This window comes from Corynebacterium sp. HMSC05D03 (assembly GCF_001807205.1).
Classification (GTDB): domain Bacteria; phylum Actinomycetota; class Actinomycetes; order Mycobacteriales; family Mycobacteriaceae; genus Corynebacterium; species Corynebacterium aurimucosum.
Genome location: NZ_KV788165.1, coordinates 35212 through 91913, shown reverse-complemented (window position 1 = coordinate 91913; position 56702 = coordinate 35212). Strand labels below are relative to the sequence as shown.

At 60.8% G+C, this 56702-nt stretch carries 50 protein-coding genes, 1 tRNA gene and 1 pseudogene (1 of these 52 running past the window's edge); 29 read left to right on the top strand and 23 right to left on the bottom strand.

Annotated elements, in window-relative coordinates; all coding sequences use genetic code 11:
* From HMPREF3147_RS02220 to HMPREF3147_RS02210, 3 genes are all read right to left on the bottom strand, one after another.
* Window positions 1-1546 carry the 5' portion of a peptide ABC transporter substrate-binding protein gene (locus HMPREF3147_RS02220; protein ID WP_070444138.1) on the bottom strand. Its footprint begins 50 nt before the window's first position, so only the first 1546 of its 1596 coding nucleotides appear in the window; the start codon lies at window positions 1544-1546; its stop codon lies beyond the left edge, outside the window.
* Between the two features lie 222 nt (window positions 1547-1768).
* On the bottom strand, window positions 1769-2671 hold the full coding sequence (locus HMPREF3147_RS02215) for an alpha/beta fold hydrolase (RefSeq protein WP_070444135.1): 903 nt from the start codon (window positions 2669-2671) through the stop codon (window positions 1769-1771).
* A gap of 89 nt (window positions 2672-2760) precedes the next feature.
* Complete coding sequence (locus HMPREF3147_RS02210) at window positions 2761-3255, bottom strand: phage holin family protein (protein WP_070444132.1); 495 nt, start codon at window positions 3253-3255, stop codon at window positions 2761-2763.
* A gap of 104 nt (window positions 3256-3359) precedes the next feature.
* On the opposite strand from HMPREF3147_RS02210, the gene HMPREF3147_RS02205 reads away from it, so the two are divergent.
* A complete protein-coding gene (locus tag HMPREF3147_RS02205; protein WP_070444129.1) occupies window positions 3360-4049 on the top strand; it encodes an oxidoreductase in 690 nt (229 codons plus the stop codon).
* Here the strand turns inward: HMPREF3147_RS02205 and HMPREF3147_RS02200 are convergent.
* Together HMPREF3147_RS02200 and HMPREF3147_RS02195 are read right to left on the bottom strand one after the other, a co-directional pair.
* Window positions 4046-4861 carry an HAD family hydrolase gene (locus tag HMPREF3147_RS02200; protein ID WP_070444127.1) on the bottom strand — a complete coding sequence of 272 codons (816 nt, stop codon included), beginning with the start codon at window positions 4859-4861 and terminating at the stop codon, window positions 4046-4048. The two genes, HMPREF3147_RS02205 and HMPREF3147_RS02200, sit on opposite strands and share 4 nt — an antisense overlap.
* A gap of 310 nt (window positions 4862-5171) precedes the next feature.
* The gene (locus HMPREF3147_RS02195) at window positions 5172-5807 is read right to left on the bottom strand and encodes an Abi family protein (protein ID WP_070444124.1); all 636 of its coding nucleotides are present in this window, start codon (window positions 5805-5807) and stop codon (window positions 5172-5174) included.
* A gap of 300 nt (window positions 5808-6107) precedes the next feature.
* Here HMPREF3147_RS02195 and ssd point away from each other — a divergent pair, with 300 nt between their 5' ends.
* The 7 genes from ssd (at window position 6108) to HMPREF3147_RS02160 (ending at window position 10503) form a co-directional block, all read left to right on the top strand.
* Entirely contained in the window at window positions 6108-7124 is a 1017-nt protein-coding gene (gene ssd, locus HMPREF3147_RS02190; RefSeq protein ID WP_070444159.1) for a septum site-determining protein Ssd, read from the top strand.
* On the top strand, window positions 7121-8257 hold the full coding sequence (locus tag HMPREF3147_RS02185; RefSeq protein WP_070444121.1) for a TadA family conjugal transfer-associated ATPase: 1137 nt from the start codon (window positions 7121-7123) through the stop codon (window positions 8255-8257). Before ssd ends, HMPREF3147_RS02185 begins: the two co-directional genes overlap by 4 nt.
* Window positions 8254-9003 (top strand): type II secretion system F family protein, encoded by a 750-nt coding sequence (locus HMPREF3147_RS02180; protein WP_070444118.1) that lies wholly within the window; start codon window positions 8254-8256, stop codon window positions 9001-9003. Before HMPREF3147_RS02185 ends, HMPREF3147_RS02180 begins: the two co-directional genes overlap by 4 nt.
* Window positions 9003-9560: a type II secretion system F family protein gene (locus HMPREF3147_RS02175; RefSeq protein ID WP_070444115.1), complete on the top strand. Its 558-nt coding sequence runs from the start codon at window positions 9003-9005 to the stop codon at window positions 9558-9560. The genes HMPREF3147_RS02180 and HMPREF3147_RS02175 overlap by 1 nt, the downstream gene beginning before the upstream one ends.
* A 90-nt stretch (window positions 9561-9650) precedes the next feature.
* On the top strand, window positions 9651-9839 hold the full coding sequence (locus HMPREF3147_RS02170; RefSeq protein WP_070444112.1) for a DUF4244 domain-containing protein: 189 nt from the start codon (window positions 9651-9653) through the stop codon (window positions 9837-9839).
* Window positions 9839-10162 (top strand): hypothetical protein, encoded by a 324-nt coding sequence (locus HMPREF3147_RS02165; protein ID WP_070444109.1) that lies wholly within the window; start codon window positions 9839-9841, stop codon window positions 10160-10162. Before HMPREF3147_RS02170 ends, HMPREF3147_RS02165 begins: the two co-directional genes overlap by 1 nt.
* On the top strand, window positions 10159-10503 hold the full coding sequence (locus HMPREF3147_RS02160; protein ID WP_070444106.1) for an Rv3654c family TadE-like protein: 345 nt from the start codon (window positions 10159-10161) through the stop codon (window positions 10501-10503). The genes HMPREF3147_RS02165 and HMPREF3147_RS02160 overlap by 4 nt, the downstream gene beginning before the upstream one ends.
* Here HMPREF3147_RS02160 and HMPREF3147_RS02155 read toward each other — a convergent pair.
* A complete protein-coding gene (locus HMPREF3147_RS02155; RefSeq protein WP_070444103.1) occupies window positions 10500-12872 on the bottom strand; it encodes a DEAD/DEAH box helicase in 2373 nt (790 codons plus the stop codon). The genes HMPREF3147_RS02160 and HMPREF3147_RS02155 overlap by 4 nt on opposite strands.
* Window positions 12873-12963: 91 nt before the next feature.
* Here HMPREF3147_RS02155 and HMPREF3147_RS02150 point away from each other — a divergent pair, with 91 nt between their 5' ends.
* Window positions 12964-13167, top strand: coding sequence for a cold-shock protein (locus HMPREF3147_RS02150; RefSeq protein WP_010189920.1), 204 nt, complete (start codon window positions 12964-12966; stop codon window positions 13165-13167).
* Here HMPREF3147_RS02150 and HMPREF3147_RS02145 read toward each other — a convergent pair.
* Window positions 13164-13757, bottom strand: coding sequence for a DedA family protein (locus HMPREF3147_RS02145; protein WP_371325730.1), 594 nt, complete (start codon window positions 13755-13757; stop codon window positions 13164-13166). The two genes, HMPREF3147_RS02150 and HMPREF3147_RS02145, sit on opposite strands and share 4 nt — an antisense overlap.
* Window positions 13758-13958: 201 nt before the next feature.
* Between HMPREF3147_RS02145 and topA the strand changes: the two genes are divergently transcribed.
* On the top strand, window positions 13959-16889 hold the full coding sequence (gene topA / locus HMPREF3147_RS02140; RefSeq protein ID WP_070444097.1) for a type I DNA topoisomerase: 2931 nt from the start codon (window positions 13959-13961) through the stop codon (window positions 16887-16889).
* A gap of 544 nt (window positions 16890-17433) precedes the next feature.
* Here the strand turns inward: topA and HMPREF3147_RS02135 are convergent.
* Both HMPREF3147_RS02135 and HMPREF3147_RS02130 read right to left on the bottom strand, forming a co-directional pair.
* Entirely contained in the window at window positions 17434-18807 is a 1374-nt protein-coding gene (locus HMPREF3147_RS02135) for a DUF418 domain-containing protein (RefSeq protein WP_083276412.1), read from the bottom strand.
* 33 nt (window positions 18808-18840) lie between these two features.
* The gene (locus HMPREF3147_RS02130; RefSeq protein WP_070444091.1) at window positions 18841-20373 is read right to left on the bottom strand and encodes an adenylate/guanylate cyclase domain-containing protein; all 1533 of its coding nucleotides are present in this window, start codon (window positions 20371-20373) and stop codon (window positions 18841-18843) included.
* Between HMPREF3147_RS02130 and HMPREF3147_RS02125 the strand changes: the two genes are divergently transcribed.
* Together HMPREF3147_RS02125 and HMPREF3147_RS02120 are read left to right on the top strand one after the other, a co-directional pair.
* Window positions 20372-21619 (top strand): DNA polymerase III subunit delta', encoded by a 1248-nt coding sequence (locus HMPREF3147_RS02125; RefSeq protein WP_083276410.1) that lies wholly within the window; start codon window positions 20372-20374, stop codon window positions 21617-21619. The two genes, HMPREF3147_RS02130 and HMPREF3147_RS02125, sit on opposite strands and share 2 nt — an antisense overlap.
* A 103-nt stretch (window positions 21620-21722) precedes the next feature.
* A tRNA-Thr gene (locus HMPREF3147_RS02120) sits at window positions 21723-21798 on the top strand.
* Between the two features lie 147 nt (window positions 21799-21945).
* On the opposite strand, the gene HMPREF3147_RS02115 is transcribed toward HMPREF3147_RS02120, so the two are convergent.
* Window positions 21946-22401 carry a DUF4442 domain-containing protein gene (locus HMPREF3147_RS02115; RefSeq protein ID WP_070444085.1) on the bottom strand — a complete coding sequence of 152 codons (456 nt, stop codon included), beginning with the start codon at window positions 22399-22401 and terminating at the stop codon, window positions 21946-21948.
* Between the two features lie 194 nt (window positions 22402-22595).
* Here HMPREF3147_RS02115 and HMPREF3147_RS02110 point away from each other — a divergent pair, with 194 nt between their 5' ends.
* The 4 genes from HMPREF3147_RS02110 (at window position 22596) to nagE (ending at window position 27794) form a co-directional block, all read left to right on the top strand.
* On the top strand, window positions 22596-23474 hold the full coding sequence (locus HMPREF3147_RS02110; protein WP_070444082.1) for a poly(ethylene terephthalate) hydrolase family protein: 879 nt from the start codon (window positions 22596-22598) through the stop codon (window positions 23472-23474).
* A 177-nt stretch (window positions 23475-23651) separates the two neighbouring features.
* Window positions 23652-24809, top strand: a complete 1158-nt coding sequence (locus HMPREF3147_RS02105) for an N-acetylglucosamine-6-phosphate deacetylase (protein WP_070444079.1) — start codon at window positions 23652-23654, stop codon at window positions 24807-24809.
* A 33-nt stretch (window positions 24810-24842) separates the two neighbouring features.
* Window positions 24843-25607: a glucosamine-6-phosphate deaminase gene (gene nagB, locus HMPREF3147_RS02100; RefSeq protein WP_070444076.1), complete on the top strand. Its 765-nt coding sequence runs from the start codon at window positions 24843-24845 to the stop codon at window positions 25605-25607.
* A gap of 51 nt (window positions 25608-25658) precedes the next feature.
* Window positions 25659-27794 (top strand): N-acetylglucosamine-specific PTS transporter subunit IIBC, encoded by a 2136-nt coding sequence (nagE, locus tag HMPREF3147_RS02095; RefSeq protein WP_070444073.1) that lies wholly within the window; start codon window positions 25659-25661, stop codon window positions 27792-27794.
* 126 nt (window positions 27795-27920) lie between these two features.
* Here the strand turns inward: nagE and HMPREF3147_RS02090 are convergent, their stop codons facing one another.
* On the bottom strand, window positions 27921-29606 hold the full coding sequence (locus tag HMPREF3147_RS02090; protein ID WP_070444070.1) for an AMP-binding protein: 1686 nt from the start codon (window positions 29604-29606) through the stop codon (window positions 27921-27923).
* Window positions 29607-29774: 168 nt separating this feature from the next.
* Between HMPREF3147_RS02090 and HMPREF3147_RS02085 the strand changes: the two genes are divergently transcribed.
* The 3 genes from HMPREF3147_RS02085 (at window position 29775) to HMPREF3147_RS02075 (ending at window position 32445) form a co-directional block, all read left to right on the top strand.
* Entirely contained in the window at window positions 29775-30590 is an 816-nt protein-coding gene (locus HMPREF3147_RS02085) for a GDSL-type esterase/lipase family protein (RefSeq protein ID WP_070444067.1), read from the top strand.
* 67 nt (window positions 30591-30657) lie between these two features.
* Complete coding sequence (locus tag HMPREF3147_RS02080; RefSeq protein WP_070444064.1) at window positions 30658-31809, top strand: S-(hydroxymethyl)mycothiol dehydrogenase; 1152 nt, start codon at window positions 30658-30660, stop codon at window positions 31807-31809.
* A complete protein-coding gene (locus HMPREF3147_RS02075; protein WP_070444061.1) occupies window positions 31810-32445 on the top strand; it encodes an MBL fold metallo-hydrolase in 636 nt (211 codons plus the stop codon).
* A gap of 14 nt (window positions 32446-32459) precedes the next feature.
* On the opposite strand, the gene HMPREF3147_RS02070 is transcribed toward HMPREF3147_RS02075, so the two are convergent.
* From HMPREF3147_RS02070 to HMPREF3147_RS02035, 8 genes are all read right to left on the bottom strand, one after another.
* Window positions 32460-33254: a cytochrome c biogenesis CcdA family protein gene (locus HMPREF3147_RS02070; RefSeq protein WP_070444058.1), complete on the bottom strand. Its 795-nt coding sequence runs from the start codon at window positions 33252-33254 to the stop codon at window positions 32460-32462.
* An 81-nt stretch (window positions 33255-33335) separates the two neighbouring features.
* Window positions 33336-34205 (bottom strand): thioredoxin domain-containing protein, encoded by an 870-nt coding sequence (locus tag HMPREF3147_RS02065; RefSeq protein WP_246815690.1) that lies wholly within the window; start codon window positions 34203-34205, stop codon window positions 33336-33338.
* 147 nt (window positions 34206-34352) lie between these two features.
* The gene (gene rfbA, locus HMPREF3147_RS02060; protein WP_070444055.1) at window positions 34353-35219 is read right to left on the bottom strand and encodes a glucose-1-phosphate thymidylyltransferase RfbA; all 867 of its coding nucleotides are present in this window, start codon (window positions 35217-35219) and stop codon (window positions 34353-34355) included.
* 117 nt (window positions 35220-35336) lie between these two features.
* A complete protein-coding gene (locus tag HMPREF3147_RS02055) occupies window positions 35337-36701 on the bottom strand; it encodes a sugar nucleotide-binding protein (protein ID WP_070444052.1) in 1365 nt (454 codons plus the stop codon).
* 7 nt (window positions 36702-36708) lie between these two features.
* The gene (gene rfbB, locus HMPREF3147_RS02050) at window positions 36709-37713 is read right to left on the bottom strand and encodes a dTDP-glucose 4,6-dehydratase (RefSeq protein WP_070444049.1); all 1005 of its coding nucleotides are present in this window, start codon (window positions 37711-37713) and stop codon (window positions 36709-36711) included.
* 59 nt (window positions 37714-37772) lie between these two features.
* On the bottom strand, window positions 37773-39131 hold the full coding sequence (locus HMPREF3147_RS02045) for a M1 family metallopeptidase (protein ID WP_070444046.1): 1359 nt from the start codon (window positions 39129-39131) through the stop codon (window positions 37773-37775).
* 84 nt (window positions 39132-39215) lie between these two features.
* Complete coding sequence (locus tag HMPREF3147_RS02040) at window positions 39216-40295, bottom strand: alpha/beta hydrolase (protein WP_070444044.1); 1080 nt, start codon at window positions 40293-40295, stop codon at window positions 39216-39218.
* 38 nt (window positions 40296-40333) lie between these two features.
* Window positions 40334-41767, bottom strand: coding sequence for an alpha/beta hydrolase (locus HMPREF3147_RS02035; RefSeq protein ID WP_070444041.1), 1434 nt, complete (start codon window positions 41765-41767; stop codon window positions 40334-40336).
* 657 nt (window positions 41768-42424) lie between these two features.
* Between HMPREF3147_RS02035 and lpdA the strand changes: the two genes are divergently transcribed.
* A complete protein-coding gene (gene lpdA / locus HMPREF3147_RS02030) occupies window positions 42425-43837 on the top strand; it encodes a dihydrolipoyl dehydrogenase (RefSeq protein WP_070444038.1) in 1413 nt (470 codons plus the stop codon).
* 497 nt (window positions 43838-44334) lie between these two features.
* Here the strand turns inward: lpdA and ramB are convergent, their stop codons facing one another.
* A complete protein-coding gene (gene ramB, locus HMPREF3147_RS02025; RefSeq protein WP_070444035.1) occupies window positions 44335-45741 on the bottom strand; it encodes an acetate metabolism transcriptional regulator RamB in 1407 nt (468 codons plus the stop codon).
* A 402-nt stretch (window positions 45742-46143) separates the two neighbouring features.
* On the opposite strand from ramB, the gene HMPREF3147_RS02020 reads away from it, so the two are divergent.
* The 8 genes from HMPREF3147_RS02020 to pdxA all read left to right on the top strand — a co-directional run bounded on the left by HMPREF3147_RS02020 (window position 46144) and on the right by pdxA (window position 54980).
* Complete coding sequence (locus tag HMPREF3147_RS02020; RefSeq protein ID WP_070444033.1) at window positions 46144-46899, top strand: succinate dehydrogenase cytochrome b subunit; 756 nt, start codon at window positions 46144-46146, stop codon at window positions 46897-46899.
* Window positions 46900-46914: 15 nt separating this feature from the next.
* Window positions 46915-48954: a fumarate reductase/succinate dehydrogenase flavoprotein subunit gene (locus HMPREF3147_RS02015; RefSeq protein ID WP_070444030.1), complete on the top strand. Its 2040-nt coding sequence runs from the start codon at window positions 46915-46917 to the stop codon at window positions 48952-48954.
* Window positions 48954-49703, top strand: coding sequence for a succinate dehydrogenase/fumarate reductase iron-sulfur subunit (locus HMPREF3147_RS02010; RefSeq protein WP_070444027.1), 750 nt, complete (start codon window positions 48954-48956; stop codon window positions 49701-49703). Before HMPREF3147_RS02015 ends, HMPREF3147_RS02010 begins: the two co-directional genes overlap by 1 nt.
* A 47-nt stretch (window positions 49704-49750) precedes the next feature.
* Window positions 49751-50122, top strand: coding sequence for a hypothetical protein (locus HMPREF3147_RS02005; protein WP_070444024.1), 372 nt, complete (start codon window positions 49751-49753; stop codon window positions 50120-50122).
* Between the two features lie 282 nt (window positions 50123-50404).
* Window positions 50405-51574 carry a UTRA domain-containing protein gene (locus HMPREF3147_RS12455; RefSeq protein WP_083276409.1) on the top strand — a complete coding sequence of 390 codons (1170 nt, stop codon included), beginning with the start codon at window positions 50405-50407 and terminating at the stop codon, window positions 51572-51574.
* A gap of 120 nt (window positions 51575-51694) precedes the next feature.
* A complete protein-coding gene (locus HMPREF3147_RS02000; protein WP_201828758.1) occupies window positions 51695-52711 on the top strand; it encodes a 2-keto-3-deoxygluconate permease in 1017 nt (338 codons plus the stop codon).
* A complete protein-coding gene (locus HMPREF3147_RS12450; RefSeq protein ID WP_083276408.1) occupies window positions 52712-53965 on the top strand; it encodes a four-carbon acid sugar kinase family protein in 1254 nt (417 codons plus the stop codon). It begins immediately after the preceding gene.
* Window positions 53958-54980, top strand: a complete 1023-nt coding sequence (pdxA, locus tag HMPREF3147_RS12445) for a 4-hydroxythreonine-4-phosphate dehydrogenase PdxA (protein ID WP_083276407.1) — start codon at window positions 53958-53960, stop codon at window positions 54978-54980. The genes HMPREF3147_RS12450 and pdxA overlap by 8 nt, the downstream gene beginning before the upstream one ends.
* A 59-nt stretch (window positions 54981-55039) precedes the next feature.
* Here the strand turns inward: pdxA and HMPREF3147_RS01990 are convergent, their stop codons facing one another.
* The 3 genes from HMPREF3147_RS01990 to HMPREF3147_RS01980 all read right to left on the bottom strand — a co-directional run bounded on the left by HMPREF3147_RS01990 (window position 55040) and on the right by HMPREF3147_RS01980 (window position 56336).
* A complete protein-coding gene (locus HMPREF3147_RS01990; protein WP_070444018.1) occupies window positions 55040-55357 on the bottom strand; it encodes a hypothetical protein in 318 nt (105 codons plus the stop codon).
* Between the two features lie 220 nt (window positions 55358-55577).
* Window positions 55578-55976, bottom strand: coding sequence for an IS3 family transposase (locus HMPREF3147_RS01985; protein WP_083276406.1), 399 nt, complete (start codon window positions 55974-55976; stop codon window positions 55578-55580).
* A 75-nt stretch (window positions 55977-56051) separates the two neighbouring features.
* Window positions 56052-56336 carry an IS3 family transposase gene (locus HMPREF3147_RS01980; RefSeq protein WP_070444015.1) on the bottom strand — a complete coding sequence of 95 codons (285 nt, stop codon included), beginning with the start codon at window positions 56334-56336 and terminating at the stop codon, window positions 56052-56054.
* 69 nt (window positions 56337-56405) lie between these two features.
* Here HMPREF3147_RS01980 and HMPREF3147_RS01975 point away from each other — a divergent pair.
* Window positions 56406-56693: pseudogene (locus HMPREF3147_RS01975) on the top strand (integrase core domain-containing protein); the annotation flags it as partial.
* Window positions 56694-56702 lie beyond the last annotated feature (9 nt).

Below are 56702 nucleotides of genomic sequence, written 5' to 3'. Positions count from 1 at the left end.
CGACGTTGTCGACGTTCTCGGAGTAGCCACCGGTGGCGTTGGAGTACCACAGCGGGATAGCCGGCAGGTCCTTGAACAGGACTTCCTGGGCCTCGGTGTACTTCTTGATGGCGTCTTCCTCAGAGGTGGAGGTCAGGGCTTCGTCGAGAAGCTTGTCAAACTCCGGGTTGGTGTAGTCACCGTCGTTGGAGGAACCGTTCGTCTTGTACAGCGGGGCCAGGAAGTTGGCCTGGCTCGGGTAGTCCGCCTGCCAGCCGGTGCGGAAGGCGGTCTTGATGGTGCGGTTGGTCACCTCATCGCGCAGGGACTTGAAGTCCGGGTACGGTGCGCCAACAGCCTCGATGCCGAGGGTGTTCTTGATGGAGTTGGTGGTGGCATCCACCCAGCTCTTGTGGCCACCGTCGGAGTTGTAGGCAATCTCCAGGCTCGGGTTATCCCACTTGTTGAGCTTGTCGGCCTCAGCCCACAGTTCCTTGGCCTTCTCCGGATCGTACTCAAGGACTTCGTTGCCCTTGATGTCCTCGGAGTAGCCCGGCATAACCGGGGAGGTGAAGTCCTTGGCCGGGGTGCGGGTGCCCTTGAAGATGGTCTCGGTGATCTCCTCGCGGTTGATGGCGTGGGAGATGGCCTGGCGGCGCAGGACGCCTTCTTCGCCGGAGTAGTGCTCGAGGTTCTCACCCAGGGTGAAGGACTGGAAGATAGCAGTCGGCTGGTTCACTGCACGGTCGCCGAGGTCGGCCTCGTAGACGTCGAAAGCGGAGTCCGGAACGGCGTCGAGGACGTCGAGGTTGCCGGAGAGCAGGTCGGCGTAAGCAGCGTCCTGAGAGGCGTAGAAGACGAACTTGATGCCGTCGTTCTGCGGGGTCTGGCCACCCTTGTACTCCTCATTCGGGACGACGGTGGCGTCCTGGTTGTGGTTCCACTCGGACAGCTTGTACGGACCGTTACCAATCGGGTTCTGGCCGAAGGCGTCCATATCCTCCAGGGCAGACTCGTGCAGCGGGTAGAACGCGGAGTAGCCCAACTGTGCCGGGAAGTCCTGCTCCGGGCTGTTCAGGGCGATGGTGAAGGTGAGGTCATCGACGACCTTGAGGCCCTCCATCTCCTCGACGCCTTCCTCGAAGCCCTTGATGTTGGCAAAGAAGGAAGCATTGAGCTGATCGTTAGCCACAGCGTAGTTCCACGCATCCACGAAGTTCTTCGCGGTCACCGGGGAGCCGTCGGAGAACTTCGACTCCTTGAGCTTGACGGTGAACTCGGTGTTGTCGTCGTTCGGCTCGATGGATTCAGCCAGCTCGTTCTGGGCTTCGCCATCGCCGTCGTAGTAGACCAAGCCGGCGTAGATGGAATCGACGATGCGTCCGCCGCCGGTTTCGTTGGTGTTGGCCGGGATGAGCGGGTTCTGCGGCTCGGAGCCGTTGACAGTGATGATGCCATCACCGGAGCCGGAAGCAGAATCCGAACCGGAGTTGTCGCCACCACAGGCCGCGAGGGTGAGCGGCAGGGTAGCGACAGAGAGAGCAGCGAGTGTCTTCTTGAGCGTCATGTGGGGCTTAGACCTCCGTAGTGCGAAAGATGAAGAAAACCTGTGATGTTGGTTTTATATGAAGCTACCGCGTGGCTCGTCTCATATACAAGGAATTGAAAAATATGTCCGGTGATAAAAGCTATCGAACGGTAGGTATTTGTCTTTAACCTGCGCTTTTGTCAAAGAATTAAAAAAGTCCCATCCCCCTGAGAGGGGTGGGACACGGAGAGGTGCTGAATGTTACCTATCTCGCAGCCATTGGATGATGGTTTGGGCGAAGCCATGCGGGTTCTCAAGATAGGGCAGGTTCTTTGCATTGGGGATAGTGGTGGCGGTGAAGTCCCCACGGCAGCGCCGCGCCGCCCGCCGCGCCACCGGCCGCCACAGCATCTGATCGGCGTGGATGAACAGCGTCGGGCACTGCACGGTGAGCTCAAGCCAACTCAGCGGAACCACGGCGGTACGAAGTCGGTGGTTCCAGGTGATTCCCCGGCGGACGTTGCCAATGCGGGAAGAAGTCACGCGCAGGCGCAGGGCTTCCTCGCGCTCGGCGCCGCTGAAGGATCCGAGGGCGTCGAGATCCATCTCCCGGAGGTAAGTGGACTCTCTCAGCAGGAGGCTCGGAGCGCCAATTTTTCCCAGGCGGCACAACACTGCGCGCAGGAGAACCCACCCAAAATCCCAGGGGCGCGCGGCGATAGCGCGGCGTAAATCAGCCGGGTGTGCTGCCGAAACAGAAACCAGCCCGCGTACCCGCTCGGGCCGCTCGGTAGCCAGCGCCCAGGCCACCGCACCGCCGGTATCCGCGCCAACCAGGTAGGCGTCATCGTGGCCTAATGCGCGGATGGCACCGCTGACATCGCCAACCGCCACGCGGATATCCTGGCCGGGTTCGAGCGGTGGTTTGTCGGACATGCCAAAGCCGCGCATGTCTAGGGCGGCGACGTGGAAGCCTGCGGCGGCAAGCGGGGCAATGACATTCCGGAAGTCGAACCACCCACCAAAGGAACTATGGAGCAGCAGCACCAGCGGGTTATCCGGGTCGCCAGCGGTAGCGGCGTGCAGGCGGATGCCGCGCGTGTGCAGGAACTCGTGCTCAAAGGGGCCGTCAAGCTCCACTACGGAGGGCGGTAGGGGATTCATGGGCGGGCCTTTCGTGGGAAGGGTGCACAGAAGAAATCCGCCCCGAACGCATGTGCTCGGGGCGGGAGATTGAAAAGGACCTTAAAGGTTTAGGTGTAGAGGCCACGCTCGATGGACTTCTCAGCCTTACCCGGTACCAGCTTCTTGAGTTCCTTCGTGGACTCGATGGTCTTCTCCGGGGCCTTGACCTGCTTGACCTGCTTGAAGCCGATGAAGGCCACGACGGCGGCTAGGACGACCATGATGAGGAAGACGATTAGGAAGGCAGCCCAGCGGTCGAGCCACACGGCGAGCAGCTCCGCCAGGAAGAAGAAAAAGAAGAAGGAGCTGTACAGCGCCACGGTGCCGGCCACGCCGAACATGCCCGCGCCGATGCCGCCCTTCTTGGCAGAAGCAGCGAGCTCGGTCTTGGCCAGCTCGACCTCGGAGCGAACCAGCTGGGACATCTGCTCGGTGGCGTTGGATACGAGCTGGCCGATGGATGCTTCGCCACGGCGGGAGGTATCCGCATCGCTCAAGGGAATGCTGTCTACCTTCGGGGCGAACTTGTTGGACCCGTCAGTGAATAGTCCGTCGTTGCTCACGGTTAAATACTCCTACTGTTTTGTCGCAATCTATATCGGCCATAGTAATGAACTTTCCAGCGTTCATGTGGTGCGGCCCGCAAAGTGGGTACGGCGTTATTGTAATGGGTATGCCGCATTCTGACCCGCTGACCCCGCTGATGGCCCTTTCTGGGGTGAAGGATAAAGCTGCTTCTGCCGCCTCAGCGTTAGCGCGCGTGCACCGCCGGCCCGCGGGCTTGCGCAAGTTCGACGTCATTTCTTCAGAGTCGCTCTTGCGCGGTGCGCGGGCGGCCGCGGCGATCGACGGGGCACCGCTTGAGGCTGACGGTATCCCGCCCGCGGTCAGCGCTTATTCCCTTCTCGCCCCCGAAAAACAGGCGGCTACGGTGCGCACCTTCGCGCGGGCTCCGCTGCAGATCCTGGCCAGCATTGATGTTGCGGCGGGTGGCGCGGGCCACCCTGATCAGAATCCGGCGGTGGCGCAGGCGCTAGCACAGCTCATCACGCGCGGGGCCGGTGTGGATTTTGACCGCTTGTTACCGGTGGTGCTGCACGCGGAGATTGCCGCGCGCTCGTTGTTCGGTGCGCGCAGCACAGTCGTGGCGCTCGTTGCCGCGCGCACCGCAGCCATCCATACCGGTTTCGATCCGCGGGGCTTTGCCGTGCCTGAGACCTACCTCAACCGGCATCGTGCGGACTACCGCGCGGCGTTGGGCACCTATGACAAAGATCCGGCGGCGCTTATCACGCTGCTTCTCGACGCCTGGGAAGCCGGCGCCCGCGAAGCCGACGGCATCGCGCAAGCGGCCTAATCACGCAGCTGCTGCCGCGCAAAGAAAACACCGCCGACCACGAGGGCCGCTATGCCGGCCACGACCGCTGAGCCGATACCGAACTCGCGGGCACTGGGCGCGGTGAAGAGCGGAACGGGGTGCTTAAACGTGCGGATTTCCCAGTCGTGGGCGATGGCGTGCTTCTTCAACAAGCGGTCCGGGTTCACGGCAACGGGGTGGCGAACCTGCTCTAACATCGGGATATCCGTGGCGGAATCGGAGTAAGCAAACGATACATCGGGGTCGACGTTGAGCTCCTGAGCAATGCGTGCCAATGCCTCGGCTTTTGCGGCGCCTTTGCAATAAAACAGAATCTCTCCGGTGAATCGGCCATCTTCTTCGGCGAGCTCGGTGGCCACGACGTGCTCGATGCCTAGTTCCTGCGCGATGGGCTCGACCAGCACGCTTGCCGACGCCGAGATGATCACCACTTCGTGGCCGGCGGCGCTGTGGGCGTCGATAAGCGCGCGTGCCTCCGCATAAATGGCGGGGGTGACTACTGAATGCATGGTCTCCACCGCGATGTCGTGGACTTCCTGAACGGACCAGCCGGCGGCCATCGCGGCGAGCTGATCGCGGGTGGTGTCCATGTGCTCACTGCTGTGGCCGGCGAGCATATAGCTGGCTTTAGCTAAGGACAGTTGGAGCGCCTCGGCATGGGTAATGAGCCCGTTGTGCATGAACTCGCGGCCGAAGGCATAGGCCGAGGACGTGGCAATGATCGTTTTGTCCAAGTCGAAGAACGCGGCCGCGCGGGTGGCGCCGTCAGTGGGGGAGGGGGTACCGGTCATCGAGAAGGCCTGCCGTTGGTGTGCGAGTTACCCTGCTCATCGTAGCCTCTTAGCAGGCAGAATCGGGAGTGCGCAAACATATTGCCAGAAAACTCAAGGAATGTTGGATTTCGCTGTTGTCATCTCTTGGTTCGCGTGCCATAATGTCATGTGCAAGGCCCCGATATACAGTGCGGCCTGCCCCGGCGCACCCCCCGATGCCGGGTTACCGATGGCCCGCGCACACCCCCCCGAGGCGCGGGCCATCACCTTTCTCTTTTAAGCCAACATGCCCCCAGTCCCAGTGTTGCCGTGGCATTCAGATATGTGACTAAGGTCGTTGCACTCGTAGAGCTGGCACTCTGGAATTATCCTTGATCCACGTCGCGGCTTCGGGATCAATGAATTTCGCTACCATGTGGATAGCGTTATCAACAGAGTCAAGATGTGCGATTTCACCAGGGATATTGTGTTGTTGGACGATTGATTCGTGGTGAGAGCACCTGTTTCTCATTTTGTAAATAATGACTACAAGTTCTTCGAATTGCTGTCTGTCGTCGGGTTTTACCTTCAATGCCTTTTCTATCTGCGGCCAGATGCTCGCCTGATAGTGGCTACTTAAGAGGAAGCGCCAGAAATCAAAACTGAGTTCAGCGATGATTTTTCCTGGTGGTGCTTTCCTCCCTCCGGCTCTCTTCATTGCTTTGTGGATGCTCTTGGCTGCTTCACTGCTGAAATTTATTCGATGGTTGTCAAACCACCGTTCGTCGTATCTGCGCGTTAGGGCGGTGTGGATGCAATTGCGGAGGAGCACTTCGAGATGCTCAATGTCGGCGAGATAGGTCTTTGTAAGGTGAGTATTCCAAAGGTATAGCGCTTCTGGAGTTGGATGGGCAGCGTAACGGCTCATGCGCGCAGATGAAAACCACTGAGATAGTGGTAGTAGGGCGGATTCTGGATTATTCATTATGGATATGCTAGTTTTTCTGTTGAAAGCCTCGGAACGATCCCTGCACTACAAAAGTAGGAGTAAATCGCCGGGGTTATTGATGTTTTTGGCTTTCCCTAAGCCTAAGCCCGTTGTATGGCTTGTGAGTTTTTCTTAGGACACGACGTGGCGGGTTCCCTGTGAATTGTAGGCTTTAAACCCCGTTAAATTTGTTTAAACGTCATCAAAACCGGCGTCTATAGATGAAAACTGCGGAGTTATCCACAGGCGGCTAGGAAGCCCTAGCGCGTGGTAGGTGTGCTCGCGCATGCTTCGGGCATGAGCACGTTTCACCTAGTTATCGCAGTCGGGGATGCCGCACTGCGAGCAGAAGCAGCTTCCGCGGCTGCTGCCAGTACTGCGGAAGTGAGCACCGTCGAGGATCCGCGGGACTTTTCCCGCCACCTGCCGAAGGCGGATGCTGTCTTAGCTGATTCGCTGACGGCCCGGCTCGTGGCGGGGCATCCGCGGGTGTATTTCCTGGCGCTGGATCCGGGGCCGATCGATTATGAGGCCGCACTCTGTTGCCGTGCGACTGCCGCCTTCATCGTCCCAGCCCAATCGAAAGAACTCCTGGGCGCATTAGCCGCGGACGCTACCCCTGAGACCACCGTGTCCACTGGTTTAACCCTGGCGGTGACCGGGTCCGCTGGGGGCTTGGGTGCCTCGACCGTGGCGGTGGCGCTGGCCCGCGAGGCGGGCGCGGACCTCCTGGTTGATGCGAGCCCGTATTCCGGCGGCCTCGACTTGCTCACCGGCATTGAGAACAAGCCCGGCGCGCGGTGGCCGGATCTCGCCGCAGGGACCGGTTCGGTTGATGCAGCAGACCTTGTGCGCGCCTTGCCCACCACCCCGGATGGCATAGCGGTGCTCTCAGCTGCGAGGTCCGCCAACGCGGAGGTGGCCCAGATGACCGCGACCCGGCGCGCGGCGATTATGCAAGCAGCGTGTTTATATCCAGGGACCGTCGTGGTGGACTGCCCACCGTGGGATATCCCCGATGCGGCGGATCACGTGGTGGTGCTGACCGCCGCTGAGGTGCGGGCAGCCGCCGCCTGCGCGCAGCTGGTGGCAGAGCTTCGCGCCCGGCCGCAGGAGTGCTCCGTCGTCGTGCGCAACCGGCAGTGGGCGGGTCTGGACGCCAGCGATATTGCCACGGTGACTCATGCAGAACCCATCGCTGAGTTGCCGACGATCCGTGGTTTGACCCGCACGGTGGAAACCAGTGGGCTGCCGCGTCAGCTGCCCCGAGCCCTTGTGCGTGCCGCGCGCCAGATGTGGGAGGCCGTGGCATGAACCTGATCGATACGATGCGCACTATCGTGGCCGCCGAGCCGCAGCTGGCCCACGATGCACCGGCCTTGGCGCGGCGTATTCGCCAGGAGGCCGGAGTCATCAGCGATGTCGATGTGCTCGACCTTCTGCAGCGCTTGCGCCACGATTCCGTGGGCTTAGGATTATTGGAACCGGTCCTATCGCTGCCGGGGCTGACCGATGTTGTTGTTAATGGCCCCGATTCCTGTTTCGTCGATTGCGGGCAGGGCCTGCAGCCGCGTGATATCGGCTTTGCCGATGACGCCGAAGTACGCCAGCTTGCTACCCGGCTGGCTGCGGTGGCGGGCGTGCGGCTGGATGATGCGCAACCTTTTGCCGATGGGCGCCTGACCCGCCCCGATGGCACGAGGATCCGACTTCACGCGTTGCTTGCGCCTCCTTCAGCAAGCGGAACTTGCATCAGCCTTCGTGTGTTGCGCCAGGCGCAAACCAGCCTGGAGGAGTTAATAGCCAATGGCAGCATTGATTCCAGCTTGGAGCATGTCTTGCGGGCCGTCGTTGAGTGCCGGGCATCCTTCCTGGTCACTGGTGGGACCGGCTCCGGCAAGACGACGTTGCTCGCTGCCTTGTTGGGGTGCGTGCCCGTCACCGAGCGCTTGCTCATCATCGAGGACACCCCGGAGCTTTCCCCGAATCACCCGCACGTGGTGACCTTGGTATCGCGCCGGGCCAACGCGGAAGGGCGCGGCGAGATTTCTATGTCGCTCCTGCTCCGCCAAGCGCTGCGCATGCGCCCAGACCGCATCGTCGTCGGTGAAATCCGCGGCGCGGAGGTAGTGGAACTGCTTGCCGCGCTCAACACTGGGCACGATGGTGGGGCTGGCACCGTGCATGCCAACTCTGTTGATGAAGTACCCGCCCGCATGGAGGCCCTCGCCGCGCTGGGAGGACTCGACCGCGTGGCGCTGCACTCGCAGCTAGCGGCCGCAGTGCACGTGGTTCTTGGGATGGAGCGTACCCCGCAGGGTCGACGCCTCGCACACCTCGGCGTGCTGGAGGGAAACCCGGTCACGCCTCAGCTGGTGTGGACGGCCGAAGAGGGCCCGCTTCCCGGGTTTGCGCAGCTGTGTTCGCGGTTGGGGGTGGAACCATGATGTGGCTGTTCCTTGCAGCGGCGTGTTTGCTCTCGCAGCCTGCTTCGGTGACGCGGCTGGAATCTCCGAAGCCTCGCTCGCTGGCACCCGCGGCTGTCTTCCTCGGGGTCGGGTGCTGTGTCTTTTTCGGCAGGCCCACTGTTGTGGTGGCGGTGGGCTGCATTGTGGCCTGTGCGCTGTGGTTTGCCAATGACCTGGCAGCCGCCCGGCGCCAGCGCCGCGGTGCTGAGGCACTCGCCTCCTATTTTGGTTCTATTGCCGCTGAGCTGCGGGCGGGCTCGACAACGGCGGGCGCGCTGCGTCGGGGTGCAGATGCCCTTCCTGACTCCACTCCGGAGAGTCTCCGCGACGCGTTGAGCACAGCGGCGGGACTCGCGGCGCAAGGGGGCTCACCCGCGGTTGCTCTCAATGCACCGGAGGTTGCGCGCTATGCAGCGCTGCTCACGCTCTCGGGGCGTCATGGCGTGGCGTTGGCGAGTCTCATTGAGCAGGCCCAAAGCCAGCTGGATACTGCGCGCCGCCATGCCGGTGAGACCGCTGCCTCTTTGCAGGGGCCGCAGGCCACCGCGGTTATCCTGGCGTGCTTGCCGCTGGCGGGCATTCTCATGGGTGGGGCGATGGGTGCGGATTCTCTGGGGTTCTTGTTGGGTGGTGGCTTAGGGGGCGTGCTTCTCGACGTCGGCGTGGCACTCGTCTGCGCCGGCTTTGCCTGGTCGCGCCTCATTCTGCGGAAGGCGGCGCAGTGATGGTCTTGACCTATATCTCCACTGCATTAATGGCCGCGGCACTCGCTATCACGGCTGTTGCGCCCTCTGGGCGGATTGCCGAGTCGGGCTCGCGCACGCCGCGCCCGAAGACGCCGCGCGATGGTCCAGACACGGACTACAGTGCGCTTGATGCAGCCAGCGACCTGGAGCTCTTCGCCGCATGCCTGGAGGCCGGTCTCTCCACGCGCAGTGCCGTGCTAGCTGTCGCTGAAGCCTCGCCGCGGTGGTCGGAAGCGGCCGCTCTCATTGGGGTAGGGGTTCCCATGAACACTGCGTGGTCGGCGTTGGCCAGCCAGCCGCATTTGGAAGAACTGGTGCGGCTTACGCAGCTGTCTGGTGAATCGGGCGCTGCCATGGCAACTGGGTGCCACCGGTTGGTGGCGCAGCTGCGTGCCGAAGCCTCGGCACAAGCTACCGCGCGGGCGGAGCGCGCTGGTGTGTTCATCGCAGCACCGCTGGCAGTGTGCTTCCTTCCCGCTTTCCTGGTCCTTGGGTTGATACCTGTTCTCATCAGCTTGGGCCAGCAACTCTTCTAAGTCAGCACATACAACCAACCGTTCAACTAACCACTCACTAACTCAGCACACGCAACCTACACAAACACAGGAAAGAAAGATAGGTTAACCATGCAGAAAAAGGTAAACTACCAGTCACTATTAGCTAATGATGATGGGATGTCCACGATTGAATATGCTATGGGTTCGCTCGCGGCTGCAGCGCTTGCCGCGGTGCTCTATGCCGTGGTCAATGGCGGCGAAGTTACCAGCGCCATTACGTCCATCATCACCGACGCCCTGTCCAACTCTCCAGGCTAATGCGCGCGCTTGATGACGCCGGCTCCGTCACCATCGAGGCGGCCCTGTCACTGTCCGCGCTCGTCATCGTTGCGGCGGGAATCGTGGGTGGCATCGCCACGCTGTCGGCTCACCTCGCTGCCGTTGACGCCGCGGGTGCTGCGGCTCGCTCCGCTGCTATCGGCGTGGACTTTCAGCGCGAGGGAGTGACGGTCACCGTGAGCGAGAGCTCCGGACTCATGACCGCTGAGGCCGCCGTGCCCGCACCCCTGGGAACCATGCGCGCGCAGGCGGTGTTTCCCGCGGAGATGGCAGCCGGTGGGGCCGCAGGGGCGCAGCCATGAGTCGTCATCAGCGCAGCTGGGTGCGGATCCTGGCGGGTGAGGAGGGCTATGCCACCGTCGTCGCCGCCGGGATCATCGCCGCAGTGGCGTCTCTGTTGTTGGCGGTCGCGGCGGTTGCGTCGCTCGTTGTGGCGCGGCACGAAGCGCAGGTGGCGGCGGATCTCGCTGCGGTATCGGGGGCGTGGGAGGTGGCCAAGGGCAGGGACGCCTGCACGAAGGCTGAGGAGGTTGCCGTGCTCAATGGCGCGGAGCTCGGCTCCTGCGATATCGAGGGGCGCGACGTGGAGGTGACTGCCCGGCTGCGCGGGCGCAGCGCCATCGCCCGCGCTGGTCCGGTCTAGGAGGTCATGGTGACCAGCGCGCCGAGCAGCGCTACCGCGCCCGCCTTGTCCAGAGGGTTATTGCCGTTGCCGCACTTGGGGGATTGCACGCACGACGGACACCCGGACTCGCAGGGGCAGGAGCGCACGGCCTCAAAGGTAGCCTTGATCCACTCGGGGAAACGCCGGAAGCCTTCCTCGGCGAAGCCGGCGCCGCCGGGATGGCCGTCGTAAACGAAAACCGTGGGCAAGCCCGTATCGGCGTGTTGGGCGGTGGACACACCACCAATGTCCCAGCGGTCGCAGGTGGCAATGAGCGGCAGCAGCCCAATGGCGGCGTGTTCGGCCGCATGGAGGGTGCCTGGCGTGCGCCCGGCGGTGACTCCCATCGCTGCGAGTGCCAGCGGATCGATGGTGTAGGCCACCGCCCGGGTCACCAGGCGCTGCTCCGGCAGGTCAAGGGGGATATCCTCGCCCACGGAGCCATCGGGAAGCCGAACCTGGTAGCCGGTGACCTTGTCGGTCACCTCGACCTCCAGGCTGGCCACCCACAGGCCGGGGGTGTAGTTCACCAAGTCATCGGCCTCGCGCAGGATGCGGATATCCGTCGTGGACTTCGGCTGCGTGGTGTAGTCCGGCGTCTTCGGTACGGCGAGGGCTACGCCTGGCTCGGCGGGAGCTGAGCCATCTGCGTCGCCCAGGTGAAGCTCCTCGATCACGAAACTTTCACCGCGGTGCAGGTACACCGCGCCGGGATGTACCTGGCTGACCGCGCGGGCTGCATCGATGGTGCCGAGCAGGCGGCCGTCGGAAGAATCGACAATCATGACCTCCTCGCCCGAGCCACCGCGCAGCGAGACGGCCGTGTGCGCGGTCTCCGGGGTGAGCTCGCTGGAGCCAGCGGGCAGGGGAGCGGCAAACCAGCCCTGCGGGCGCCGGCGCAGCAAGCCCTGCTGGGCTAGGTCATGAACCACGTCTTCGGCGTGGAAGGCGGCCACGTCGGCGTCGCTCAGCGGTTTTTCCACCGCCGCGCAGTACACGTGTCCGCCCAGAATATAAGGGTTAGCGGGGTTGAACACGCTGGCCTCGACCGGCCGGCCCAACAGCGCTTCCGGGTGGTGAACCAGGTAGGTATCCATCGGTTCATCGCGGGCTACCAACACCACCAGAGAGCCCTGCCCGCGGCGGCCCGCGCGTCCGGCCTGCTGCCAGAAGCTGGCGACCGTACCCGGGAACCCAGCGGTGACCACGGCATCCAGCCCGCCGACGTCAATGCCCAGTTCCAAAGCCGAGGTAGTGGCCACACCGAGCAGTGAACCATCATCCAGTGCCTGCTCCAGCGCGCGGCGGTCTTCAGCCAAGTACCCCGCACGGTAGGCCGCAATCCGGCGCGCAAAATCCGGCCTGCCCAGCCTCCCGGAGAGCTCCTCCGCTGCCCGTAGCGCGGTGGTCTCTGCCGCGCGCCGCGAGCGCACAAAGGTCAACGTCCGCGCGCCTTGCGCCACGAGCGCGGCCATCATCCACGCTGCCTCCGTCGTAGCGGCGCGACGCACCGGGGCACCGTTCTGCCCTTCGATGCCTTCCATGAAGCCCGGCTCCCACAGCGCGACCGTCCGCGCACCCGTCGGCGCGCCATCCTCGGTCACCGCGAGCACCTCGCGCCCCGTCAGCCGCGCGGTATGCCGCGCCGGATCCCGCATGGTCGCCGACGCCGCAATAATGACTGGCCGCGAGCCATAGTGCTCGCACAGCCGCAGCAAACGCCGCACCACCAGCGCCACGTTCGCCCCGAAAACCCCGCGGTAGGCATGCGCCTCATCGATGACGATGAATTTCAAGTGCCTCAGCACCCGCGCCCACCGCTGATGCGCCCCCAGCAGAGAAGAATGAATCATGTCCGGGTTGGAAAAGATGAACCGCGCTTGATCCCGGATGCCGGCGCGCGCTTCGGTGGGGGTGTCGCCGTCGTAGGGGGCGGGGTGGACGTCGCGAAGCACGGCGATATCCTGCGTGAGCTCCAGCACCGCGCGCAGCTGGTCCGAACCCAGCGCCTTCGTCGGCGTGATGTAGAGCGCGCACGCGGTCGAATCCTGCGCCAGGCGGGACAGGATGGGCAAACGGTAGCCCAGCGACTTTCCGGAACTCGTCCCGGTGGACACCACCACGTCGCGCCCCTCCCACGCGGCCTGTGCCACGGCGACCTGGTGGGCATAGAGCTTGGCCACACCCTGCTCCTCCAACGCCGCCCGCAACTCCGGCAGGACCCACTCCGTCCACTCGGCATAGCGCGCTGGCTGGGCGGGCAGGGTGGTGGAGTGCGTTAGCTCGGACTCGGGGAAACGCTCAACAAGGTGCTCGACGAGCTCCTCACCCAGAGGGTTCTCACTCACGCTTGCCTCCACTAATCTGCTGTAGGTGTCCAAACGTGGCACACTGGTGCACTAGTTTGCACTACTTTATTTCCGCAAAGGACAACTCATCATGGCATACGGTACCGTCAAGTTCTTCAACGCCGAAAAAGGCTACGGCTTCATTGAGCAGGAGGACGGCTCCGGCGATATCTTCGTGCACTACACCGAGATCCAAGGAACCGGCTTCCGCACTCTCGAAGATAACCAGCGCGTTTCCTTTGAGATTGGGGAAGACGCTAAGGGCCAGCAGGCCACCAACGTCGAGGTGGTTTAGGGGGATTCGGCATAGCCGCGCCGGGTATCCCACCATTCCAGCAGCTTATTCTGCCCCTTTTGCAGGCCGAAGCCGATGATGACCGCGGCGATGATGGAAATGAGCATGGCTATCGCGGGCGAGCCGGAGAAGGCCACGCCGCCGAGGTAACCAATGGCTAGCGCCTGCGCTACCCACAGCAGCACCCCGAAGGTGTCGAAGAAGAAAAACAGCGGCCACGGGTAGCGCATCGAGCCGAGCAGAATCGTCATGAAGAGCCGGGCCGAGGGGATGAAACGCGCAATGATGATCGCCGCGCCGCCACTGCGGCGAATATTGCGCTTGACCCACGTCAGGGCCTCATAAGCCTTCGTGCCTTTTTGGGCTCTATTAATAAGGCCAATGAGCCGCGTTCCCAGAAAGAAGCACAAGTTATCCCCCAAAATTGCGGCAACCATAGCGACGAAAAACATGGTGGGAAGGTGGGGAAAACCTTGGGAACCAGACCAAGCGCCAACCATGTTGAGGGGAACCTCTGAAGGCAACACGGGGAAGAAGCAGTCGAGGAAAATCAGCGAACCCACCAGCGGATAAATCCACTGGGTGGCCATGATGACCTCGAACCATGCAGTAATAGACGCAATCACGCTGTCTCCCGGTTGTGTACTGTGAGGCGAATCCTCGGACGGCCAGTATAGACCCCCTGTTGTGTGGACGCGTACTGGCCTGAATAACTAGAGTGAACCTCTATCTGTGTACTCTAGGGGCAATTGCCCAGCAGAGGACTAACCATCGGAAGGGATGAAGTCGAAGTGGCAGAAGCTACCGGCCCGGGGAAGACCCTGGTCATCGTCGAGTCAGCAACCAAGGCGAAGAAGATTCAGCCTTATCTCGGCGATAAGTACATTGTTGAGGCCTCCGTCGGCCACATCCGGGACCTTCCCCGCGGCGCTGCCGACGTCCCCGCTAAGTATAAGAAGGAATCCTGGGCGCGCCTCGGTGTTAACCCGGAGGATAACTTCACCCCGCTGTACGTCATCAGCCAGGACAAGAAGAAGAAGGTCGCCGACCTTAAAGCCAAGCTGAAGGAATGCGACCAGCTGTATCTCGCAACAGACCCCGACCGCGAGGGCGAGGCCATTGCATGGCACCTGCTCGAGGTGCTCAAGCCCAAGGTGCCGGTGCGCCGCATGGTCTTCAACGAGATCACCAAGTCCGCCATCCTGGAGGCGGCGGAAAATACTCGTGAGCTCGATGAGAACCTCATCGACGCCCAGGAAACCCGCCGCATCCTCGACCGCCTCTACGGCTACGAGGTCTCCCCGGTGCTGTGGAAGAAGGTCATGCCGCGCCTGTCGGCTGGCCGCGTGCAGTCGGTGGCTACCCGCGTCATCGTCGAGCGCGAGCGCGAGCGCATGGCGTTCATCCCCGCCGAGTACTGGGATCTCACGGCAACGCTCAAGTCCACACCGGACTTTGACGCACGCTTGAGCGCCCTTGATGGCAAGCGCGTGGCCGCGGGCCGCGACTTCAACGATAAGGGTGAGCTGAAGAGCGACGAGGTGGTCGTCGTCAAGCAGGCCCAGGCGGAGCAGCTGGCCAGCGCGCTGGAAGGCTCCACCATGACGGTGGCCAGCGTTGAGCACAAGCCTTATTCGCGCAAACCTTCCGCACCGTTTATGACCTCGACGCTGCAGCAAGAGGCAGGCCGCCGCTTGCACTACACCTCGGAGCGCACGATGCGCATTGCGCAGCGTCTTTACGAGAACGGTCACATTACCTATATGCGTACCGACTCGACCTCCCTGTCCAAGCAGGGCCTAGGCGCCGCGCGTGAGGCCGCCACCTCCATCTTCGGTGCGGAGTTTGTTTCGGATGGGCCGCGCACGTATGACCGCAAGGTGAAGAACTCCCAGGAGGCCCACGAGGCCATCCGCCCCGCCGGCGAACGTTTCGCCACCCCGGGCCAGCTGGCCGGGCAGCTCGACGCCGAGGAATACAAGCTCTACGAGCTAATCTGGAAGCGCACCGTGGCCTCCCAGATGGCCGATGCCAAGGGAACCTCGATGAAGGTGACCGCGGCCGTGAGCGCTGGTGGTCACGACGCGGACTTTTCTGCGACCGGCCGCACGATTACCTTCCCGGGCTTCCTCAAGGCCTATGAGGACGTGGCGGCGAAGGGCTCGAAGGAAGAGTCGCGCCTGCCGCACCTCAACGAGGGCGACACGCTTCAGACCGCTGCGGTTACTGCCGACGGCCACTCCACCAACCCGCCGGCGCGCTATACCGAGGCCAGCTTGGTCAAGAAGATGGAAGACCTTGGCATTGGGCGCCCGTCGACGTACGCCTCCATCATCAAGACCATCCAGGACCGCGGCTACGTGCTCTCCCGCGGCAACGCGCTGGTGCCTTCGTGGGTTGCCTTCGCGGTGGTGGGCCTGCTGGAGAATAATTTCACCGAGCTGGTGGATTATGATTTCACCTCCTCCATGGAGGACGAGCTCGATGCCATTGCTGCCGGTTCGGAGAACGGTACGGACTGGCTGAATAACTTCTATTTCGGCAACACGGAGGCCGGCGAGCGGAAGGCCGCATCCATTGCCCGCCACGGCGGCCTGAAGTCCCTGGTGGACATCAACCTGGAGGCTATCGATGCCCGCCAGGTCAACTCGCTGCGTCTTTACACCGACGCCGAAGGTCGCGATGTCTTCGTGCGCGTGGGCCGTTACGGGCCGTATATTGAGCGCGCCGTGGGCACCAACGAGGACGGCACGGTGGAGTACCAGCGCGCTAACCTCTCGGAGACGGTCACCCCGGATGAGCTCAACGAGGCTTTGGCGGAAAAGCTTTTCGCCACCCCGCAGGGTGGGCGCGAGCTGGGCCAGAACCCGGAGAATGGCCGCACCATCGTGGCCAAGGAGGGCCGCTTCGGGCCGTACGTGACCGAGCAGGTGCGTGACGACGAACGCGAGAAGGCCGAGGCCGAAGCCGAAGAGATCGTCAAGGAAGAGCGCGCCGCGGAGGACGCCCAGCGCGCCGCCGAAGGCAAGCGCGCCAAGAACTGGGAGACCAAGACCGCGGCGAAGCAGAAGGAAAAGCGCATTGCTGAGTACGTCGAGGAGAAGCTCAAGCCAGGCACGGCCTCGCTTTTTGCCTCGATGGAGCCGGCCAGCGTCACCCTCGAGGAAGCACTGAAGCTGCTGAGTCTGCCGCGTGAGGTGGGCGTGGACCCCTCGGATGGCGAGGTCATCACCGCGCAGAACGGCCGCTATGGCCCGTACCTAAAGAAGGGCAAGGACTCCCGTTCCTTGGCCAAGGAGGAGCAGATCTTCTCCATCACCTTGGATGAGGCGCGCCGCATCTACGCGGAGCCGAAGCGCCGCGGCCGTGCGGCCGCGCAGCCGCCGATTAAGCAGCTGGGTGATAACGACGTGTCCGGTAAGCCGATGACGGTCAAGGACGGCCGCTTTGGCCCGTACGTCACCGACGGCACGACGAATGCCTCGCTGCGCCGTGGCGACGATCCGGAGCAGCTTACCGACGCCCGCGCCAACGAGCTCCTCTCCGAGCGCCGCGCCAAGGATGCCGCGAACGGTGGTGTGAAGAAATCGACGAAGAAGAGCACCAAGAAATCGACTAAGAAATCGACGAAGAAGGCCACGAAGAAGTCGACCAAGAAGGCCACGAAGAAGCCTTCGCCGGGCACCAAGAACGTGGTCAAGGCTGGATCGCGCAGGAAGTAGCAGGACATGAAGACCAGCTTCGCCCGCGATATGGTGGCCCGCACCCAGGAAGGCACCGAGGCTCTCCTGCGCGCGGCGGGCCCGGCCTTTACTGGCCGCGATCACTTCACCCTCGGCGCGCTTGCTGCGGGGGAGACTGCTGTCTGGTCACGCCTGTTTAAGTGGCGCACGCTCGGTGTGGCCACGACGGCCGCTGTACCCGTGCTGCTGGCCCTGCGCCCGGACTGCGCACCGGAGACCCGCGTGGGGCTCATCGCCGCATCCCTGGGGCAGGCCGCCAAGCGCGGTGCACCAACGATGTTCAGCGTGACGTGTGTGAGCGCACAATACGCATCCTTCGCGTGGGCGCTGCGCGGCGCACGCAATGATGCGGTGGGCTGGGGTCTGCGCGCCGGAGCGTGGGCCGCAGGCATTGCGCTCTCGCGCACCCGGAGTGAGCGCCTCGCCACGGCCGTCGCCGGAATCCCGGCGGCCGCTCTCTCCGCGCTAGCCGGTGATGAGAAGTTCCGCGCCGACGAAGCCACGCAAGGGCTGAGCCATGGCGCTAACCTGCTTCTGGCCTCTGAGGCGCTGACGGTCCTGAACCCGGTTGAGCAGCGCCAGGATGCGGGCCTGCGTGGCCGAGCCCTGGATGCGGCGCAGTCGGCGGCGCAGACGGTAGGCCTGGTACTGCTGGTGGATGGGTTGGCGCGGAAGGGCCGGGATTAGACGCCGCACCTAATTCCGGGCGCATTGTCTTGCCGTAGGACAAGCGGCGGTGCACCCACTCGAAGGGCCCAGGCTTGCCTGCGGCCTCGAGCGCGCAGGCGATGATAAGCGTTGCTAGCCATACCCCGGCGGCCAACGTTGCTTGGCCTGCGGCGCTGAACTCCGGTCCAATGTTGAGGGTGAAGGGGTAGACCAGCGCCAGGAAGAACACGGACTGTAGCACATAGCCGGTCATGGAACGCTTGCCGAGTGCGATGAGCGGCCACAGGAACCACGGGCGCGCACCACGGCGCTGCAGGGGTTCCAGGGCAAGTGTCGCCGCCGCCACGATGCCCGGCCCGGTGAGCATTCCGATGCAGCTATTTGCTGCGTTGAGGGGATCTGCCAGCGCTGGATCCAGCACCCCAATCGTCGACAAGCCCCAAGGCAGGCCGAGGAAGAGAATGATGGCTACAGCCACCAGTGTCCACGCCCATAGCTCGCGATGATGGCCCCCGGCCAGAGTGCCGCGGCGCGCCCACACGAAGCCCACGAGCATGACAGGCAGGACCATGGCGCCGGTTAGGGGGATGGACATCAGTTGGGCGCTGACCATGATGGCCTGCTCACCCAGCAGCTCCCAATAGGAGTCGGCGGCAGTAAAGCCGCTGACATCGAAATCTGAAGTATCGATGAATGCGGCCCCAATACCCATTCCGATGCCCGACACAACCAGCAGCGAACAAAGCCCGTAGGCCACGCGCATGAGGAGCTTGTCAGTTAAAGAAAGCAGCAGTGCGATGAGCATGCCCATCGCGCCATAGAGGATCATGATGTCGCCGGAAAAGAGAAAGAGGCAGTGCAAGACGCCGAACAAGGCGAGAAAGCCATAGCGTTTTGCCAGCACGGCCTGTGCGCGGAGAAGCGGGAAGCCGCGCCGCCATAAGCTCATTGCGATAAGCCCCACGCCGAAACCTAAGAGCGTGGAGAACATCGGCAGGCCGCGCACGTGAATGAACATGGCGGCAAAGACCACGTAGATTTTGTCTGCGAGGGAGTCGACGCCGCCGAAATAAGCATCGGGGCCATTGCCGTCGTTCATAATCCACGCGGTGCAGACGTTTGCCAGCGCAATGCCTAGCAGAGCCATGCCGCGGGCGACGTCGGGGACGAGAAGGCGAGGACTCGAGGTCTGGCGTGGCGGATGGGGCTGGTGTGGCTGATGGGGCATGGCCCCGAAACTACCAGAATCACAAAGACTTATTTATCCGAGGGCGCGCTCCGCCAGCGTCGGGCGGATAGGGCGCGCCAGTTGCGTCATGCGGCGACGCCCGCGCAGCTCGATAGACTTCATCAGTGTCCAGCGCGCTTGCTCGGCCTCGTTAGCGCCGCGCAGCGTGGCGGAGTTGGTGAGCACTTGGCCGGGCGTGTCCTTGGCCAGCTCGGTAAGGCGTGCGGCCTCATTGACGGCATCACCAATAACGGTGTACTCGAAGCGGTCCGCACCACCAATGTGGCCGGCCACCACGTGGCCCGCGGCCACACCGATGCCTGCCTGCAGTCGCAGCCCGCGCAGTTCCTGGCGCAGTTCGCGGGCAGCCTGCAGGGCCATGGAGTTGGCATCGTAGACCGTCAGTGGGGCACCGAACACGGCCAGAGCAGCATCACCCTGGAACTTGTTGATGATGCCCTTATTGCGGTGTACCACCTCAACGACGTGCTCGAAGAACTTGTTGAGCTCCTCCACGACCTCCTCCGGGGTGTGGTTGACGGCGAAGGTGGTGGAGCCGATGACGTCGATAAACAGCACGGCCACCTTGCGGTCCTCACCGCCCAACTCCGGGCGCTCCTCCAAGGCGCGCTGTGCCACCTCAGTGCCGACATAGCGGCCGAAGATGTCGCGCACGCGCTGGCGCTCACGCAGGCCGCGCATCATTTCGTTGAAACCAGCTTGAAGAACACCGAGCTCAGAGCCGTCGTAGATGTCTACCTGGACGTCGTTCTCGCCGCGGCGCACGCGGTTGATGGCGTCCTGTAGCTCCAGGATGGGGTCCACCACGCTCATCATGGCGAACATGGTGCCGATAAGCCCCGTACCCAGCGCCGTGATGCTCAGCGCGATGATGGCGGGGATGATATCGGCGGTATCGGCGGTGAACATCCCCATTTTCTGTCCCAGGTGCACCAGGATGATGCCGATGAGCGGGATGCCGGAGGTCATGAGCCACGTGGAAAGCAGACGGTACTTAATCGGCGGTTCCAGGGTGGAATCCTCAAAGCGCCGGGCCACGGCCTCCGCCGCCACGGGGCGCACGAGGCGCTCCGCCTGCAGGTATGTCAGGAGAACGATGAGGCCTCCAGCCAGCGCAGCAGAAACACCGACGACCACGGCCAGCCGTGCCGAGTGCTGGCCCGCTAATATCACCGCCAAAAGAATGCCCAACAGCCAGACACCTGCGGCCACGCCAGATTGGTAGAGCGGGATGCGCAGGACCAAGTTGCGCACCATATTGGGATCATGGTCATCGGGACTGCGCTGCCAGTCCAAGACCGGCCGGAACAGCCGCAGGGTCACCGCGATGCCGATGATGACGGCGAAGGTTACGAACAACGTGCCATAGGTCCACAGGTGGGGCGTGTGGGCGATGAAGTCGGAGATCTCCGGCATGGGGAGAAAGAAGACCACGAAGGTCATGATCGCAATGGCACCGATGATGTTGGAGCCAAGGACGAGCGCGGCGTACATCGGCCATTGAGTACCCCATAACCAGCGGGCGCCACGCATCAGTCTATTCATGGTTACTCACTTTAGTTATCCCAGTAGGCTAGGGCGAGTGAATACATCAAGCGTTGCAGAAAGGCTTGCCGACGCCCCCTCCGTCGCCCACACCATCCTCAGTGCTGCCCGCGCGGCACGGGGCGAAGGTGACCCGCGGGCGATGAGCCATTCCTGGCTCTTTACCGGTCCTCCCGGTGCCGGCCGCTCGCTGGCGGCGCAGTGTTTCGCCGCAGCACTCATGTGCACGTCTGCCGACGAGAACGGCAACCCCGGATGCGGGCGCTGTCCCTCCTGCCAAAGCGTCCTGGACAATCAAGAGCACACCGACTTGGTCTACGTGGACCCGCAGGAGCAGTTCATTACGGTCGGCGAGGCCCGCGAGGTCATTGGGCGCGCGGCCAGCCTGCCGAGTGTTGCACCCTGGCGCGTGGTCATCTTCAACAAGGCAGATCGCCTCCGCAACGAGGCCGCCAACGCACTATTGAAGACCGTAGAGGAACCCCCGGAGCGCACCGTCATCATTATGGTCGCGCCCTCGGAGGATCCGGAGGACTTCTCGGTCACTCTGCGTTCCCGCTGCCGCCACCTTTATATCCCGGCGCCGAGCGTGGAGGGTGTGGTCAAGCAGCTCGTCGCCGAAGGCGCCAGCGAGGATGACGCGCGCCTGGCCGCCGTGACCACCTTGCGCCACGTGGGGCGCGCGCGACACCTGGTCAACGAACCCGCCGCGCAGAAGCGCCGCGCCATGGCCATCAACCTGGCCGAGGATGTCTTTCACGGCTCCCAGGCCTTTCAATCCGTCACAGCGCTGCTGAAATTCATTGAGAAGGAGGCCAAGGACTCCCACGCGGCGGCGGAGGAGGCGGAGCGATCCAAGATTGAACAATCCTTCGGCGTTGGTGCCAAGGGCAAGGGCGCGACGAAGGCGCAGCGCGACGCCCGCAGTGCCCTGAAGGATATGGAGGAGCTTCACAAGAAGCGCGCTAAACGACGCATCGCCGACGGCCTCGACATCGCGCTGGTGGATCTCGCCGGTATTTACCGCGATGCGCTCATGCTCAAAGTCGGCGCTGAGGTGGAGATGACCCACCCGGACTTCGCGGGCCTAGCCGGTGAACTTGCCCAGCGTGTGAGCGAAGATGGCTTGCTGGCCGCCCAGTCCGCCATCCGCACCTGCCGCGAGCAGCTGCCGCAGAACGTCACCCCGCAGGTGGCTTTCGACGGCATGGTGGGCCGCCTGCGCCTGGCCTGCGGTGCGCGCTAACTTGCAGCATTTGCTGTGCGTGCCCCACATCAAGCAGCCCGATTTCTTTCTCAGCCCTGGCCTAGGCTAGACTCTCACGCGGTGCATATACACACTGCATCGTGCCGCCTTAGCTCAGTCGGTAGAGCATCTCACTCGTAATGAGAAGGTCGCGAGTTCGATTCTCGCAGGCGGCTCCACATAAAATCCCCCGTGACCAGTATGAATGGTTGCGGGGGATTGTTTCATCCAGTGCAATATCGGCCTCCGTGGCTACATTTTGGCTTCATATGATCCAAATTTGATCCACTGTGTCTAAAACCGGGTGGGACTTGCTCACTCAGCGCTTACTTCTGCTTGCGCCGGTAGTACACCTGGCGGCGCACATGGGCGACGACATCGCCTTCCTCATCAAGAATGTCCACGTCGAACCAATGCAGGTACTTCTCGCCGTTGGCCGTCTTTTCTTCGATGAGCGCGTAGGTCTCCTCGGGGATGCGCATATCGGCGGTGACCGTGCCGCGGCCGGGCTTGAGGTACTTAATTTCTCCCGCGGCATCCCAGATGCGGTACTCCTTGCCCAGACGGTGCATGGAGGCAAGCATGAAGAAGGGATCCGTCATGGCGGAGAGTGTGCCGCCGAAGGCTACGCCCATGGCGTTCTTGGTCAGCATGTTTGGCCTGTGGCTGACAACGACGCGAGTTCCGTCATTAGCGAATTCCTTGATCTTTATGCCAGCGCCCAAGAAGGGCGGCCAGAATCCCATGAAGTGCTTGAGCTGGCGTGCAGAAAAGTGGGCCATGAGGATAGCTCCGTGCAAGTGGCGGGTCAGGTGGGCTAAATGGCCTCAACTCTACCGTTGTGGGACGGGGAGCGCCCGCACTTTGATTCGCCGTATCGTCTTTTTGTAGGTGGTGCCAGGTCATGCACTGTGTACAGGTAAAAGTAGTGCTAGCGCTAGTGACCTTCGCTCTCGTGGGAAACACAATATAGAGCATGAAAAAGCTTGTGGTTGGCATGATTGCCGTGGTGGCCGTGATTGTGGTGGCGTTTGTCGGGTTTGTGGGATTCATGCAATGGGTGGACGCAGACAGCGTGACCGGTGATGACGGCGTGGCTGCCGGATACAGCGCTGAGACGGGTGGTCCGCTGGAAGCGTCGTTTGCGGGCGAGGGGCCGCACGAGGTCGACGTGCGGCGTGATGGTGACGTGACCATCGCGGCACCGACGGGCGCGGGACCATTTCCGGCGGTGGTCATGGCTAATGGCACGAACACGCCGCTGAGCAGTTACTTGTCCGTGGCGGAACACCTGGCCAGTTGGGGCTTCGTGGTCGTCGGTGATGAGACGCCCCAAACCGGAACCGGGGAGAATGTCGTGCACTTGATTGAGCGATTGCCGGAACTGGATTCCCGAGTGGACCGATCACGGGTCGGTATTTTCGGACACTCACAGGGCGGCGCGGGCGCTATCAACGCTGCAGCCCACACGGAGGTAGCAGCTGTGTATGCGGCGAGCCCGGCCTCCCACAAAGTGGCACAGTCCAATGACTGGGATTACACCACCGCGGACATCAAGGCACCGCTGTTCTTGATGACGAGCGATGGCCGTTCGGACCGCTGGCTTGTCAGCCCGTGGTCAGACCTAGAGGAGAACTTTGAATCAGCCGGTGGTCCGGCAATCATTGCCCGCCGCCTGGGCGCGGACCACAAGGACGTCTTAGAGTTCGGGGACGGCTATGCCACCGCGTGGTTCCGCTACATTCTTGCTGATGATCCTGATGCACGAGACGTGTTCGTTGGCACTTCGCCTGCGGGTGCTGGCGAGCTGGCGAACAACGAGCTCTGGGACCGAGTGGCCACCCGCGGCTGGTAGCTCGCCGGGCCTTTCGACATCCCACGCGGTGCACCTAACACGCTAAAAGTCACCTGTGCTCACACACCCCCTTCGACGGAGGCGTGATTCACAAAAATCAGCAGCCCTGATAAATTTCAAGTGAATTGTCAACCGGGCTGCGCCACGCCAGCCTGTACAAACGGAATCGAATGAGTCATGCAGACAGAGGCGAAAGGCCACGTCGAGGGCCTCTACATCGATGAGAACTTCGAGCTGTGCGCCGGGGCCGTCACGTTCGGGGAGAATATTGAGGGCATAGCGCTTGGCGATGCCCCCTCAGCCGAGGCCGCCTGGCGCGCCGGGGACCCGGATGTGTTGCTGTGGGTGCCCGGCTTCGTGGACCTGCACAACCACGGCGGCAACGGCGGGGGATTCCCCAACGGCAACTACGAGCAGTGCCTGGCCGCCGCCCGCTTCCACCGCGCGCACGGAACCACGACGCTGCTGGCCAGCTTGGTTTCCGGCACGCAAGAAGAGCTGTGCACGCGGGCGGAGCTTTTGGCCCAGTTGGCTGAGGAAGGCGAAATCGCCGGCATCCACATGGAAGGTCCCTTCATCGCGGCGGCCAAGTGCGGCGCGCAGGACCCTTCGCGCATCGTGCCCGGTGACCCGGACTTCTTCCGCGCGGTCATCGCCGCGGCCCGCGGCCACCTGCGTTCGATTACCTTTGCGCCGGAAACGGAGAACGTCGACAAGCTGCTCGAAGTCTGCGCGGAGCACGGCATCATCGCCAGCCTGGGCCACACCGAGGCCGATTACGACACCACGCTGAAGGTTATCGCCCAGTCCAAAGAGCTCGGCGTCACCGTGACCGGCACACACCTCTTCAACGCCATGCCGCCCATCCACCACCGCGCGCCGGGCCCGGTGGCCGCCTTGCTCACCGCGGCGAAGGCGGGGGACGTGGCTGTCGAGCTCATCGCCGATGGCGTGCATCTTGTGGACGGCACCGTGGACATGGCTCACAACCCCCGCTCCTTCGCGGTGACGGATGCCATGGCGGCGGCTGGCATGGCCGACGGTGACTATGAATTGGGCTCCCTGCCCGTCACCGTGAGCGGGGGAGTCGCGCGCGTGCCCAGCGGCGCCATCGCGGGTGGTACGTCCACCTTGGCCCAGCAATTCGCCAGCTTCGCCGCACGCCATGGTCTGGGCGAAGCGGTGCGTTTTACCTCCACCACGGCCGCCGATGTGCTGGGACGCAAAGATCTAGGCCGCATCGCGGTTGGTGCACGCGCCAACCTGGTGGGCCTCAATGCCCAGCTGGAACCGGTGCGCGTCATTGTCGGTGGCACTGAATTTATAAACTTTTAAACAAGACTCTCACTCACATCAGAAAGGCAGATTATGGACATCCTCATTCGCTCCACCCCCGCCGAGGTCGCCGCCGCGGCCGCCGATATCCTCGCACGCTACGCCAACAATTCCGCCACCCTGGGGCTGGCCACCGGTTCCACCCCGGTGGCCACGTACAAGGAGCTCATCGCCCGCCACGAGCGCGGCGAGGTCAGCTTCGCGGGCAGCCACGCATTTCTTCTCGACGAGTACCTTGGCCTTAACCCCGAACACGAGCAGTCCTACTACGCCACCATCCGCCGTGACTTCACCAGCCACGTCGATTTCGATGATGCCTTGGTCAAGAGCCCAGAGGGCAGCGCTGCCGACCCCGTGGCAGCCACCGCTGCCTATGACCAGGCCATCCGGAATGCCGGTGGCATCGATATCCAGTTGCTCGGCATCGGTGCGAATGGCCACATCGGCTTTAACGAGCCGTCGAGCTCCCTGACCTCGCGCACTCGCGTGGTGGCGCTGCACCCGCAGACTGTGCAGGATAACTCCCGTTTCTTCGACAATGTCGAGGACGTTCCGCGCCACGCACTCACGCAGGGCTTGGGCACGATTAGCGAGGCCCGCCACCTGCTCCTCATCGCCACCGGCAGCAACAAAGCCAACGCGGTGCAAGCGATGGTTGAGGGACCGCTCTCAGCGCGCTGCCCTGGTTCGGTGCTGCAGCTGCACCCGCACGCAACCGTGATCGTTGATGAAGCCGCTGCCGCCCTCTTGGAGGACCGCGAGTACTACCTCTTCGCGGACCAGAACCGCCTGCGTTAAAGCTCCTTTTTCTAATTCCATAACTTCCCTTCTCGAAAGGACGTGTCAGACATGAAAATAGATGTCATGGGGCCGCTACAGCGGCTCGGAAAAGCGCTCATGGGCGCCGTGGCGGTGCTGCCCGTCGCGGCGATCCTCAGTGGCCTTGGCTACTGGATTTCCAGCGCCGCCGGCCCGGATAACCTCGCCGCCCAGCTGCTGATTAGCTCCGGTGACGCGGTCCTGGCCAACCTGGGCTGGATCTTCGCCATCGCCATTGCTTTCGGCCTGGCCAAGGATTCCAACGGTGCTGCGGCACTCTCTGGTTTCTTGGCCTTCGCCACCTTCATGAAGCTGCTCGGCCCCGACGCCGTGGCCGGTTATCGCGGCATCGAAGACCCCACCGCGCTGACCGGCGATGAGGCTCTGCACTGGGCATCGGAGGGCTGGAACGCCGTGGGCGGCGGAAACGTCCTCTTTGGCATCCTCGCCGGCATCATGGCGGCCTGGGTCTATAACCGCTTCCACGGCACCAAGCTGCCGGACTTTTTGGCCTTCTTCTCAGGCCGGCGCCTCGTGCCGATTCTTACCGCCATCATCGCCATGGTGATTTCCGGCATCCTCTACTTCGTATGGCCGTTCATTTACAACGCGCTCTTCAACTTCGGTACGTCCATCCAGGGCCTGGGCGCGGCGGGCGCCGGTATCTATGGTGTGGCTAACCGCCTGCTCATCCCGACTGGCCTGCACCACGCGTTGAACTCCGTCTTCTGGTTCGACGTCATCGGTATCAACGACATTGGCAACTTCCAGGCGGGCCAAAAGACCATCGAAGCAGCCGCAGCCGCCACCTCCGCCGCGGACTGCCCGGGCATCTGGGCGAATGGACAGTGCACGGTCGAGGGCGTTGTGGGCCGCTACCAGGCGGGCTTCTTCCCGGTCATGATGTTCGGTCTGCCGGGCGCGGCACTCGCGATGTACCTGCGTGCGGATAAGAAGAAGCGCAAGGTGGTCGGCTCCTTGATGGCTGCTGGTGCCCTGGCTTCCTTCTTCACCGGTGTGACCGAGCCGCTGGAGTTCTCCTTCATGTTCGTCGCCCCGCTGCTCTATGTGGTGCACGCGCTGCTGATGGGCCTGTCCGTCTTCATCGCTTCCACCATGGAGTGGACCGCTGGCTTCGGCTTCTCTGCCGGCTTCGTGGACATGCTGCTTTCCTCGCAGAACCCGCTGGCCAACAAGTGGTACATGCTGCTGGTGATGGGCGTGGGCTTCTTCTTCCTCTACTTCATCATCTTCTATTTCCTCATCGGCTGGCTGAACCTCAAGACCCCGGGCCGCGGCGAGGATGAGGCCGAGGACGCGGCGGATTCCGCTACGGGCGATGACAAGACCGCAGCCGATGCCGCCCGCATCATCGAGGGCCTCGGCGGCAAAGACAACATCGACTCACTGGACTACTGCACTACGCGCCTGCGCGTGGGCGTCAAGGACCGCGCGCTTGTTCGCGACTCCCTGATCAAACGCGCCGCCGTCTCCGGTGTCATCCACCCCTCCGAGAAGAGTGTTCAGGTCATCGTGGGCCCGGCCGTACAGTTCATGTATGACGAAGTCAGCCACCAGCTGCGCCACGGTTCCCCGGCCCTGGCCACGACTGGTGCAGCGAGCGCGACTGGAGCCGCGGGGGCTGCAGCCAGCGTGCCGGCCGGCTCCAGCGCCAAGAGCGTCAGCAGCGATGACGCGGACGTCGACGTGCGCGCCCCGTTCGCGGGTGACGTCGTCGAGCTCTCCCAGGTCCCGGATGCCTCCTTTGCCCAGGGCATGGTGGGCGAAGGCTTCGCCGTTATGCCTGATGCCGTCGATGCCTTCGACGTCTGCGCCCCAGTAGACGGCACCATCACCATGGTCTTCAAGACGCGCCATGCTTTTGGCATGAAGACGGCAGACGGGCTGGACCTGCTCATCCACATCGGCATCGACACCGTGGAGCTCAAGGGCGAAGGGTTCACGGCCCTGGCCAAGAAGGGCGATACCGTCACTGCCGGCACGCCGATCATCGCGGTGGAGGCGAGCAAGCTGCGCGAGCGCGGCGTCAACCTCATCACCCCGGTGGTGTGCCCGACGGCCAAGCAGGTTGCCGGAGTCGACATTGCTCGCGAGGGCCATGTCCTGCCAGGCGAGGTTGCGGCCACCGTCAAGCGCAGCAGCTAAGCTGACCCCCTGGCTCAGCCCAGACATAAAACTGCCCTAGTTGACAAAACCCATGCTGCTTCATGCGGCGAGGAGCGAAGGTTTTGGCAACTAGGGCAGTTTTGGCTTGGGGTCTAAAAGCGTGGGCTAGTCGGTGTGGCTTAGCAGGCGCGGCACCACTTTGCCCGTGGCGTTGCGCGGCAGCTTGTCTAGGAAGTGGACGTCGCGCGGCACGGAGTGGTCGGCGAGGTTCTCGCGGACCCAGGTGCGGATGCTATCGGCAGTCACGGTGTTGCCCAGGGCATCCCGCGTGGTTACTGCCCACACGGCGATGCGCTGGAAGGTGGTCTCATCCTCCACGCCGCCGGCGTGCACCTCCGCGATGCCCGGCATGGCCTCAAGAACCTCCGTCACCGACTGCGGGTGCACGTTCTCACCACCGACGATGATCATGTCATCGGCGCGGCCCACCACGTGCAGGTAGCCGTCGGGGTCGATATAGCCCAAGTCCCCGATGGAGATGAGGCCATCAACCTTGTTGAGCGGAATCTTCGGGTTCGTATAGCCAATGAGCGCGGTGGAATTAGTCAGGTAAATCTCGCCGACCTCGCCGCGCGGGACCTCATTGCCTTCCTCATCGAGGATGCGCAGCTTGGTGCCGGAGGCAATCTTGCCGCCGATGGTCGGGTCCTTAGCCACCTCTTCCATCGTGGCGGTTGAGGCTAGGGCTAGCTCCGTGGAGCCATAAACATTGCAGAGAATCGGGCCGAAGCGCTCGTGGGTTTCCTTGACAATCTCCGGGGTCAGCGCGTGCCCGGCGGAGGCAATGAACTTCAGGCTTGAGGTGTAATACGCCGAATCCGGGTCAACCTCAACCATCTGGCGGAAGAAGACGGGGGAGGAGAGCAGGCCATCGAGCTGGTAGCGCTGGATATCATCGAGCGCGGCCGCCGGGTCAAAGACACGGCGGGTGACAATGGTATTGCGCAGGCCCAGAGCGATGTTAAGGCAGGCCCAGCCCCACGTGTGGAAGATGGAGGCGGTCATCTGCACCTTTTGGTCCCCGCGCCACGGCACCGCATTCACGATGGAGGCAACCACCACTGGCAGCGTGGGCTCCGGGCGCATGATTCCCTTGGGAATACCCGTGGTGCCGGAGGACATCAGCACGATATGCCCGTGCTTGGGCCAGGTGGGAAGCTTCTGCTTTTCGACGTCCCGCGGGTTCTCCACGATCTTGCGCAGCGATGCCGCTTGTGCCAACTCGGCGGGAATCTCCGCACCGGACTCGTGGCCAATGACCACGTGCAGGCCATCAATGGGGCTAGCGCTATTGGTGGGATTAGAGTCGTCGGCGGGGGCGAGACGGTCGATGAATTCATCGTCGATAACGAGCACGTTGATGCGGTTTTCCTCGATGCAGCCGGCAAGCTGCTCGGGGGAAGATCCAACGTTGAGCAAAAAGATGTGTGCCCCCGCATAGCCCTTGGCGGCCAACGGGGTGATGATGCCGCGGCCGTTGCGTGCCATAACACCGAGGCGGATCTCGTCGAGGCCTAGGGAGCGCAACCAGCGCGCAAAGGTACGGGAATGATCGCGCAGTTGGCGGTAGGTGAGTGCCCCGTCATCGTCGATAAGCGCTAGGCGTTCTGGGCAGGTCATGTATGCCTGCTCTACTTCGCGGGCGGTGGTGAAGCGGTAGCGCGCGAGAACCGGTGCCGTCAAGGCCACCGCCCGCGGGCCGCCGGCGGGGCTAATGAGGCCTGCGCGGAACAGCGAGGGGATAAAACGCCCGAGGGCAGCGGCGTGAAAGGTTACATCAGAAAGCTTCATAAGGTTCTCATCGATAAGAGGGGAAAAGAGGTTACGGGGCGGCGGGGGAGCCGCAATAAAAACGACAACCTGTTACAGGTGTTGCTATTGTTACATAAGCTGCAACCGCTAGCGTAGTCTATTATGGTTTCGGTCTAGAACATACTCTCTTGGAAGGACATTAGTCACGTGAAGTCTACTCAGCGCATTGCCACCCTCTGCGCCGCCCTCCTCGTGGCGGTTGGATTGGCCCAAGCTCCCCAGGCTGTTGCCGGCGAGCGAAACCTCGTTGCCTTCGGTGATTCCGTGCTCGCGGATCCGCAACTGGATGTGTATCTGTCCTCGCGATTGGGCTCTTCTCAGCGCAACCCGAGCTTGAACTGCCCGTCCGGCAATAACTACGCCAAGCGCACCGCCGCCAAGCTGGGCATGCCGGTGGCGGACTTCTCCTGCTCCGGTGCTGTGTCCATGTCCCAGGGTCCGCAGGTGAATGCGCAGATCGATGATGCCATTCGCCGTGGCGCGCTCAGTGCGGACACCCAGCGCGTGCTCTTCTCCAGCGGGTTCAACGATACGTATAACAACGCCGGGCTTTCCGACGGCGACCTGCGCGCCCGCTGGGTCGGCGCCAATGCGCCGCTGATCCACAAGATCCGTGCGGCAGCGCCCAATGCCCGCATCCAGATCGTGGGTTACCCGACCATTGGCTCGGGCGACCGCTACTGCCTCCTTCACTTCGGCCCGAAGCCGGCCGACGCCACGGCCCTGCCGATGGTGCAGCGCTATGAAAACGTCGCGCAGTGGATGCAGGTGGACCTGGCGCGCGCTACCGGAACCGAGTTCGTGGACATGAAGCCGATGACCTGGGATCGTGGCATGTGTGCCGATGCCGACAAGCGCCTGTGGGCGGGTCTGGTGGACTTCTCTGCGGGGCCGGGCAACCTGCCGCTGCACATTAATGCGCGCGGTCACGAGTTTGTGGCCAACCACCTCGCTAGCTTCTAGAAGCGCGCTCTTCTGACTTTTCAGGCCCGGGCAACGTTGCCCGGGCCTTTCGCGTACCCTCGCGGACATGGCTGTTAATGAAAATGTAAATGAAAATAACTCCCAGCAAGGCGCGGAGGTCGTCCGCGGCGTGATTGCGCGCGCGAAGGGCGAGCCCGTCGAGACCGTCAACATCGTCGTGCCCGCCCCGGGCGAGCACGATGTCGTGGTCAAGGTCCAGGCCTGCGGCGTCTGCCACACCGACCTGGCTTACCGCGATGGCGATATCGAGGATGCCTTCCCCTTCCTGCTTGGGCATGAGGCGGCGGGCGTCGTCGAGCGCGTGGGCGATGCCGTCACCCACGTCGAGGTCGGTGACTTCGTGGTCCTGAACTGGCGCGCGGTGTGCGGCGAGTGCCGCGCCTGCAAGAAGGGTGAGCCGAAGTACTGCTTCAACACCCACAACGCCTCCGCGAAGATGACGCTCGCGGACGGGGATAAGGACGCCGGCACCGAGCTCACCCCGGCGCTCGGCATCGGCTCCTTCGCGGAGAAGACCCTGGTCCACGAAGGCCAGTGCACCAAGGTCAACCCGGAGGCAGACCCGGCGGCCGCGGGCCTGCTGGGCTGTGGCGTGATGGCCGGCTTGGGCGCTGCGGTGAATACCGCGGACGTCAAGCGCGGCGAGTCCGTCGCGGTCTTCGGCTGCGGTGGCGTGGGCATGGCGGCCATTGCCGGCGCGGTGCTGGCGGGTGCCTCCAAGGTCATCGCCGTGGACCTGGACCCGGACAAGCTGGAACTGGCCAAGAAGTTCGGCGCTACCCACACCGTTGCGGCGAAGGATAAGTCTGAGGACGAGGTCATCGAGGCAGTCCGCGAGCTCACCGATGGTTTCGGCACCGACGTGGCCATTGACGCCGTGGGCATCCCGGTGACCACCCGCCAGGCCTTCTACTCCCGCGACCTGGCCGGCCGCATGGTCATGGTGGGCGTGCCGAACCTCACCAGCCGCTTCGACGTCCCGGCGATCGATTTCTTTGGACGCGGCGGATCGCTGAAGTCCTCCTGGTACGGCGATTGCCTGCCGGAGCGTGACTTCCCCATGTACGTCGACCTCTCCCTGCAGGGCCGCTTCCCGCTGCAGGACTTCGTCACCGAACGCATTGGTCTGGACGACGTTGAGGAAGCCTTCGCTACCATGAAGGCTGGCAAGGTACTTCGATCCGTAGTGGAGCTGTAAATGATCATTGAACAGTTTGTAACCTCAGGAAAGTTCCGCCTGGATGGCGGTGAGTGGGACGTGGACAATAACGTCTACATCCTGGCCGCTGGTGGCGCGTCAAGCGACGCCGAGTGCTACATCATCGATCCTTCCCACGACGCCGAGCGCGTCATCGAAGAGGTAGGACAGCGCACCGTCAAGGGCGTTATCCTCACCCACGCACATAACGACCACTGCGAACTCGCGCCCCAGGTGGCTGAGCACTTCGGTGTGTCTGTGTACCTGCACCCGGATGATCGCCCCCTGTGGGAGGAGACGCACGAGGACGCCACCTTCGTGCCGCTGGAGGATAACCAGCTCTTCACCGTGGGCGATAGTGACTTCGTGGTCTTTCACACGCCGGGTCACTCGCCGGGGTGCGTGGTGCTCTACATCGCGGATGAGGCCACGCTGCTGTCGGGAGATACCCTCTTCAATGGCGGGCCGGGCGCTACCGGCCGCAAGTACTCTGACTTCGACGTCATCATCGAGTCCCTGCGCAACCGCGTGTTGAACCTCCCGCCGGAGACCCGCGTCCTCCCGGGCCACGGCGATGAGACCACCATTGGTGCTGAGGCGGCGCGCATCGATGAGTACATCGCGCGCGGTTACTAGACCTTAAGCAAACCTTAGGCCTGGGTGCGGGCTGCTTTCACTCCCACGGCCACCGTGGCAGCGAGTGAAAGCCCGAACCAGACCCACGCATCCGCCACGCCCGCGCTGAAGGCGCGGGCTTTTTCCTGCACTGCGAACTGTGCATCCGTGCTTAAGACCGCGGGTAGTGTTGCGCTGCCGTAGCTCAAAATAAACAGCACGCCGATGAGCACGAAGAACGCGCCCGAGACAATGGACAAGGTATTCGTGCGCACGGGGCCGAGGACCACCTCGCGCCCGCGCAGCCAGGACCACGAGCCCACATCGAGGCGCTCCCACAGCGCAGCCAGCACAAAGAGCGGTGCAGCCATGCCCGCAGCATAAGCCACCATAATGAGTCCGCCGTAGAGCGCGCTGCCCGACGCTGCGGCCGTGGTGAGAACAGCACCTAGGAGCGGGCCCGCGCAAAAGCCGGCGAAGCCATAAACCGCGCCGAGCAGAAATACCTTGCCCCGCGCCTTACCGGACAGGGCATCCATGCCGGGGATGCGGAAGCCGCCACCTAGGGCGGTAAAGATTCCCAGCGCGATGATGATCCACCCCGCCACCGTGATGACCTGGCTGCGGTATTGCGCAAGCAGGGCGGCCAGGCCCATGCCGATGGGCACGAGCGTGGTGCACAGGCCCAAAAAGAAGACCATGGTCTTGAATAGCAGCTGGCGCTGTGACTCAAAGGCATAGGCAAAGAAGGCTGGCACCAACAGCGCTGAACAGGGGCTGATCAAAGTCAGCACACCGGCGATGACGGCGCCAAAAATTCCGATGCTCATACGCTCACCCCTACTGCATAACCGCCCAAGAATGCGGTCAAGATAACCAGTGCGATGAAGACCCACACGATAAGCGGTGGTTTAGGCATTGGCCGCCTTTCCCAGCTGTTCCTGGATGACCTGCTCAAATACCTCTAGGGGCTGCGCACCACTGACGAACTGATCTCCCACCACGAAGGCCGGGGTACCCGTAATACCAATCTGGGACGCATAGCTGGTGGCTGTCTCGATGACCTCGGTGTAGGTGTCATCCGTGGCCTGCTGGCGGAACTTCTCCAAGTCCGCAACGCCGGCCTTCTTGGCAAACTTCATGAAGTCCTCGATGCCGAATTCTGGGTGGCCGCTGATGTCCTTGCTGGCGGTGTAGAGCTCGTGCTTGAACTCCTGGAACTTGCCCTGTGCTGCGGCCGCGCGCCCGGCCTTGGCAGCTTCGACGGCGGCGGGGCCGTTCACGGGGAAGTCATTCCATTCGATGCGCACCAGGCCCTTTTCCACGTACTTTTTAAGGATATCCGGCTCGGTGACATTAGCGTGGCGGGAGCAGAACGGGCACTCGAAATCGGAGAATTCCGAAATCACCACGGGCGCATCCACCGCGCCCACGGCGAAAGGATCGTCCTCTTTCTTGCGGTGCACGACTGTGATATCCCCGGTCTTGATATCGCCGCCGGGGCCGAAAATCATCGGGTCACCCTTGCCGTCGGCGAATTTCGTGCCGGGTGTGGCCTTGTCAGCGTCCTTCGTTAGGTCTTCGGTGGGTGCCGTGCTCGTCGCGGTCTCCTGCGCTGCGTGAGTACCTTCGTCGTTGGAAGAAGCACGTTCCGCCAGCAGGAAACCAATGATGATGGCCAGAATTACAATGATTACTAACAATCCCCACGCCACGGGGCTGATGGTGGATAGCGCTGATTTCTTCGAATCATTGGTGGGACGAGAGGATGAACTAGGCATGCGATTACCTTAACGCGTCTGGGCTCGTTTGGGTGATGGTGGCTCCTGATACAGGGCGAGGGACGCTTAGGCGCGTACCGATCGATCAAATAAGGTCCGAAAACCTCCGGTATCTGAGCCCTTATTTGATCGATCGGTACCTCGGGCTTAGCTCTCTTGGGCGGCGGCGAGGAGATAACGGCCATAGCCGGACTTCAGGAGGGGCTCGGCCAGCTCGGTGAGTGCGGCGGCATCGATGAAGCCTTCCTCGAAGGCAGCAACCTCCGGCGAACCAATGACGGTGCCGGTGCGTTTTTGCATCACCTCGACGTAGGACGAGGCCTCACTCATGGAGTCCACCGTGCCGGTATCCAACCAGACGTCACCGCGCTGCATGCGCTTGACGCGCAGCTGCCCGCGGCGCAGGTATTCCTCGTTGACGGCGGTGATCTCTAACTCCCCGCGCGCGCTGGGCTGGATGGATTTGGCAATCTCCACCACCGAATTGTCGTAGAAATACAAGCCCACCACGGCGTGGTTAGACTTGGGTGCATCGGGCTTTTCCTCGATGGACAGGGCCTGGCCGGAGGAGTCAAAGTCGACAACGCCGTAGCGCTGCGGATCGGAAACCTCGTAGGCAAAGATGATGCCGCCGCCTGGGCGGCTGCACTCATTCAGTGCCGTGGAGAAGCCGTGTCCGTCAAAAATATTGTCGCCCAAGACGAGGGCCACATCATCCTCAGCGATGAAGTCTTCCGCGATGAGGAAGGCCTGCGCCAAACCTTCGGGCCGGGGTTGGACCGCATAGTGCAGCATGAGGCCGAGCTGCGAGCCATCGCCGAGCAGGCGCTGGAAGGCTGCCTGATCTTCCGGGGTGGTGATGATGAGGATCTCGCGTATGCCGGTCTGGATCAGGGTGGTCAGGGGATAGTAGACCATCGGCTTGTCATAGATGGGCATGAGCTGCTTCGAGATGCCCTTGGTAATGGGGTAGAGGCGGGTCCCAGAGCCGCCTGCGAGAATGATGCCCTTCATGGGCTTCAAGCTTAACGGAGGGGTCCCGCGCCGGGGCGCGACGGCGCGGGCTGGCGAACATAACACTTAACTTCCCACATAACATAACACCTGGGAAGTTAAGTGTTATGTTGAGTGTTATGCCGGGTAAAGCCCCAGGTAGAGCGCCAAAGCGGCCCGCCAGTTCATGGGTTTAAAGCCGGTGGCTTCAATCTTGGACAGGTCGAAGGTGGACTCCTTCGGGCGGGGGGCTTCGGGCCCGGCGATCTCGCGGTACTGCTCGGTGCTGACCGGCGCGACATTGGCGGGATCCTGGCCCACGCCGGTGAAAACGGCCATGGCAATCTCATCGCGGCCCACCACATCGCCCGAGTTGGAGATGTTGTACACGCCGTACTCGGCTTCAGTCTTGAGCAGGTGGATGATGCCCTTGGCCAGGTCCTCGGCGAAGGTGGGGCGCCCGCGCTGATCATGAATGACGGAGGGCTTGACGCCCTTATTCGCCAACGAGCGCATGGTGGCCATGAAGTTGGCGCCATCGCCGAAGACCCACGAGGTGCGGATGACGTAATGGCGCGGTGCGGTTTGCGCGGCGGTATCGCCCGCGGCTTTCGACGCCCCATAGGCCGAGAGCGGGGAAGGCACTTCCTCCTCGGAGTGGACCTCGTGAGAGCCATCAAAGATATAATCGCTGGATACGTGTACCAAGGTCAGGTTATTCTCCGCCGCAATGCGCGCGAGCTTCGCCGGGGCGGAGGCGTTGACGTCCCAGGCCGCGGCGCGATCGTCCTCCGCGCCGTTGACATCGTTATAGGCCGCGCAGTTGATGATGGCGGAGTACTGCTTCCACGGGCGGGCAGGCGGGTTGGTGATGTCGAAGTCAGAGTGAGAGCAGAACTCCACCGCGCCCAAACCAGCGGAGGGCAAGAACTTCTTTAATGCGCGGCCCAGCTGCCCGTTGGCCCCGGTGACCAGGATCCGGCGAGGGGGCATGGGGGAGACGTCGGCAAGCGCGGGGTGCGCCTTGTCTTTGTCGGAGATCTCCGTCGGTTCCAGCGGCCAGTCCACCATGTCCAGGTTGACGCAGGTGTACTCCGCATCCGGGGACCAGTGGTCATTGACCAGGTAGGAGTAGGCGCAGGCCTCCAACGCCTGGAAACCATTAGCCACGCCCCGCGGCACGAAGACGGCCACGTCCTCGCGCAGCTCGTGGGTTACCAGTTGGCCAAAGGTAGAAGAGCCCTCACGCAGATCGCACCACGCGCCGAAGGCCCGGCCGGAGGCTACGGAGACGAGCTTGTCCCAGGGCTCCGCGTGCAACCCGCGCGTAACCCCCTTCTCTGCATTGAAGGAAACGTTGTTTTGCACCGGTTGGAAGTCCGGTAAACCCGCCGCCAGCATCTTTTCGCGCTGCCAGTTCTCCTTGAACCAGCCGCGGTTATCGCCGTGGACGTCGAGCTCCACAATGAGCAGGCCCTCAATGGCCGTTGACTGCACCTTCATGGTTTCTTTACTGTCCTTGCTTCGCGTAGTTGGCTTCGACTTCTTCCTTGCCCGGGCGCCACCACTCTTCGTGGGCGCGGTACCACTCAATGGTGGCGGCCAGGCCTTCGCGCAGATCCGTGTAGCGCGGGCTCCAGCCCAGCTCGCGGCGCAGTTTGCTGGCATCCATGGCATAGCGCTGGTCATGGCCCGGGCGGTCCGCCACGTGCTCGAAACGCGCCTGGCCGTCATCTGTCGCGCCCATGAGCTCACAGATCATCTCGATGACCTGGCGGTTATTCGTATCCTCCTGGTCAGCGCCGATGTTATAGGTCTCACCGATGCGCCCGCGGTCCAGGATGGCGAGTACGGCCTCGTTGTGATCATCCACGTGAATCCAATCCCGCACCTGCTCGCCGGTGCCATAAAGCTTGGCGGGCTGGCCTAGAAGCAGGTTGGTGATCTGTCGCGGAATGAACTTCTCAATGTGTTGGTAGGGGCCGTAGTTATTGGAGCAATTCGAAATGGTTGCCCGCAGCCCAAAACTGCGCACCCACGCGCGCACCAGGTGATCCGAGCCGGCTTTCGTGGCCGAATAGGGCGAAGAGGGGTTATAGGGAGTCTCCTCGGTGAAGTAGGTATCGGCGCCAATCTCCAAATCACCAAAAACCTCATCGGTGGAGACGTGGTGGAGGCGCACATCGTGGCGGCGGCAGGCCTCCAGCAGCACGAAGGTGCCCATGATGTTGGTGTGGAGGAAGGGCGAAGGATCCCGCAAAGAGTTGTCATTGTGGGATTCCGCTGCGAAGTGCACCACGGTATCCGCCTGGGACACGAGCTTGTCGACGACCCCCTCATCCGCCACGTCCCCCACCACGAGCTCGGCGTCCACGCCGTCGAGATTGGCGCGATTGCCCGCGTAGGTGAGCTTATCTAGGACGGTGATCTCCACCTCCGGGCGCTGCTGGGCCACGAGCCGCACGAAGTTTGCACCAATAAAGCCGGCGCCGCCGGTAACAAGCAGTCTGCGCATGGTCTCCCAGTTTAGAGCATGCAGTGCTCATGGTACTGCCGGGATGAAGCGGCCGATTTTTATAGCGGGAAGCGCGGCAGCTCCGGCTTATCCAACCACTGGGCTAGGAGCTGGTCGACGTCACCCGGGTTCTCAGCAGCCTTGCGCATGCGGCTAATGAGATCCTCCGGGGTCACCACCGAGTGCTGCGCTGCGGTGAGGTACTCCCGCACCGTGCGGAAGAAGGCCTCATCACCCACGAGGCGGCGCAGTGCGTGGACGGTCAGCGCACCGCGCTTGTAGACGCGGTCATCGAACATATCGCGCGTACCAGGATCGCTGAGCAGAATGTCCTGCTTCTTGCGGGCCAGCACCTGGTAGTGCGAGCGCGCCGAGTCATGTGCCGGGCGGCCATGCGCGTGCTCGAACCACAGCCACTCGCAGTAGCAGGCAAAACCTTCGTTGAGCCAGATATCCTTCCACTCCATAAGGCCCACGGAGTTGCCGAACCACTGGTGGGAGAGCTCGTGCGCGATGAGCCGCTCGAAGACGTGATCCCCCTTGACGTGGTTGGAGCCAAAGATAGACAGGCCCTGGGCTTCGAGCGGGATTTCCAGCTCATCATCGGTAATGACTACCTGGTAATCGGCGAAAGGATAGTGGCCAAAGAGCGTGGAATAGAAATCCAGCATCTCCTGCTGCTGGGCGAATTCTTCGAGCACTACCTGCTTGAGGCGGGCCGGTGCCCACGCGCGGACGTTGGACCCGAGCGGGATTTCGATGTATTCGCCAACTTGGACCGTGGCCAGGTAGGTGGCCATGGGGTGCTTGACGCGGTAGTGCCAGCGCGTCATAGAACCACCGGAGCTGCGACGGGAGACCAGCCTGCCGTTGGAAATGACCACGAAAGGATCATCCGCGGTAATGCGAATATCGTAGGTGGCTTTGGCAGACGGGGTGTCATCGCATGGGAACCAGCTGGGCGCGCCATTGGGCTGGCTAGCTACCAAAGAGCCAGAATCCGTCTCCTCCCAGCCGATCTCACCCCATGGCGTGCGCAGCGGGCGGGGTGAGCCGCCATAGCGGATCAGCAGTTCAAACTCGTGGCCTTCTGCGATTGTGTCGGCGAAGTTCAAGCGCAGCTTTCCTCCGGATAGGCGGAACTTGGCCACGCGCGGGGCATGCTTCGCCGTAATACGACGAGCCACCATGGCTCCGCCAAGGTCGAGCGTGAGCTTGTCTAAGTCCTCCAACGCACGAATATGAAGCACAGCTTCGCCTTGGAGCATGTTGGGCTCCACGCGGTAGGTCAGATCCAAGTCATAGTGGGTGACTTCGAAGCCGAGGTTGAAGTCCACCCCCGTGTAGCTATCCCGGGTGAGCGCGGCGTGGCCGCGGGTGGACGAGATATGCGAAAGGGCGGTAGAAAGCAGCTTCATAATGCCGCTATCCTACCGCCCTGCCTGGTTTATCCGAAGCCAGGGGAGCAGGCACGCCGCACCGCGACGTGCTCCGCTTACTATTTAGGAGTTGAAGGCTTCCTCAAAGGTGGGCCAGGACTTCACTAGGTCCTCGCGCCAGCCCGGCCAAGAGTGCGTGCCTACGTTGCGGAAGTTGTAGGTTGCCGGAATGTTCTGCTTATCCAGCTTTGCCTTGAGCATGTGGGTGCAGTGGTTAACGGCCGCCTCGATGACGCCGCCTTCCACCTGCAGCTGCGCCGAGCCCAGGTACGCCGTCAACGGGCTGTAGCCCTTGTTGATGTAGTAGGACGGGGTATCCTGCTCACCGGCGAAGCCCGATGCGGAGGAGATGTACAGCTTGGTGCCGCGCAGCTTCTCGGAGTTCATCAGGGCGTCGTTGTAGCGGTTGTAGGCAGAACCCATCGGTCCCCACATCTGCTCCGGCTGGCCGCCACCGCGGTTCACGGTGAGGCGCAGGAATTCGTACTCAGTGGGGTAGGCGGTCGCAGCACAGCCGGCGAAGGAACCAACTGCGTCATAGAATCCCTGGTTGTGCTGAGCAAGCAGCAGCGAGGACGTCGCGGACATGGACATGCCGGCGATAGCGCGCTTGTTGCTTGCGTTCAGGCGCTCCTCCAGCGGGCCAGGGAGCTCCTTGGTCAGGAAGGTCTCCCACTTCTGCGGGCCATTGAGGTACTTGCCGTTGGGCTCCTCCAGCCAATCGGTGTAGTAGGAGAAGGCACCTGCCTGCGGAACCACCACGTTGACGTCCTTCTCAGCGTAGAAGTCCACGGCATCAGACATGTACAACCAGTCGGAGTCCTGCTCGGCGGAACCAGCTCCGTTGAGCAGGTAGACCGTCGGGCGGTCCGGGTTCTTGGCCGGGATGACGGCCAGCGGAATGGTGCGGCCGTTCATCGCCGGCGAGGTAGCCTCCAGCTTGAGAACGCGAGCGTCATCCTTGTAGTGCTCATACCACTTCTGGCTCTCCACCTCCGGGGTGACCTGCAGGTCCGAGATGGTGGATAGGGCAGTGTCACCCGCAACCTGCTGCGGGATGATGGTGGCAGCACCCGCAACGGGGCTGACCAGCGCGGCTGCGCAGAGCGCGCCGGCGGCGAGGAGAGAGCTAAGACGCTTCATAACGTTCCTTATTCAACAATTGTTACGGCGAATAGAGCTTAGTGCTCGGTCGCCTCAGTATCTACTGGCAGGGAATCAGCGGGGGCGTCATTGTCCGCCTCTGCCTCATCCAATTTCGCATCCTGACTATCGGCCTCGGCCTTCATTTCGTTAGCGCTCGTGTCCTCATCTGCGGCATAAGTTGCCGCTTCAGGTGCGGAGGGGTTCTCAGGAAGACCGAAGGCGCGTGCGAAAGTCGGCCACGAGGAATTGACGTCGTCATACCAGCCCGGCCAGGAGTGGGTACCGGTGTTGCGCATGTTGAATACAGCGTCGACACCCTCGCGCTCCATCTTTGCCTTCAGATCATGCGTGCAGGCGTTCATGGCTGCCTCGATGACGCCGCCCTCAACCACGAGGGTGGAGGAGGACTTGAACGCCTGGGACGAGCCCAAGGCGTCAATCTTGGACGAGCCCAAGTCAGTTGCTCCAGCCAAACCGGAGTTGGCGGAAACGTAGACCTTGGAATTGCCCATGTTGTTCTTCGTGGCGTTAATGAGGCCATCGTTGTAGCGGTTGTAGTCACCGCCCTTTGCGCCCCACATCTGCTCGGTGCTTCCGCCGCCGCGGTTTACCGTGAGCTGCGCGTAGAAGTTCGGCAGCGGAGTAGAGGTAGCAGCGCAACCGGAGTAGGAGCCGATGGCATCGTAGAACTTCGGATTGTGCTGCGCCAGCACCAGCGAGGAGGTAGCAGACATGGACATGCCGGCGATGCCGCGCTTGCCGTTGCCGTTAATGTGCTTCTCCAGCGGTCCCGGCAGCTCCTTGGTCAGGAAGGTCTCCCACTTCTGTGGGCCCTTGAGGTAGCCGCGGTCCGGGGTAGTCAGCCAGTCGGTGTAGTAGGAGAAAGCGCCCGCCTGCGGGATGACGACGTTCACGTTGCGGTTGGCGTAGTAGTGAACGAGGTCCTGAGTCTTCTCAGTATTCGGATCAAGGTCCTTGGCGACGGTGGACGTAATCCAGTCCATGCCCTGCTCGGCGCCGCCGGCACCGTTGAGCAAGTAGAGGGTGGGGCGGGAGGCGTCAAAGGTACCGTCCGGGGTGATCACTGCAAGGGGGACGTCGCGGCCCATTGCAGGTGCGGTGGCATTGATGGCCTTCACCTTGTGGCGGTAATCCCAGTATTTGAAGACGTAGCCCATCCACTTCTTTTTATCTGGGAGGTTGCTGATCTTGACGTCTGGGTAGGAAACCTTCTTGTCGAAGGAAGCCTCAAACTGCTCACGGGACGGCTTCGGGTTGCCGGCCTCATCCTTGGGCAGATATTCCTCGAGTTCGGTGTAAAGGTCGATATCGGAAATCTGGGATTCTTCAGCGTTTCCGCGGATTTGCTCCGGTTCGATGTCGGATGCGCTGGCGATAGGGGATACAACGGCGCCGAGGGCTAAGGCTGATGCCGCTGCCAGCGTCGTGAGAGAGCGCGCAATCTTCATGGAATCTCGCTTTCTTGATGATGAGCGGAAGTGTAGGGGCAAGTTTAAAAGATGCTCCGGACAAACCACCCTTGAAATGGGTAAAAGTACTGATAGACGGGTAATTCAGTACCCCCGAAGATAAGGGTAGCGAGATTAAACATACCAAGTTATTAAAGTGAATGGTGGTATTGAAGTTGAAACCGTGTCATAATCTTTCCGCGCCTATTCCTGGGTTACGTAACGCAACGACAGTCTCGTTCGTTAGTGGAGCTAGGTACCGAGACCGCCTCCGGCGGCGGCCGCCTGCATCGCTGTGACCTCGCGGGAGGGGTGCCGCGTAAAGTCGCGCACGCCGCTCAAATACCAACAGAAAGAAGAAGAATGAACTTTTTTGACACCATCCTCGTTTCCATCAACCAGGTGCTGGGCCAGATCGCTCACTTCGGCTCCTCTACGTCCTCGAAGGCTGCCCTGGACTGGGGTCTGTTCTAAATAATCCGCTGGGGCGCTGCCCCGCTTTCCTTCCCCTAATCCCCTTCATTGGGGGTTGGGGGTTTATTTGTGCCAGTGTGCATTCCGCGCGTTAGGCCTGCATCGGGACGGCTATGAACGTCCAGTGGGTACATGCTCGGGGGTGGTGGGACAGCGAGCCTAAAGTTACGTATCCTATAGAGCGTGACTAATGAACATTTTGACGTTGTAGTACTCGGCGCGGGCCCCGGCGGCTACGTGTCCGCCATCCGCGCTGCCCAGCTGGGCAAGAAGGTTGCCGTTATTGAGAAGCAGTACTGGGGCGGTGTCTGCCTCAACGTGGGCTGCATCCCGTCCAAGGCTCTTCTTAAGAACGCTGAGGTTGCACACACCTTCAACCATGAGGCAAAGGCCTTTGGTATTTCCGGCGATGTTTCTTTCGACTTCGGTGTTGCGCACAAGCGCTCCCGCAAGGTTTCGGAGGGCATCGTCAAGGGTGTGCACTACCTGATGAAGAAGAACAAGATTACGGAGATCAATGGCCTCGGCTCCTTCAAGGACGCCAAGACCATCGAGATTACCGAGGGCGATGACAAGGGTAAGACCGTTACCTTTGATAACTGCATTATCGCCACCGGCTCCGTTGTCCGTTCCCTTCCGGGCGTGGAAATCGGCGGCAACATCGTGTCCTTCGAGGAGCAGATTCTCAACGATGATGCCCCGGATTCCATGGTTATCGTCGGCGCAGGCGCCATCGGTATGGAGTTTGCTTACGTTCTAGCCAACTACGGCGTGGACGTGACCATCGTGGAGTTCATGGACCGCGTCCTGCCGAACGAGGATAAGGATGTCTCCAAGGCCATTGCCAAGGAATACAAGAAGCTTGGCGTGAAGCTCCTGACCGGTTACAAGACCACCGCTATCAAGGACAACGGCGACAATGTCACCGTTGAGGTCGAGTCTAAGGACGGATCCAAGACCGATACGCTGACCGTTGACCGCTGCATGGTCTCCATCGGCTTCGCCCCGCGCACCGAGGGTTACGGCCTGGAGAACACCGGTGTCGAGCTCACCGAGCGCGGAGCCATTGCTATCGATGACTACATGCGCACCAACGTTGAGGGCATTTACGCCATCGGTGACGTCACCGCGAAGCTGCAGCTTGCGCACGTGGCTGAGGCACAGGGTGTCGTGGCCGCTGAGGTCATCGCCGGCGCTGAGACCCAGCTGCTGGGTGACTACATGAACATGCCGCGCGCTACCTTCTGCAACCCGCAGGTTGCCTCCTTCGGCTACACCGAGGAGCAGGCTCGTGAGAAGTTCGCCGACCGCGACATCAAGGTTGCGACCTTCCCGTTCTCCGCCAACGGTAAGGCAGCTGGTCTGAACGAGACCGCGGGCTTCGTCAAGCTCGTCGCTGACAGCGAGTTCGGTGAGCTCATCGGTGGCCACATGGTGGGCTCCAACGTTTCCGAGCTGCTGCCGGAGCTGACCCTAGCGCAGCGCTTTGATCTCACCGCTGAGGAGATCGGACGTAACGTTCACACACACCCGACTCTGTCTGAGGCCATGAAGGAAGCAGCCGAGGGTATCGGCGGCCATATGATCAACCTCTAAGGCCACGGCAAGAAGCCAAAACAAGAACTCTCCCCCGCAAACCCGGAAAGGGTTTGAGGGGGAGAGTTGGTTTTAGCGCCGTAGCGCGCCTGCCTTTAGCCGAAGAGCTTGGAGGACAGAACGAACGGTGCATTAACGATGGTTACGAGAAGGCCCTGAATCTGGCCAAGGAAACCGTTAGCAAAGCTGCTCATGATAGTGATCCTTTCGATAGGGGATATCGGTCATGTTCCATTATAAGAAATTCGACCATGGAAAATCTATGTATTTTGATAGGCAAAATCATGAGAAAGCTTTTTAAGGTCAATGTATATGGGCTGGCGGAAGCTTAAATGTCCAGTTCAAGATGTATAACAGGATTCCTGGGGGCGGATCTGTCCCCGGAAAAATTCATCCCGACTCTGGAGAGCGCTCCCCATAAAAGACAATAAAACGTTATTTGTGGTGTAAAAGCGTTCCTTTTGGCTAGTCCCTACTGCGCGTGTCGCGAGATCTGGTTAGTACGGCGCAACCGCGGAGCGGTGGGCATCAATGACTAACTGCTCGTTGATAGCGGGGAAAGCTCGCTGCGAACAGTTCTGGCGCGGGCAGGTGCGGCAGCCAGCGCCAATCGGGGTCGCGGAAGAAAGGGCATCGAGGTTCAGGCCCTGGGCGTAGACAGTGCGGTTGGCGTGGCGGGCCTCGCAGCCCAAGCCGATGGAGAAGAGCTTGTTGGTATCCCCGAAACGGCCTTGCGGGTAGCTCACCGTGCGCGAAACCCAGAGGTAATTGCGCCCATCCGGCATCTGCGCCAGCTGGCGGGAAATGGTGTTGGGGCGTGAGAAGGACTCGTAGACATTCCACAGCGGGCAGGTGCCGCCGGAGTTGGAAAAGTGCACGCCCGTGGCTGATTGGCGCTTGGACATGTTGCCGGCGCGGTCCACCCGTACAAAGGTAAAGGGGATGCCGCGCTTGTTGGGTCGCTGCAGCGTGGAAAGGCGGGAGGCAATGGTTTCATAGCCCACGCCGAAAACATTGCAGAGGTACTCCACGTCATACCCGGATTGCTCGGCCTCACTATGGATGAGGTTGTAGGGCAAAAGGATGGCTGCAGCGTAGTAGTTGGCGATTCCCCGCTTGGCCAAGTTGATCGAGGCATCCGAGGTGAAGGGTTCTTCGTCCACGAGGTGGCTAATAAGCTCACCCGCTTCCAGGAACCCCAGCTCCGCCGCCATGCGGAAGGCGCGCTGGCCCACGCTCAGGCGGCTGGCTAGGCGAAGGGTGCCGGTGTTCTTGTCAAAGCGGTGCAGTGTGCCATCCATGCGATCGGTGGTGAGAATCTCCACGCCGTGCTGGGATATGAGCCTGTCATTTAGAGCCTGCTCGATATCGCGGATGTGGAAGGGGGTGACGCCGAGCTCCGCGGCAATTCCCTCGGCATGAATATCCAATTCATCGAGGTAATTCTGCCGGGCATAGAAGAAGTCCCGCACCTCGTCGTGAGGCATGGATAGCGCCTGGCTGCCATCCGAGCGGCGGGTATCGGTGGCAAGCGAAAGCTTGTCGCGAATGTTGCGGTAGCGACGGTGGATATCCACGAGCGTGCGGGCAACGGTGGGGTGGTTATAAACCAACTCGGACAATTCCTGAAGCTCCACGGGGGAGGGGCAGATTTCCTGGTCTTGTACGACATCCTGGATTTCTGCCAGCAGGCGTGAGTCATCATCGCGGGAGAAGAACGTGGCATCAACGCCAAATGCTTCAGTGATTTTCAGCAAGACCGGGACGGTAAGCGGGCGCACGTCATGCTCAATCTGGTTGACGTAGCTCGCTGAAAGCCCCAGCGTAGCGGCGAGGGAGGCTTGGCTGAGATCACGTTCGCGGCGCAGCTGGCGCAGGCGCGAACCCACGTATGTCTTGCTCATGTGAGCTAGGTTACCTAGTGCCTTTCACTCATAACAATATTTTTGCAAGGAATGTGTGAAGTATTTTAACTCCGCTGCGAAGTGGGGGTGTTGGCAAGGTGCTGGGCGGGAAATGAAAGGCGGATACCAAGCGAAAGTTTGACACCTAAAGGGGTAGGGTCGTCACTCACGCCACACCCTGTGACAAAAGTCTCATCGGCGAAATGTTTTCGCAAGGTCAATATTGCGTAAAGGGAAGTGATCAAGGTAGAGCGGCAAAAGGGGTGGGGCACTTAAGGCAACCCTTGCCTTATCTCAAATCTTTCGGCGGGCTGTAGGAGGGGCAAGGGGCCTGCAAAGCAAAGAGATAACTAGTGGTCAGCGTGAAGTTCTGCGTAAGGTAAGGACGACTATGGAGGTGTCATGTCTGTAAAAAATCCTGACCGTGAAGCTCTCGCTCACGGCCGCATTACTAATGAAACGATTCGTCCTAAGCCGGGAATTCCGTCCTGGGCTTTGAAACTGACGATGGCAATTACCGGTCTGTTCTTCGCACTCTTCGTTGTGGGACACATGGCCGGCAACTTGAAGCTTTACCTGCCGGCTCATGACGGCCAGGAAGCCCTCGATGCCTACGGTGCATTCCTGCGCAGCATGGGTGATCCGCTGATTCCGAGCGGCCACCTTCTGTGGATCATCCGCATCGTTTTGCTGGCGTGCGTGATCGCCCACATTTACGGTGCCTTCGCGCTGACCGCTCGCTCCAAGGCATCCCGCGGTAAGTTCAAGCGCACCAACCTGATGGGCGGCATGGATTCCTTTGCGACGAAGACCATGCTGGTGACCGGCGTCGTGCTGCTCCTGTTCATCGTCTTCCACATCCTGGATCTGACGATGGGTGTTCAGCCGATCGCTCCGGAGGCTTTCGCTCATGGTGCCGTGAAGGCCAACATGATCGCTACCTTCTCCCGCTGGCCGGTGACCATCATTTACATCGTCGCCATGCTCTGCCTCTTCCTGCACCTGACCCACGGCATCCGCCTTGCGGCTTCCGACCTGGGTATTACCGGTGCTAAGTGGCGCGAGGTATTTGTCATCCTGGCGTACGTTGTCCCGGCCGTCGTGTGCCTGGCAAACATCGTCATGCCGTTGTCCGTCGCCCTGGGCTGGGTCAGCTAAAGGAGTTTTGAACCCATGACTAACGCGAATCCTGTGTCGAACGCGAACACTGAACTCAAGCGCGAGCACCCGAACTTCTCGCACCCGCAGTCCATCGTCCCGGGCGTTAAGCCGGGCCGCATCCTGGAGTCCCACGAGCCGCACGGCGTCCCGATGAAGGACATGTGGAGCTACCAGAAGGACCACATGGAGCTGGTCTCGCCGCTGAACCGCCGCAAGTTTGAAATCATCGTTGTCGGCACCGGCCTGGCTGCTGGTTCCGCTGCGGCTGCCCTCGGCGAGCTGGGCTACAAGGTAAAGGTCTTCACCTACCACGACTCCCCGCGCCGTGCGCACTCCATTGCTGCGCAGGGTGGTGTGAACTCTTCCCGCCACAAGAAGGTGGATAACGACTCCGCTTACCGCCACACCAAGGACACCGTGAAGGGTGGCGACTACCGCTGCCGCGAGTCCGACTGCTGGCGCTTGGCTTATGAGTCCATCCGCGTCATCGACCACATGAACGCCATCGGTGCTCCGTTTGCTCGCGAGTACGGCGGCACCCTGGCTACCCGTTCCTTCGGTGGTGTGCAGGTCTCCCGCACCTACTACACCCGTGGCCAAACAGGCCAGCAGCTGCAGCTGTCCACCACGTCTGCGCTCTACCGCCAGATTGGCCTGGGCAACGTGGAGCTCTTCGCTCACCACGACCTGCAGGACATCATCACCTACACCGACGGTGGCAAGAAGCGCGCCGGCGGCATCGTGACCCGTAACCTCATCACCGGCGAGCTGAAGGCCTTCACCGGCCACGCAGTCATCCTCGGTACCGGCGGTTACGGCAACGTCTACCACATGTCCACGCTGGCTAAGAACTCGAACGCTGGCGCCATGATGCGTGCGTACGAGAACGGTGCTTACCTGGCTTCCCCGGCATTCATCCAGTTCCACCCGACTGGCCTGCCGGTGAACTCCGAGTGGCAGTCCAAGACCATCCTCATGTCCGAGTCGCTGCGTAACGACGGCCGCATTTGGTCTCCGATCAAGGAGAAGGATGACCGTCCTGCCAACGAGATTCCGGAAGAGGAGCGCGACTACTTCCTGGAGCGCCGCTACCCGGCCTTCGGTAACCTCGTCCCGCGTGACGTGGCGTCCCGTGCCATCTCCCAGCAGATCAACAAGGGCCTGGGTGTTGGACCGCTGCACAACTCTGTGTACCTGGATTTCCGCGACGCCATCGAGCGTCTGGGCAAGGACAAGATCCGCGAGCGTTACTCCAACCTCATCGAAATGTACGAAGAGGCCATTGGTGAATCCGCTTATGAGACCCCGATGCGTATCGCCCCGACCTGCCACTTCACCATGGGTGGCCTGTGGACGGACTTCAATGAGATGACCGCCATCGACGGTCTCTTCGCCTCCGGTGAGTGCTCCTGGACCTACCACGGCGCCAACCGTCTGGGTGCGAACTCCCTGTTGTCCGCTTCCGTTGATGGCTGGTTCACCCTGCCGTTCACCATCCCGAACTACCTGGCACACCACCTGGGTGAGGCCAAGCTGGCTGAGGATTCTGCTGAGGCCAACGAGACTGTCGCTCGCGCTCAGGCTCGCATCGACCGCCTCATGTCCATCCAGGGCCAGAACCCGCACGGCCCGGCGTACTACCACCGCCAGCTGGGTGACATCCTCTACTGGGGTTGCGGCGTGTCCCGTAACGTCGAGGACCTCAAGGTTGCCATCGAGAAGGTTCGCGAGCTGCGCAAGGACTTCTGGGCTAACGTCCGCATCACTGGTGAGGCCAACGACATGAACCAGGTCCTCGAGTACGGTCTGCGCGTTGCTGACTACATCGACCTGGGTGAGCTCATGTGTATTGACGCCCTTGACCGCGACGAGTCCTGTGGTGCTCACTTCCGCGAGGACCACCTCTCCGAGGACGGCGAGGCCGAGCGTGATGACGAGAACTGGTGCTTTGTTTCCGCTTGGGAGCCGGGCGCTGCTGAGGGCGAGTTCATCCGCCACGCTGAGCCGCTGTACTTTGATTCGATCCCGCTGATGACAAGGAACTACAAGTAATGAAACTGACACTTGAGATCTGGCGTCAAGCCGGACCGACGCAAGAAGGCAAGTTCGAGACCGTGCAGGTTGACGACGCCGCCGAGCAGATGTCCATCCTGGAGTTGCTCGACCACGTCAACGACCGCCTCATTGAGGAAGGCACCGAGCCTTTCGCATTCGCTTCTGACTGCCGCGAGGGCATCTGCGGTACCTGTGGCCTCCTGGTCAACGGCCGCCCGCACGGCCCGGGCCAGAACACCCCGGCCTGCCAGCAGCGCCTCTTCCAGTTCAAGGATGGCGACACCATCAAGCTGGAGCCTTTCCGCTCCGCTGCCTACCCGGTTATCAAGGACATGATCGTGGACCGCGCCAAGCTGGACCACGTCATGGAGCAGGGCGGCTACGTGTCCATGGATGCGGGTACCGCTCCGGACGCTGACACCCTGCACGTCAACCACGAGACCTCCGAGTACGCCCTGGATCACGCTGCCTGCATCGGCTGCGGTGCCTGCGTGGCATCCTGCCCGAACGGTGCTGCCCACCTGTTCACCGGCGCCAAGCTGGTTCACCTCTCCCTCATGCCGCTGGGCAAGGAAGAGCGTGGCCGCCGCGCACGCAACATGGTGGACGATCTGGAGCAGAACTTCGGCCACTGCTCGCTCTATGGCGAGTGTGCCGACGTCTGCCCGGCTGGTGTGCCGCTGACCGCGGTTTCCGCGGTTACCCGCGAACGCGCACGTGCTGCTTTCCGCGGCAAGGACGACTAAGCTATAGTCATTCACAGGATTAACAGGAACGAGAGAAAGTTTCAGCCATGAGCGACCTCAACCCGGCAGTTGCTGATCACCACAGCGAGACCTACCCGGAGTTCTCCGGTAAGATTCAGGACTCCTACATCGAGGGATATGACCCCGTTTCTTACGGCGCACCGCACTCTTCTTTGCTGCGCACCTCCACCTGGGTGGGCATGGGTCTGACTCTCTCGATCCTGCCGCCGCTGGGCATCCTGATCTGGGGCCTCGGCACCTGGCTCTACCCGGACGGTACCGCGGGTGCTGATTACCAGATCAACCTGATCGTGGGCGCCATCGCCAGCGTTGTCGTAGCCATCCTGGCTATCGCCGCCGTCAAGTATGGCCGCCGCTACTACCGCCAGTACCGCAAGGAAACCGGCCGCATCAACTAGGCACCTCCTAGGCCGTTGAACGCCTGAGTTTCTGTACTGGTACCACAACAACCCCCACCTCCAAACAAACACAACGCATGGGAGACCATGTGAGGAGGTGGGGGTTGTTGGCGTTTGGGGTGAGCGCCGGCGCTTGGCGACGTCCCGCTCGTGCCTCCTTGCGCGGAATATTCATTCAGCCTAGAACTGTGATGTCTAGCGACTTTTTGGACGCGGAGTCCAGGAGGTTTTGGACAGGATGTCTAGTGGCTTTTGGGACATTTACGGCGGTGGAATAGCCGGATGGCTATTCCATTGCATAAGCGTAGAAAGGTCGCAGATTTCGATCCCGTTCGTGACGGCAAGACGGTCACACAGTTTTGCAAAGAATTGGGGATCTCGCGGCAGACGTACCACAACATCAAACACCGGATAGCGCAGAAGGGCCGAGCAGGTATTGTGCCGGATTCGACTGCCCCGAAGAACCCGTTTAAGAAATTTGACGAAGCCGACAAAATCGCAGTCGTCCATGCCAGACAACAGTTAATGGAGCAAGGCTTAGATTATGGCCCTTGGTCGATCTACTATTTCTTGTTCGACACCCCTAGCCCCCAACCTTGCCCCAGCCGAATCAACCAACCTTCTGCACTCGATACCGATCTCCAGGAAAATAGAATCTCGAACGACCCAATGCATTTCCAAAGGAATGCCAAAGCATGTTCAAAATGTGGTTCCAACAATGCGAGGGGATTTGCCGATAGGATTAGACCTAAAACAGGTTCAATAACCCCGAATATTCCAATGCCAACTCGAATACCGCTCTATTTGACCGTCGCCACAACACTCCGAGACGAAATAAATTCATCTGTGCTAGTTGGATACTTACCTTCCGAATCCAGCCTTCAACAGCGTTTTGACGTCTCCCGATCCGTCATTCGCCAAGCGCTTTCCCTCTTAGAATCAGAAGGTTTACTTTCCAAATCGCAAGGTCGACAAACAGAGGTAATAAATCCGAAGAGAGTCCATCGAGTTGCCCAATCACTTAATGGTCTAGGCATGCAGGCCCTGCTCCAAGAAATGGACGTTCGTACGAAAGTGCTGACGCTGACAAGGAATTCCATTAGTGGAGATATTACATTTCGCCGAATCAGATTCTTGGACGGTGTACCATTCTGCGTCATCGACACGCAGGTACCTTTCGAGGCTGCCACGGGGGTAGACGAAGATTCACTGGAGCAGAGTTCGCTACATGACCTATTCCGCTCAGCAGGAAACATGCCTACCCATTCGTCACGATCAATTACAGCCATTCCTGCGTCTGAGGAATTAGCCGCCCTCTTAGAGTTGCCAGTTGGCGCCCCCCTTCTTGTGCTCTCAGGCAATACAACAAATATCGACGGGGATGAGATCGAACGATTTACCACTTTCCACGCCGGTACCCGCGTTGCGCTAGATCTCGAAACTTCCACATAGTGTGAACCGGCACACAAAAAGACAGCCATAAGACCCTTGACTTATCCGTACAAGTTGCTAAATTCTTACTTGTACGGATAAGCGATGCTGTCTGTCAGCATCTACACTAAGGATATTGGAATGGCTGAATCACAAAAATCAATCCTTCCTCTCTGGGATTGGATGAATAAAGTCCCTGGCGGAACAATGGTCATCCCCCTCATTCTGGGATCAATCGTCGGAACTTTCTTCCCTTCATTCCTTGACATGGGTTCTTTTACCACCGGACTTTTCAAATCGTCCGCGACGCCACTAATTGCACTACTAATTTTTGCTACAGGTACCCAAATCACTGTTCGAAGCTCCGGACCAGTGCTCGCACATGCGGGAACAATTCTTCTCGCCAAGACAATTATTCCGGGCCTTCTGATCGTTGGGCTTGGACACCTGATCGGTTTGGATGGATTCTTCGGAATTTCAATCCTCGCTCTACTAACCGTGGTAGCAAATTCCAACGGCGGAGTATGGCTCGCTTTCACTGGCAAATACGGCGACTACCGAGATCGCGGCGCGTACATCGCTTCAGCCGTAAATGATGGCCCCTTCTTCACTTTACTTTTCTTAGGCGCTTCAGGAATGGCCGACATCCCTCTCTCGCTAATGGCCGCAGCAGTCATTCCACTCATCATTGGAATGGTTGTAGGAAATCTTGATCCCAAATGGACCGACGTTCTCCGTCCTACCGGTGCCATCGTAATTCCATTCTTTGCCTTTGCTCTAGGAACCGGAATTAACTTGGGCTCAATCGCCACAGGCGGAGCGATGGGACTGATCCTCGGCGTAATTTCGGTACTTCTTACCGGCGCGGTTACCTATCTTGGATACAAATTTGTTCTTCGACGCGGCCGAGAATCAGGCATGGGCTTCGCCGCGGCTACAACAGCTGGAAATGCTGTAGCGACTCCGTTAATCGTTGCAGAAGCAGACCCTACGTTTGTCCAATATGTAGATGCAGCCACAACTCAGGTAGCCGCCGCAGTTCTTGTTTCTGCAATTCTGGCTCCCCTACTCGCAGCGTACGTTCTCAAGAAAGAAGGCGGATTGATAGATCGGAGTGAGGCCGAAGTGCCACAAAATCTTGACGAGGAGAAAGTCTAAATGTTACCTCGTACCCTAGTCTTAGCGGATGACCTTACTGGAGCAAATGACACCGCAGTCCAGTTCGCAGACAACGGTTTCAACACGCTCCTCACAAGCTCCGTTCAAGAACTTGTAAAACTGGACAATTCAAGAAGTGAAGTTGTCGCAATCAACGCTGCCACCCGACCAAGCTACGCAAAGGCCGAGGAAACCACAAGGAATTTGACTGAGCAAGCTATAAGAGCCGGGTTTGAGCAGATTTATCTCAAGGTTGATTCAACGATGCGGGGATCTGTGGCGCAACAAATTAAGGGCGCAATCGCAGGACTTGGTAATCGAAATGCGCTCGCATTCGTTTGCACCGCATATCCAGAAATGGGACGAGTCATCAATGATGAAGTTCTATACGTAGACGGAATTCCAGTTACCGAAACTCGCAGTGGGCGAGATCCGATCACACCCGTGAAGTCTTCCAGAATTGGCGATCTAATTCCTGGCTCATTTCATGTTAGGAATCACCACGACGTCGACCACTGTGTCCAAGAAATTATCGAAAGCACCGCTCAAATAATTACTTTCGATGCAAGAGTTCAAGAAGATCTAGAGCAGATTAGTGAAGTCGCGGACCGAGTCGAGCGGCCAATTGTCTTTGTCGGCTCTGCCGGCCTTGCACAAGCACTTATCGCCAAGGCAAGCGAACCAAAATCAGCAGCAAAACTACCGCTACCAATCGATTTTCCACCTTTGGTCGTGGTGACATCGATTCATGACGTGAGTCAAGCACAGGTCGATGAATATATTTCAGACTCCGCAGGAGTTTCGTCTACTGTGTTCAGCCCGGCCCCAGCTCAGCTCACACAAGACCCCTCAATGCCCAGCCTTCTACGGCAAATCAGTGTGCTTTCGCAAGACACCAATGGTGTACTCGTCTTGAGAGCAAACCCAACGGTTACTGCATCGATTGAAAAACGAGCTCAAGTTGCATCTGACTTCGCGAACAAGCTTTCATCACTTACTAAGAAGGCACTACAAAGCGGAAAGTTTGGATCGCTAATCATTTTCGGTGGAGACGGCTCTGCTGCATGCTTCAAAGAACTTTCCATAGCAAATACCCAAGTTCTCGGAAGCATTGAAAAAGGCGTTCCTCTCTCAATAGTCGTAGACGGGCCATTTGAAAAGCTACCCATCGTGACAAAGTCTGGTGGATTTGGGGAACCCAATCTATTGATCAATATTGTGAATCAAATTTGGAAAGGAATTTCAAATGAATAATCCAACACTTGCTATTACCATCGGAGACATTTCCGGAATCGGACCCGAAATCACAGCTAAGACACTCCTGCTTCACCCTGAACTGCGTGAAATTTGTGTCCCCATAGCCTACGGTGATGCCAATTCATTGCGCCATGGATGTGAGGTAGCAGGTCTAGATCCAAATTCCGTTCACGTCTTGACTTCTCCAAGTGACGCAACTAATGATCCCAACCGAATCGAAGTCATCCAGGTTGGACCAGAACTTGAACGAGTTGAGCTCGGCAAAGTTTCGGCCACCGCAGGCGATGGTGCATACCGATTCGTCGTCGCTGCATGCGACGACGCAAAAAAGAACCTCGTTCAAGGGATTGTCACCGCACCGCTGAACAAAGAAGCCATGCATGCGGGCGGACACCTGTGGCCTGGACATACAGAAATCTTGGCACATGAATTTGGCGTGGAAAACTATTCAATGATTCTTTCCGCAGATGATCTATTTCTCTTTCACCTGACCACCCACCAATCACTCAAGTCCGCAGTTGATTCGTGTACACCGGATCGAACCTACAATGTAATCAAACTCGCAGCAGCTCTTGGAAAGGCTAATGGACACCCTGAGTGGACAATTGGAGTTTGCGGAATCAATCCACACGCAGGTGAAAATCGTCTGTTCGGCGATGAAGACCAAGACCAACTGCTCCCAGGAATCCAAAGAGCTCAAGAAGAAGGAATAAACGTCACAGGACCGCTGCCAGCTGATGCACTGATTCCTGCTGCAGTAAAAGGAAAATACAACCTTGTTATCGCCTGTTATCACGACCAAGGACACGCTCCGTTCAAGGCCGTATACGGAGACAACGGGGTAAACATCACTTCTGGCCTCCCAGTTGTACGTGTTTCCGTGGATCACGGCACCGCTTTTGACATCGCTGGAAAAGGCATTGCACGCGAAGAATCTTTAGTACTGGCAACGAGGCGTGCCGCTGAGCTTTCTTCTGGATGGGCCGATGTCTGGACCGTGGCTTCGAGCTAAACGGATCCACAAGACCTCATTAATTACTTGTTTGCCGTCTTCGGAGACCAATCCTTTCGTCAGTCTCCACTTTCAAAGACGTACTCGAGCCCGCGCTTGGGGTTGATCTCTCGGTAGAAGTCCTCGGCATAGACCCACATGTGCGCGAGGATCCCGCCCAGCTGCGCCCGCAGCTGGGCGTCACTGTAGTCCCAGGCGGTGGAAATGCGGCCGAGAAGCAGCAGGTTCAAGTCCTCGTGGCCGTCATTGAGGATGAGGTAGGAGGTCACGACGGCTTGCTCCTGGTTGGCCTTGACCACCCAGCCCATGAGCTCCGGCAGGGAGCAGCCACAGCGCGCGGACGGCACCGTGAGGCGGAAGACGATGTCGCCGCGCATGCCACCTGTCGATTTGGGGTAGTTGGTACCGCGAGTCCGCGTAGTTGGTACCGGTGTTCTGCGTACCCGGTACTGCAAGGGGGTTTTCTTTCATAGTTGATGTTGGCGACACCACAATCCGCTGGTGTTGCGTCAACTTCTACTTGGAAGGAGCTGGTCCTTGTGGCCAACTTCAAGCAGATCATCGCGATGTGCCTTGATGGTGCTAGCTACGCGCAGATCACACACGCATTGGGATGTTCACGACGAGAGGTATCCTGAAGGTGATATCGCCTACGTAGACGTGGTTCGGCCTGTCAGCGGTGAATTTGCGGCCTATTAAATCGGGCATGACTCGATGGCCAGGCTTGCGCCTGGTGGTGATGCATCGACGCCGTTTAGTAAAGCCTTTCAGCCCCATGGATTTCATGATGCGTGCGACCTTCTTGTGGTTGATCGGGGGAAAGTCCGCCTCGTCGTTGAGGCTTGCAGCGATGCGTTTAGCACCATAAAGCCCGTGCTCATTATCGAAGATGGTCTTGATTCTCGCACCAATAAGGGCATCGGAACACGTCTTTAACCTGCGTTCTTGGCGGATGTTGAGCCATTTGTAGAACGAGGAGCGATTGAGATTTAACACGTGGCACATCCGCTTGACCGAGTATTCGGTTTGGTGGTCATCGACAAACTGGAAGCGGATTACCAGCGTGTCTCTTTAAGCAAAATATTTCGCGGCCTTGCGCAGGATGTCGCGTTCTTCGCGCAGTTTCGCGTTTTCTTTTTCTAGCTGGCGGATCCGTTCAGAATCAGTGGTCGCCTGGGCCTTGTCACGCATGGTCTTCGTGCGGGCACGTTTGCCGGTGCCGTACTGCTTAAGCCAGGAATAAAGTGAGGAGCGATTGACTCCAAGCTCTGCTGAAGCCGCGTGAAGTGATAGGTCCTCATTGTTTTCGTAGAGGGCCACAGCATCACGTTTGAACTGTTCGGAGTACCTAGGCATGGTGGTAGATTACCTTTCTTCCCAACCCAACCGGGCTGGATATCAGGTGTCTACCTAACAGGGGTCAGGTCCAAGCTCTGGGAGGTGTGCCGCAGCCTGGGCATTGCTCAGTCCGTGGGGCGTACTGGTGTGTGCTTCGATAACGCGATGGCCGAGTCGTTCTGGTCCATGCTTAAAACCGAGTTCTACGACCGTAAGCGCTGGGCGACCCGTGATGCCGCGCATAAGGCCGTTGCCTACTGGATTGAAGTCGTCTACAACCGTCGGCGCCGGCACTCCGCACTGGGGATGGTCAGCCCCGTCGACTTCGAGAACCACACCGGTTCAACCACCAGCAGAAAAGAAATAGCTGCCTAACCACTAGGT

Bases quoted from the DNA above. Each gene is read 5' to 3' on its own strand.
- HMPREF3147_RS02160 (WP_070444106.1), top strand. From the start codon at position 10,159: ATGAGTCGTCATCAGCGCAGCTGGGTGCGGATCCTGGCGGGTGAGGAG.
- HMPREF3147_RS12455 (WP_083276409.1), top strand. From the start codon at position 50,405: ATGGCTATTCCATTGCATAAGCGTAGAAAGGTCGCAGATTTCGATCCC.
- HMPREF3147_RS02040 (WP_070444044.1), bottom strand. From the start codon at position 40,295: ATGAAGCGTCTTAGCTCTCTCCTCGCCGCCGGCGCGCTCTGCGCAGCC.
- HMPREF3147_RS02110 (WP_070444082.1), top strand. From the start codon at position 22,596: ATGAAAAAGCTTGTGGTTGGCATGATTGCCGTGGTGGCCGTGATTGTG.
- HMPREF3147_RS02115 (WP_070444085.1), bottom strand. From the start codon at position 22,401: ATGGCCCACTTTTCTGCACGCCAGCTCAAGCACTTCATGGGATTCTGG.
- HMPREF3147_RS12450 (WP_083276408.1), top strand. From the start codon at position 52,712: ATGTTACCTCGTACCCTAGTCTTAGCGGATGACCTTACTGGAGCAAAT.
- HMPREF3147_RS02165 (WP_070444109.1), top strand. From the start codon at position 9,839: ATGCGCGCGCTTGATGACGCCGGCTCCGTCACCATCGAGGCGGCCCTG.
- HMPREF3147_RS02055 (WP_070444052.1), bottom strand. From the start codon at position 36,701: ATGAAGGTGCAGTCAACGGCCATTGAGGGCCTGCTCATTGTGGAGCTC.
- HMPREF3147_RS02000 (WP_201828758.1), top strand. From the start codon at position 51,695: ATGGCTGAATCACAAAAATCAATCCTTCCTCTCTGGGATTGGATGAAT.
- pdxA (WP_083276407.1), top strand. From the start codon at position 53,958: ATGAATAATCCAACACTTGCTATTACCATCGGAGACATTTCCGGAATC.
- rfbA (WP_070444055.1), bottom strand. From the start codon at position 35,219: ATGAAGGGCATCATTCTCGCAGGCGGCTCTGGGACCCGCCTCTACCCC.
- HMPREF3147_RS02010 (WP_070444027.1), top strand. From the start codon at position 48,954: ATGAAACTGACACTTGAGATCTGGCGTCAAGCCGGACCGACGCAAGAA.
- HMPREF3147_RS01980 (WP_070444015.1), bottom strand. From the start codon at position 56,336: ATGCCTAGGTACTCCGAACAGTTCAAACGTGATGCTGTGGCCCTCTAC.
- HMPREF3147_RS02005 (WP_070444024.1), top strand. From the start codon at position 49,751: ATGAGCGACCTCAACCCGGCAGTTGCTGATCACCACAGCGAGACCTAC.
- nagB (WP_070444076.1), top strand. From the start codon at position 24,843: ATGGACATCCTCATTCGCTCCACCCCCGCCGAGGTCGCCGCCGCGGCC.
- HMPREF3147_RS02105 (WP_070444079.1), top strand. From the start codon at position 23,652: ATGCAGACAGAGGCGAAAGGCCACGTCGAGGGCCTCTACATCGATGAG.
- HMPREF3147_RS02080 (WP_070444064.1), top strand. From the start codon at position 30,658: ATGGCTGTTAATGAAAATGTAAATGAAAATAACTCCCAGCAAGGCGCG.
- HMPREF3147_RS02090 (WP_070444070.1), bottom strand. From the start codon at position 29,606: ATGAAGCTTTCTGATGTAACCTTTCACGCCGCTGCCCTCGGGCGTTTT.
- HMPREF3147_RS02200 (WP_070444127.1), bottom strand. From the start codon at position 4,861: ATGACCGGTACCCCCTCCCCCACTGACGGCGCCACCCGCGCGGCCGCG.
- rfbB (WP_070444049.1), bottom strand. From the start codon at position 37,713: ATGCGCAGACTGCTTGTTACCGGCGGCGCCGGCTTTATTGGTGCAAAC.
- HMPREF3147_RS02015 (WP_070444030.1), top strand. From the start codon at position 46,915: ATGACTAACGCGAATCCTGTGTCGAACGCGAACACTGAACTCAAGCGC.
- HMPREF3147_RS02070 (WP_070444058.1), bottom strand. From the start codon at position 33,254: ATGAGCATCGGAATTTTTGGCGCCGTCATCGCCGGTGTGCTGACTTTG.
- HMPREF3147_RS02180 (WP_070444118.1), top strand. From the start codon at position 8,254: ATGATGTGGCTGTTCCTTGCAGCGGCGTGTTTGCTCTCGCAGCCTGCT.
- HMPREF3147_RS02170 (WP_070444112.1), top strand. From the start codon at position 9,651: ATGCAGAAAAAGGTAAACTACCAGTCACTATTAGCTAATGATGATGGG.
- HMPREF3147_RS02215 (WP_070444135.1), bottom strand. From the start codon at position 2,671: ATGAATCCCCTACCGCCCTCCGTAGTGGAGCTTGACGGCCCCTTTGAG.
- HMPREF3147_RS02125 (WP_083276410.1), top strand. From the start codon at position 20,372: ATGGTTACTCACTTTAGTTATCCCAGTAGGCTAGGGCGAGTGAATACA.
- HMPREF3147_RS02185 (WP_070444121.1), top strand. From the start codon at position 7,121: ATGAACCTGATCGATACGATGCGCACTATCGTGGCCGCCGAGCCGCAG.
- HMPREF3147_RS02065 (WP_246815690.1), bottom strand. From the start codon at position 34,205: ATGCCTAGTTCATCCTCTCGTCCCACCAATGATTCGAAGAAATCAGCG.
- nagE (WP_070444073.1), top strand. From the start codon at position 25,659: ATGAAAATAGATGTCATGGGGCCGCTACAGCGGCTCGGAAAAGCGCTC.
- ssd (WP_070444159.1), top strand. From the start codon at position 6,108: ATGAGCACGTTTCACCTAGTTATCGCAGTCGGGGATGCCGCACTGCGA.
- HMPREF3147_RS01990 (WP_070444018.1), bottom strand. From the start codon at position 55,357: ATGCGCGGCGACATCGTCTTCCGCCTCACGGTGCCGTCCGCGCGCTGT.
- ramB (WP_070444035.1), bottom strand. From the start codon at position 45,741: ATGAGCAAGACATACGTGGGTTCGCGCCTGCGCCAGCTGCGCCGCGAA.
- HMPREF3147_RS02075 (WP_070444061.1), top strand. From the start codon at position 31,810: ATGATCATTGAACAGTTTGTAACCTCAGGAAAGTTCCGCCTGGATGGC.
- HMPREF3147_RS02195 (WP_070444124.1), bottom strand. From the start codon at position 5,807: ATGAATAATCCAGAATCCGCCCTACTACCACTATCTCAGTGGTTTTCA.
- HMPREF3147_RS02035 (WP_070444041.1), bottom strand. From the start codon at position 41,767: ATGAAGATTGCGCGCTCTCTCACGACGCTGGCAGCGGCATCAGCCTTA.
- HMPREF3147_RS02130 (WP_070444091.1), bottom strand. From the start codon at position 20,373: ATGAATAGACTGATGCGTGGCGCCCGCTGGTTATGGGGTACTCAATGG.
- HMPREF3147_RS02205 (WP_070444129.1), top strand. From the start codon at position 3,360: ATGGGTATGCCGCATTCTGACCCGCTGACCCCGCTGATGGCCCTTTCT.
- HMPREF3147_RS02135 (WP_083276412.1), bottom strand. From the start codon at position 18,807: ATGCCCCATCAGCCACACCAGCCCCATCCGCCACGCCAGACCTCGAGT.
- HMPREF3147_RS02145 (WP_371325730.1), bottom strand. From the start codon at position 13,757: ATGGCCACCCAGTGGATTTATCCGCTGGTGGGTTCGCTGATTTTCCTC.
- HMPREF3147_RS02020 (WP_070444033.1), top strand. From the start codon at position 46,144: ATGTCTGTAAAAAATCCTGACCGTGAAGCTCTCGCTCACGGCCGCATT.
- HMPREF3147_RS02175 (WP_070444115.1), top strand. From the start codon at position 9,003: ATGGTCTTGACCTATATCTCCACTGCATTAATGGCCGCGGCACTCGCT.
- HMPREF3147_RS02150 (WP_010189920.1), top strand. From the start codon at position 12,964: ATGGCATACGGTACCGTCAAGTTCTTCAACGCCGAAAAAGGCTACGGC.
- HMPREF3147_RS02045 (WP_070444046.1), bottom strand. From the start codon at position 39,131: ATGAAGCTGCTTTCTACCGCCCTTTCGCATATCTCGTCCACCCGCGGC.